At 64.8% G+C, this 48,542-nt stretch carries 39 protein-coding genes and 2 pseudogenes; 24 read left to right on the forward strand and 17 right to left on the reverse strand.

Annotation, left to right across the window (positions count from 1 at the left end; translation table 11 throughout):
• From PMI02_RS05135 to speD, 6 genes and pseudogenes are all read left to right on the forward strand, one after another.
• Positions 1–190: pseudogene (locus PMI02_RS05135) on the forward strand (DUF4178 domain-containing protein); the annotation flags it as partial.
• Complete coding sequence (locus tag PMI02_RS27575; protein WP_007679711.1) at positions 187–330, forward strand: hypothetical protein; 144 nt, start codon at positions 187–189, stop codon at positions 328–330. The pseudogene PMI02_RS05135 and the gene PMI02_RS27575, both read left to right, overlap by 4 nt.
• Before the next feature lie 28 nt (positions 331–358).
• On the forward strand, positions 359–568 hold the full coding sequence (locus PMI02_RS05140; protein WP_007679712.1) for a DUF350 domain-containing protein: 210 nt from the start codon (positions 359–361) through the stop codon (positions 566–568).
• Positions 561–2,117, forward strand: a complete 1,557-nt coding sequence (locus PMI02_RS05145) for a polyamine aminopropyltransferase (protein WP_007679714.1) — start codon at positions 561–563, stop codon at positions 2,115–2,117. Before PMI02_RS05140 ends, PMI02_RS05145 begins: the two co-directional genes overlap by 8 nt.
• Positions 2,107–3,726: an NAD(P)/FAD-dependent oxidoreductase gene (locus tag PMI02_RS05150; RefSeq protein WP_007679721.1), complete on the forward strand. Its 1,620-nt coding sequence runs from the start codon at positions 2,107–2,109 to the stop codon at positions 3,724–3,726. The genes PMI02_RS05145 and PMI02_RS05150 overlap by 11 nt, the downstream gene beginning before the upstream one ends.
• 2 nt (positions 3,727–3,728) lie before the next feature.
• Positions 3,729–4,079 carry an adenosylmethionine decarboxylase gene (speD, locus tag PMI02_RS05155; protein WP_007679726.1) on the forward strand — a complete coding sequence of 117 codons (351 nt, stop codon included), beginning with the start codon at positions 3,729–3,731 and terminating at the stop codon, positions 4,077–4,079.
• A 355-nt stretch (positions 4,080–4,434) separates the two neighbouring features.
• Here speD and PMI02_RS05160 read toward each other — a convergent pair whose 3' ends face one another.
• Both PMI02_RS05160 and PMI02_RS05165 read right to left on the reverse strand, forming a co-directional pair.
• Entirely contained in the window at positions 4,435–5,529 is a 1,095-nt protein-coding gene (locus PMI02_RS05160) for a glycerophosphodiester phosphodiesterase (protein ID WP_007679730.1), read from the reverse strand.
• A gap of 5 nt (positions 5,530–5,534) precedes the next feature.
• Complete coding sequence (locus PMI02_RS05165) at positions 5,535–8,120, reverse strand: TonB-dependent receptor (protein ID WP_007679731.1); 2,586 nt, start codon at positions 8,118–8,120, stop codon at positions 5,535–5,537.
• Between the two features lie 178 nt (positions 8,121–8,298).
• Here PMI02_RS05165 and PMI02_RS05170 point away from each other — a divergent pair, with 178 nt between their 5' ends.
• The 3 genes from PMI02_RS05170 to PMI02_RS27890 all read left to right on the forward strand — a co-directional run bounded on the left by PMI02_RS05170 (position 8,299) and on the right by PMI02_RS27890 (position 10,932).
• Positions 8,299–8,631, forward strand: a complete 333-nt coding sequence (locus PMI02_RS05170; RefSeq protein ID WP_157222388.1) for a hypothetical protein — start codon at positions 8,299–8,301, stop codon at positions 8,629–8,631.
• A 430-nt stretch (positions 8,632–9,061) separates the two neighbouring features.
• On the forward strand, positions 9,062–9,868 hold the full coding sequence (locus PMI02_RS05175; RefSeq protein WP_007679733.1) for an SDR family NAD(P)-dependent oxidoreductase: 807 nt from the start codon (positions 9,062–9,064) through the stop codon (positions 9,866–9,868).
• Between the two features lie 11 nt (positions 9,869–9,879).
• The gene (locus tag PMI02_RS27890; protein ID WP_007679736.1) at positions 9,880–10,932 is read left to right on the forward strand and encodes a hypothetical protein; all 1,053 of its coding nucleotides are present in this window, start codon (positions 9,880–9,882) and stop codon (positions 10,930–10,932) included.
• Positions 10,933–11,046: 114 nt separating this feature from the next.
• On the opposite strand, the pseudogene PMI02_RS28335 reads toward PMI02_RS27890, so the two are convergent.
• Both PMI02_RS28335 and PMI02_RS05185 read right to left on the reverse strand, forming a co-directional pair.
• A pseudogene (locus PMI02_RS28335) lies at positions 11,047–11,406 on the reverse strand (substrate-binding domain-containing protein); the annotation flags it as partial.
• Between the two features lie 316 nt (positions 11,407–11,722).
• On the reverse strand, positions 11,723–12,610 hold the full coding sequence (locus tag PMI02_RS05185; protein ID WP_007679739.1) for a LysR family transcriptional regulator: 888 nt from the start codon (positions 12,608–12,610) through the stop codon (positions 11,723–11,725).
• Positions 12,611–12,749: 139 nt separating this feature from the next.
• Here PMI02_RS05185 and PMI02_RS28155 point away from each other — a divergent pair, with 139 nt between their 5' ends.
• The 3 genes from PMI02_RS28155 to PMI02_RS05195 all read left to right on the forward strand — a co-directional run bounded on the left by PMI02_RS28155 (position 12,750) and on the right by PMI02_RS05195 (position 14,416).
• Positions 12,750–12,947: an SDR family NAD(P)-dependent oxidoreductase gene (locus PMI02_RS28155; protein WP_007679741.1), complete on the forward strand. Its 198-nt coding sequence runs from the start codon at positions 12,750–12,752 to the stop codon at positions 12,945–12,947.
• Positions 12,868–13,497, forward strand: a complete 630-nt coding sequence (locus tag PMI02_RS05190; protein ID WP_202948608.1) for an SDR family oxidoreductase — start codon at positions 12,868–12,870, stop codon at positions 13,495–13,497. The genes PMI02_RS28155 and PMI02_RS05190 overlap by 80 nt, the downstream gene beginning before the upstream one ends.
• 415 nt (positions 13,498–13,912) lie before the next feature.
• A complete protein-coding gene (locus tag PMI02_RS05195; RefSeq protein ID WP_007679748.1) occupies positions 13,913–14,416 on the forward strand; it encodes a ferritin-like domain-containing protein in 504 nt (167 codons plus the stop codon).
• A 705-nt stretch (positions 14,417–15,121) separates the two neighbouring features.
• Here the strand turns inward: PMI02_RS05195 and PMI02_RS05200 are convergent.
• From PMI02_RS05200 to PMI02_RS05210, 3 genes are read right to left on the reverse strand one after another with little or no spacing between them, the layout of a single operon-like run.
• Positions 15,122–16,420, reverse strand: coding sequence for a cytosine permease (locus PMI02_RS05200; RefSeq protein ID WP_007679751.1), 1,299 nt, complete (start codon positions 16,418–16,420; stop codon positions 15,122–15,124).
• The gene (locus PMI02_RS05205; protein WP_007679754.1) at positions 16,405–17,508 is read right to left on the reverse strand and encodes a DUF917 domain-containing protein; all 1,104 of its coding nucleotides are present in this window, start codon (positions 17,506–17,508) and stop codon (positions 16,405–16,407) included. Before PMI02_RS05205 ends, PMI02_RS05200 begins: the two co-directional genes overlap by 16 nt.
• On the reverse strand, positions 17,498–19,105 hold the full coding sequence (locus PMI02_RS05210; protein ID WP_007679757.1) for a hydantoinase/oxoprolinase N-terminal domain-containing protein: 1,608 nt from the start codon (positions 19,103–19,105) through the stop codon (positions 17,498–17,500). Before PMI02_RS05210 ends, PMI02_RS05205 begins: the two co-directional genes overlap by 11 nt.
• 248 nt (positions 19,106–19,353) lie before the next feature.
• Between PMI02_RS05210 and PMI02_RS05215 the strand changes: the two genes are divergently transcribed.
• From PMI02_RS05215 to PMI02_RS28160, 8 genes are all read left to right on the forward strand, one after another.
• On the forward strand, positions 19,354–22,068 hold the full coding sequence (locus PMI02_RS05215; protein ID WP_007679768.1) for a LuxR C-terminal-related transcriptional regulator: 2,715 nt from the start codon (positions 19,354–19,356) through the stop codon (positions 22,066–22,068).
• 205 nt (positions 22,069–22,273) lie between these two features.
• Entirely contained in the window at positions 22,274–24,337 is a 2,064-nt protein-coding gene (locus PMI02_RS05220; protein WP_036502391.1) for a TonB-dependent siderophore receptor, read from the forward strand.
• Between the two features lie 83 nt (positions 24,338–24,420).
• Positions 24,421–26,169 (forward strand): amidohydrolase, encoded by a 1,749-nt coding sequence (locus tag PMI02_RS05225; RefSeq protein ID WP_007679774.1) that lies wholly within the window; start codon positions 24,421–24,423, stop codon positions 26,167–26,169.
• Entirely contained in the window at positions 26,169–26,786 is a 618-nt protein-coding gene (locus PMI02_RS05230) for an FMN-binding negative transcriptional regulator (RefSeq protein ID WP_007679776.1), read from the forward strand. The genes PMI02_RS05225 and PMI02_RS05230 overlap by 1 nt, the downstream gene beginning before the upstream one ends.
• 427 nt (positions 26,787–27,213) lie before the next feature.
• A complete protein-coding gene (locus PMI02_RS05235; protein WP_157222389.1) occupies positions 27,214–29,916 on the forward strand; it encodes a TonB-dependent receptor in 2,703 nt (900 codons plus the stop codon).
• Between the two features lie 31 nt (positions 29,917–29,947).
• Entirely contained in the window at positions 29,948–31,393 is a 1,446-nt protein-coding gene (locus tag PMI02_RS05240; RefSeq protein ID WP_007679781.1) for a sulfatase, read from the forward strand.
• Positions 31,390–32,931 carry a sulfatase gene (locus tag PMI02_RS05245; RefSeq protein WP_007679784.1) on the forward strand — a complete coding sequence of 514 codons (1,542 nt, stop codon included), beginning with the start codon at positions 31,390–31,392 and terminating at the stop codon, positions 32,929–32,931. Before PMI02_RS05240 ends, PMI02_RS05245 begins: the two co-directional genes overlap by 4 nt.
• Positions 32,932–33,093: 162 nt before the next feature.
• On the forward strand, positions 33,094–33,216 hold the full coding sequence (locus PMI02_RS28160) for a hypothetical protein (RefSeq protein ID WP_255348706.1): 123 nt from the start codon (positions 33,094–33,096) through the stop codon (positions 33,214–33,216).
• A gap of 108 nt (positions 33,217–33,324) precedes the next feature.
• Here the strand turns inward: PMI02_RS28160 and PMI02_RS05250 are convergent, their stop codons facing one another.
• From PMI02_RS05250 to PMI02_RS05280, 7 genes are all read right to left on the reverse strand, one after another.
• Positions 33,325–34,605: an MFS transporter gene (locus tag PMI02_RS05250; RefSeq protein ID WP_007679790.1), complete on the reverse strand. Its 1,281-nt coding sequence runs from the start codon at positions 34,603–34,605 to the stop codon at positions 33,325–33,327.
• 1 nt (position 34,606) lies between these two features.
• Complete coding sequence (locus PMI02_RS05255) at positions 34,607–35,044, reverse strand: MarR family winged helix-turn-helix transcriptional regulator (RefSeq protein WP_157222390.1); 438 nt, start codon at positions 35,042–35,044, stop codon at positions 34,607–34,609.
• 213 nt (positions 35,045–35,257) lie between these two features.
• On the reverse strand, positions 35,258–36,430 hold the full coding sequence (locus tag PMI02_RS05260) for a metallophosphoesterase (protein ID WP_238538989.1): 1,173 nt from the start codon (positions 36,428–36,430) through the stop codon (positions 35,258–35,260).
• Positions 36,431–36,471: 41 nt separating this feature from the next.
• Positions 36,472–38,790 (reverse strand): xanthine dehydrogenase family protein molybdopterin-binding subunit, encoded by a 2,319-nt coding sequence (locus tag PMI02_RS05265; RefSeq protein WP_007679795.1) that lies wholly within the window; start codon positions 38,788–38,790, stop codon positions 36,472–36,474.
• A complete protein-coding gene (locus tag PMI02_RS05270) occupies positions 38,787–39,773 on the reverse strand; it encodes a xanthine dehydrogenase family protein subunit M (protein WP_007679797.1) in 987 nt (328 codons plus the stop codon). The genes PMI02_RS05265 and PMI02_RS05270 overlap by 4 nt, the downstream gene beginning before the upstream one ends.
• Positions 39,770–40,276, reverse strand: a complete 507-nt coding sequence (locus PMI02_RS05275) for a 2Fe-2S iron-sulfur cluster-binding protein (RefSeq protein WP_007679799.1) — start codon at positions 40,274–40,276, stop codon at positions 39,770–39,772. The genes PMI02_RS05270 and PMI02_RS05275 overlap by 4 nt, the downstream gene beginning before the upstream one ends.
• Positions 40,277–40,343: 67 nt before the next feature.
• Positions 40,344–40,775: a MarR family winged helix-turn-helix transcriptional regulator gene (locus tag PMI02_RS05280; protein WP_007679802.1), complete on the reverse strand. Its 432-nt coding sequence runs from the start codon at positions 40,773–40,775 to the stop codon at positions 40,344–40,346.
• 210 nt (positions 40,776–40,985) lie between these two features.
• Here PMI02_RS05280 and PMI02_RS05285 point away from each other — a divergent pair, with 210 nt between their 5' ends.
• From PMI02_RS05285 to PMI02_RS05295, 3 genes are all read left to right on the forward strand, one after another.
• Entirely contained in the window at positions 40,986–42,065 is a 1,080-nt protein-coding gene (locus tag PMI02_RS05285) for a sensor histidine kinase (protein WP_007679803.1), read from the forward strand.
• A gap of 120 nt (positions 42,066–42,185) precedes the next feature.
• Positions 42,186–43,691 (forward strand): ATPase domain-containing protein, encoded by a 1,506-nt coding sequence (locus PMI02_RS05290; RefSeq protein ID WP_007679804.1) that lies wholly within the window; start codon positions 42,186–42,188, stop codon positions 43,689–43,691.
• Complete coding sequence (locus tag PMI02_RS05295; protein ID WP_007679805.1) at positions 43,688–45,697, forward strand: ATP-binding protein; 2,010 nt, start codon at positions 43,688–43,690, stop codon at positions 45,695–45,697. The genes PMI02_RS05290 and PMI02_RS05295 overlap by 4 nt, the downstream gene beginning before the upstream one ends.
• 232 nt (positions 45,698–45,929) lie before the next feature.
• Here the strand turns inward: PMI02_RS05295 and PMI02_RS05300 are convergent, their stop codons facing one another.
• The 3 genes from PMI02_RS05300 to PMI02_RS05310 all read right to left on the reverse strand — a co-directional run bounded on the left by PMI02_RS05300 (position 45,930) and on the right by PMI02_RS05310 (position 47,553).
• Positions 45,930–46,310 (reverse strand): ester cyclase, encoded by a 381-nt coding sequence (locus tag PMI02_RS05300; protein WP_007679807.1) that lies wholly within the window; start codon positions 46,308–46,310, stop codon positions 45,930–45,932.
• A 21-nt stretch (positions 46,311–46,331) separates the two neighbouring features.
• Positions 46,332–46,724, reverse strand: a complete 393-nt coding sequence (locus PMI02_RS05305) for a RidA family protein (protein ID WP_007679808.1) — start codon at positions 46,722–46,724, stop codon at positions 46,332–46,334.
• Between the two features lie 277 nt (positions 46,725–47,001).
• On the reverse strand, positions 47,002–47,553 hold the full coding sequence (locus tag PMI02_RS05310) for a TetR/AcrR family transcriptional regulator (protein WP_007679812.1): 552 nt from the start codon (positions 47,551–47,553) through the stop codon (positions 47,002–47,004).
• A 174-nt stretch (positions 47,554–47,727) separates the two neighbouring features.
• Between PMI02_RS05310 and PMI02_RS05315 the strand changes: the two genes are divergently transcribed.
• The gene (locus PMI02_RS05315; protein WP_007679814.1) at positions 47,728–48,465 is read left to right on the forward strand and encodes an SDR family oxidoreductase; all 738 of its coding nucleotides are present in this window, start codon (positions 47,728–47,730) and stop codon (positions 48,463–48,465) included.
• The last annotated feature ends 77 nt before the right edge of the window (positions 48,466–48,542 follow it).

Here is a 48,542-nt window from a genome sequence, read left to right on the forward strand (position 1 = left end):
CGCTGCCCACGGCTGGCCTGCCGATCCACCGGCCGTGGCTGGTAGCTGGTCGAGCCCGGAGACCATCACCGTTTCGATCGAGGCCGAGACCGGCGCGCTGCCGTGGGGAAACTGGTGGACCGCCTCGCTGCTCCTGCTGCTGTTCCCCTGCATCGCCACATGGCGGCGCTTCCGCGAGATGATGCCATGACGCCGCGCCTGATCGTGTTCGCCGTCTGGTGCCTGCTCGTGCTCGGCGGTGCTTCTTATGCCTCTTTCCTGGCCTGGTCGCCGTATACGGACGAGCAGCGGTCCTCCCGCGCAGGCTTCTACGGTCCCACTCACAAGTAAATTCACCTGTCATCAAGGAGCCTGCCCCATGCTCACTCTCCCGATCTTCCTTGCCACCTTGCTCTACGCGGGCATGGGTATCATCATCTTCGTGCTCAGCTTCGTGCTGGTCGACAAGCTGACGCCCGGCGAGTTGTGGCGCGAGATCATCGAGCGTAAGAACCTGGCGGTCGCGGTTCTGGCCGGTTCGGTCGCGATCGGCATTTCCAACATCATCGCCGCCGCCGTGCATGGCTGAAATGGAAGTCTCGGCGGGGCCTGGAGACGGAGCCGACGGGCGCGCGGCCGGCTCGCTCGCTGTGATCCTGCTGGTTTCGGTCCTGGTCGTGGCGACTTGCGGCCTCATCTACGAACTGCTGGCGGGAACGCTGGCGAGCTATCTGCTGGGCGACAGCGTCACCCAGTTCTCGACCGTCATCGGCACCTACCTGTTCGCGATGGGCGTGGGCAGCTGGCTCTCACGCCATGTCCGGCGTGACGAGATGGGCGTTTTCGTGCGCGTGGAGATCCTCATCGCGATGCTGGGGGGCTGGTCAGCGGCGGGCCTGTTCCTGCTGTTTCCGCTGGTCGGCGATTTTCGCCTCGTGCTCTATGCCCTGGTGCTGGCGATCGGCGCGTTGGTGGGGCTGGAAATTCCGCTCCTCATCCGCATCCTGCGCCACCGCTTCGCGTTTCGGGAGCTGGTCTCCAATGTCCTGACTTACGATTACGTCGGCGCGCTGATCGCCTCGCTGCTGTTCCCGCTCGTGCTGGTGCCGTGGCTGGGCATGATCCGCACCGGCTTCGTTTTCGGCCTCGCAAACGTCGCCGTGGCGCTTGCGCTGCTGGTAGCGCTGCGCCGCCAGCGCCGTATCGCCGGAGACGTGCTCGCTGCGCTGATGGTAACCGCGAGCCTCGTCTGCGGGATGGTCTTTGCCGACCGCCTGCAGCGCTGGTCGGAAGTGGCATTCTATGCCGAGCCGGTGATCTACGCACGTTCCACGCCTTATCAGCGCATCGTCCTGACCCGCCGCGGTAACGACCTTCGGCTGTATCTCAACGGCAACCTGCAATTCTCCACCCGCGATGAGTACCGCTACCACGAGGCGCTGGTCTGGCCGGTCCTGGGCCGCGTGGCGTCCCCGCGCGCCGTGCTGATTCTTGGCGGAGGCGACGGCCTTGCCGCGCGCGAAGTGCTCAAGGACGCGCGGGTGGGCCATGTTACGCTAGTCGATCTCGACCCCGAGATGACGCGTCTTTTCCGCGACAGTCCGCAACTGTCGCAGCTCAATGCAGGGGCGCTTTCATCGCCCCGCATGACCGTCCACAACGCCGACGCCTTTCGCTGGGTGCGGGCCGCGAAAGGGAGCTACGACGCCGTCATCATCGACTTTCCCGATCCCACGGAGTTCTCGCTGGGCAAACTCTACACCGAGACCTTCTACCGCGAAGTCGCGCGTCTGCTTGCGCCCGATGGGGTGATGACCGTGCAGAGCACTTCGCCGCTGGTAGCGCCCGCATCGTACTGGACCGTCGCCACGACGCTGGAATCTGCCGGTCTGCGGGCTAGGGGCTACCATGCCTATGTGCCCAGCTTCGGCGAATGGGGCTTCACCCTGGCTGCGCATCGGGCGGTTGAGGATGCAGTGCATGTTCCTCCGGGCCTGCGGTTTCTGACGCCTGCCAGCGAGCGAGCGATGTTCGATTTTCCGCCAGACATGGCACGCCGCCCCACGCCGGTGAACCGCCTCGACAACCAGGCGCTGGTGCGCAGCTTCGCGCGCGAGTGGGGACAGTATGAAGGTTGATGCCAGTCGCCGCGAAGTGCTCGCGGGCGGCTCGGCCGCGCTCGGCGCTGCGCTGCTGGGCGGCTGCGCCCAGACCCCCGTGGCAGGTACGCTGGACGGTGCCGACTGGCGGCGTGGCCACCTCTTGCGCGACGGCGGCTTCCCGGAGCCTGAAGGCCCGGTCGAGGAAGTGGACGTCGTGATCGCCGGCGGCGGCATCGCCGGCCTTGCCACCGGCTGGCGGCTGGCCGAGGCGGGGTTCGCCAACTTCACCCTGTTCGAGCTGGAGGACCGCACTGGCGGCAATGCCCGCTCGGGCCGCAATTCCGTGAGCGCCTACCCGCTGGGGGCGCATTATCTCCCCGTCCCGAACCGAGAGGCGGGTGCCTTGCGCCAAATGCTGCGCGGGTTCGGGATTATAACCGGGGACGGAGCGGCAGGCCCGGTCTACGATCCCTACCAGCTCTGCGCCGACCTGGAGGAACGCCTGCTTTGGCGCGGGCAATGGCAGGAGGGCCTGTTCCCGCAGACCGGCCTCGCATCGCCGGAGCGGGCCGATTACAAGGCATTCGAGGACGCCATGGCCAGCTTCAGGGTAGCCATCGGTAACGACGGGCGGCCTGCCTTTGCCATTCCCATGGCGCTATCGAGCCGCGATCCGCGCTTCACCGCGCTGGACGGCCTGACCTTCGCGGCCTGGCTGGATGCGCGAGAACTCACTGCCCCCGCTTTGCGTGCCTACCTGCGCTACTGCTGCCGCGACGATTACGGCGCCGAGCCCGAGCACGTCTCGGCCTGGGCGGGCATCCACTACTTCGCCGCCCGCCGAGGGTGGGCCGCCAACGGCGACGGCGATCGCGAACTGACCTGGCCCGAGGGCAACGACCGCCTCGCTACTTTGATGGCCAGGCGCATCAGTTCGCAGCTCCGGCCCGCTCACAGCGTGTTCCGCGTCGTCCGTTCGCCCGACGGGAATACGGCGGAGGTCGACGTACACGATCACGCGAATGCGCGCAGCCGCCGGCTGCGGGCTAAAGTCGTGATCATGGCGATGCCGCATTTCGTCGCGTCGCGCATAGCGCCTGAACTTTGCGACGCCGGGGCGTTCAGCTATGCGCCCTGGGTCGTCGCCAACGTCACAGTCAGTAGGCACCCGGAGGGCAAAGGCGTTTCGCTTGCATGGGACAACGTCTCCACCGCGAGCAATTCACTCGGATACGTCGTCGCCACGCATCAGAGCGCCAGCGACCCGACCGGGCCCACGGTGCTGACCTGGTATTACCCCATGTCGAAGGAGGCCCCGCAGACCGCGCGCAAGATAATGCTGACGCGCTCGCTTGAGCAGTGGCAGGCGCTGGTGCTGCGCGACCTTATGGGAATGAACCCGGATCTGGAGGGCGCCATCGAGCGGATCGACGTGTGGCGCTGGGGTCATGCGATGATACGCCCGACGCCCGGTTTCCTGACCGACCCGGCTCGGCAGCGCGCCCGCGAGTCGCAGCCGCCGGTGCTCTTTGCGCATTCCGATCTCAGCGGTCTTTCGCTGTTCGAGGAAGCGCATTACCGCGGCGTCACCGCGGGAGAGCGAACTCTGTCCCACTTGGGCCTAGCCTACGAGAGGCTCGCCTGAAAATGGCGCACTCACCTGAAACCAGTCTTCACCTGATCGCCGACATCGAGCAATGCAGGGGGCTGGGTGATCTGGACCTGATCGAGGCGACCTTGCGCGAAGCTGCAATTGCCGCGCGTGTCACGGTGCTTGGTGTCCACCTCCATCACTTCGGTCCCGGAATGGGTATAACCGGCGTTGCACTGTTAGCGGAATCGCACATTTCGATCCACACTTGGCCAGAACACGGCATTGCCGCGATCGATCTGTTCGTCTGCGGCCTTCAGGCCGATGCGAAGGCAGGTCTGGAAGTGATCCGTCGCCGCCTAGAGGGACGCATTCGGCTGGAAAAGTCCATCTCGAGACTTGGCTAAGTCGAGGCAGGAGATGACCAGATACGCTCTACCCACGTCTCACCGGGAGCAACCAGGACCGGAACTGGGAGATGATATCACCGATCCCGAGATCGCTGTGGCTTCGGCGGGCTGACGGCAGAAATCGTTGGCCCCAGACGTGATCGCGGGTGCGATCCGCTATGCGCTCGAACAGCCCGATGGCGTGGCCTCAACGAAGCGATCGTCCGGCCAAAGGCGTCGGATATGTGAACTGTCGGAAGCCGAGCGCAGACGGGTGCTCGACTCCCTTGGCATTGCGGGAGGATCAGGGCGGTTCGATGGCCTGGAACACCGGCGCCGGCAATGAGGGCGCCGGCTAGCATCTAGACTACCGTTACTTGACCGCTTGCCGCCCCAGCTTCGGGTCGTCGGTGAAAAAGCCATCGAGGCCCTCGGCGAGATAACGTCGTATCTCGGCGATACTTCCGGTCGGATTGCGCGCGTCTTCGCCGGCGCCGTCACGAAAATCGGCTGCCAGGAAGCGGTTCTCCGGACGAAACGTCCAAGTGCCCGCCAGCAGGCCCGCCCGCTGCGCCGCAGCGGCGAGGCCTGTCGAGGCGCCAAGCCGGCCCGCGGCGTCGAGCGGGATATAGGCGCGGACCGGAGGGGAAAGCCAATCGGCATACGTGGCGATTTCGGCGAGGCCTTTGGGCGACATCATGTCAGCGTAAGTCCCTTTCCGGCCAGTGGCGACGAGATCGTAGGGCGTGTTCTGCGGCGCTTCGATCAACTGCATGAGCTGGACGTTGGCAAAGCCCGCCACTTTCGGACGCAGCGCCTTGAGATTGCCGACCTCGAACGACTGCACGACCAGCGGCGCGCGCCGCAGGTAGCTGCTCAGGCCGATCAACGCCAGCAGGCGCGGCTCGAGCGGAAGGCCGATGCTGGCGAAGTAGGTGCCATGCTTGATTTCGGGGATCAGCCCGATCGGCCGTCCCCGCGCTGCCGCTTCGGCGGCGGTGAAATCGACGATTTCCTCGAAGGTGACGAGTTGGAAGGCGCCGTCGTAGGACTGGCTTTCGGGGCGCATGGCCCTCAGTCGTTCGCGCGCGCGCAGCTGCTTGAGTTCGACGAGAGTAAAGTCCTCGGTGAACCAGCCGGTGACCTTTTCACCGTCGATCGTCTTGGTCGCGCGGCGGCTGGCGAATTGCGGGTGTGCCTCGACGTCGGTGGTTTCGGCGATGTTGTTCTCGTGCCGGGCGACGAGGACTCCGTCCTTCGTCGCCACCAGGTCGGGCTCGATGAAGTCCGCGCCGTCCTCGATCGCCTTGGCGTAGGACGCGAGCGTGTGCTCGGGCCGGAGCGCCGAAGCGCCGCGGTGGCCCATCACCAGCGGCGGCGCCTTGCGCTTCGCCGCCGCTTTCGCGGGAAGGGCGGCGGCGCAGGCCAAGGCAGCGCCGCCGATCAGTGTCGTGCGTCTTGAGAACATCGCGCTCAATAGGCCGCCGAGAGCGTCAGGAACCACTGGCGCGGCGCGATTGGATAGGCGGAATAGCTGTTCGTGGCCGATCCGATCGACAGCGTCGATACGCCCTTCTTGTCGGTCAGGTTGGTGACGTTGAGGGCGAGTTCTACCTTCTGCAGTGGCAGGACATCGTCCGGAACCCGTGCGGCGACGCGCAGCGAGGTCAGGAAGTACGAGGAGACGCTGGTGTCGTTGGTGAAGGTGGCGAAGCGGCGGCCGACGTAGTCGCCGATCGCCTGCACTTCAATCGGACCGACGTTGAGCGTCGCGACCGTCTTGTTCATCCACTTGGGCGTGCCGGGGAGCTGCTTGCCACAGGTCGGCACGATGCCGCCCGTAACGACGAAGCCGCCGATGCAGGTGTCGGTGGCGGCGCCGATGCCCAGCGCGGTCGAAGTGTAGTCGTTCTGGTACTTGGAGAGGTTGTACGAGACGGCATTGTAGAGCGAGAACGTGCGCCCGACGCGCACCGTGATCGCGGCATCGACGCCGTCCGTTTTCACGTCGCCGACGTTGACCAGCGTCGAGGTGCCGCCGGTGATGCCGCTGCCCGCGATCCCGCCCGGGTTGGTCGGAATGGCGAGCAGGCGGTCGCTGAAATCGACGTGATAGTAGTTGATCTGCGCCTGGATCGCGAAGCCATTGGAGAACGTGCGGCTGGTGCGCAGGCCTGCCTCGTAGGTCCAGCTGGTCTCGGGCTTGCCCTCGTCGGCGAAGGCGTCGAACGCGGCCTGGCTGCCGGTGAACCAGGGACCGCCGCCGCCCGCCAGATAGGCCTGGTACTGGCGCAGGTTCTTCTGGACGTTGAAGTAGACCTGCTCGTGGCCGTTGAAGTCATACGTCGCGCCGAAGGCCGGCAGGAACCAGTTCTTGGTGTTGATCTTTCCTTCGGGCAGCGCGGTGGTGCCGCCCAGCGAGCCGACCTTCGGCTGCACCGGGAAGCGGCCGCTCGCCCATTGCGCGCTGGTCTTGAAGCCGCCCTGGATGAGCAGCTGGTCGGTCGCCTGCCAGGTGTCCTGGATGTGGAGCTGCAGCTGCTTGATCCGCGCCTCGCCCTGATACTGCGTGAACAGCGGGTCCATCACGTCATTAGGGCGCACGTAAGGTGTGCTTAGCGACGCATCAGCGACGGGGACCGCGTACCAGCGGCGCCACTGTGTCGTGCTGTTGTGCTCGAACCAGCCGCCGAATTCGATCCTGTGAGCGCCCAAATCGAGGTTCACCGCGGTAATCAAGCCTTCGCGGTCGATGCGGTATTCGGTGGTGCGGGTGATCAGGCCCGAACCGCCGGTGGCAGCTACCAGCGCGGCCCCGGATGCCGCGGCCTGCGCGCTCGTCAGCGCCGTACAGGTGGACGGGCGGACGCCGTTGTTGTTGGCGGTGAAGCGGCAGTTGGCCGGCAGGATCGCATAATTGGGGTCGAGATAAGCCTGCGCCGTGGTGATCGACTGGCCGAGCGGGCCGGCGACGACGCCTGCACCGTCATTGTGGTGATAATAGCCGGTGTTCGACCAGGTGATCTTGTCGGACAGGTGCGCGTCGTAGCGCACGTAGCCGAGATAGTCGGTCCGCTGCGCATCCGAGTAGTAGTTGCGATAATTGCTGCCGTCGGCGGCGGGCGAGTTGCCGAGCGAGCTCAGGTAGCCGGTCTGGTAGCCATCGAAATCGGGATAGAAGAACGGCTTGGTGTAGGGCGTGAACAGCTGGGCCGGGGTGGCCGTGCCGCCTGCGGAGGGCTTGAAGAAGACGGTCGCATCCTCGTTCGGCTGCGTCATGTCGTTGTAGTCGAAGTAGAGCGTCAGCTTGCCAGCATCGGCATCGTGGACGAACTTTGCATTGGCCTGCCAGCCCTTCTGGATGCCATCGAAGTCCCAGGCCCGCGCACGCTGCCGCACGCCCGAGATGTAGCCCGAATTGCCGCCGCCGATGTCGCCGCTGTCGACGCGCAGGTACGTGCGCGAGGTGTCGTAGCTGCCCACCGTCTGGGCGCCGCGGATGCCGAATGCGTCCATCGGGTCGGACGAGAACGTCTCCACCGTGCCGCCGAGGTTGCTGTTCGAAGGCGTCGCGAGATCGCCCGCGCCGGTGGCCACGACGACCCGGCCGACGTTCTCCGAAATGACCGCGCGCTGCGGGGACAGGCCGTTGTAGTTGCCGTAGCTCTGGTCGCCCAACGGGATGCCGTCCATGGTGTAGCCGAGCTGGTTGCCGGCAAATCCGTGGATGAAGATCTGCGCGTTCTGCTCGTTGTTACCCCAGGGATCGGCGGTGATGTAGAGGACGCCGGGCAGCGTTTGGATCGCCTTCAGGGGCGAGACGCCGGGCAGGATCTTCTGGATCTCGACTTCCGAAATCGCCGTGGCCGACCGGGTCGACTTGGCGCCGGTGACGATGATGGCGCCGCCGTTGCCCGCGTCGTCGGCTTCGGCCGCCGCGGCCGCGTCCGCCGCGGCTTCGTCAGCAGCTACTGCGTGCGTCGCCGAACACAATGAGAGGGCGGTGCCAGCGAGCATTGCCCAGCGCACGGCGTTGGCCGTGGATCGAATTGCCTTCATGCGAATGTGTTCCCTCAAGCTCGCCGGTTCCCCCGGACACAGCGTCGGTTAGGCAAGGATGATGGCGGTTTGACTTAACTTTGATGACATTATGAATTCATATGCGAAGTCCTCGCGGACATTACGAAGTTGACAGCCACTGGCATCGATGGCGCCTTACGACCAGGTGCCCTTTCTGGTGATCGCGCAGGACGGCGATGACAGCGGCAACGCCATACCCGACATGATTTCCGCCCAGATGGCGGGCAAGACCAAGCCGGTAGGCATCGAACTCCCCTACCGCCTGCCGCTCGCTGCACTTCCCGCCATTTCGCAGCGCGCCAAAACGCTGGGCGTGCGCGTGTGGGTCAACATGATCGATGGCAACTTCGTCATCGGCGCTGGCAGCGAAAAGGATGCCTTGCGCGCGCCGGAAGCCGTGTGGGGCCGCCTGGTTCGGGAGGGCGCATCGATGCTGCTGACCGACGAACCGGAAGCCATGCTGACGTGGCGGGACAAGGCACGTCGCTGACAAACTCGCAGCCCCTTGTTTTCGTTGCCGGATTTTCAAAACCCGGCCCGTATTGTGAGTTTCACGACTTAAATAGCCAATTCTGCGATGCTTGATTTCGGTCCACATAGGCAGGTTATTTCGGAAGCCGCCGTTCCCCGTTCGATCAGGAACGGCGGTTAGGTCGCGCTTTAAGGCGATGAACGAAGAGCCGGAATTGGCATGTCATTTAGGCTCGTGAACGTCCGGAATCAGGGCGAAGAACTGCGCCAGGGCAGGGTGGTGGTGGCAACTCGCGCCCCAAAGCCGACCGCTCATGAGTCGACCAATGAATGGCTCATATCGCTGTCAACGCCGACAAGGAGAAACGCAGGCGAAGGATCCCCATCTGGGAATGGAACGGCAGCGTGCATCGTGGTGTCTATCCGACAAGCGATTGGTGGAGACACGAATGGACCTGAACCTGGCAGGACGGCGCGTGCTGGTCACCGGCAGCAGTAGCGGCATCGGCGAGGCCATCGCGCGCATGCTTGCCGAGGAAGGCGCTCGTGTTGTCGTCCACGGTCGTAACCGGGAGCGTGCGCAGGCGGTCGCCAGCGCGATCGGTGCGGCCGGCATCGCCATCGGTGAGCTCGCCGATGATGGCGGGGCGCAGGCCGTCCATGCCGAGGCGGTCGCAGCGCTCGGCGGCAACGTCGAAATCCTGATCAACAATGCTGGCGGCAATTCGGAAGGCAACTCGTCCAAGGCGCCGGTGGAGATCGATGCTGCCGACTTCCTGTCGAATTACCGGGCGAACACGATGGGCGCGGTGCAGCTGTGTCAGCTGTGCGTGCCCGACATGGTGGCGGCGGGTTTCGGGCGCATCATCAACGTGTCGAGCGCGGTGGCGATGCAGCCGAACTACATGGGCGCGGACTATTCCGCCGCGAAAGCCGCGCTCAACAACTTCACCGTGAGCATTGCGGGATCGCTGCGCGGCGTCGGCGTGACCGCCAATATCCTCACCCCCGGCATCATCATGGTCGACGGTCTTTTGCGCTTCGGGCGCGAGAAGTTCGGCGATCCCGACATGAGCTTCGAGGACGTGTGCCAGCGCTTCGGCGAAGCACAGGTGTTCGAGATTCCGCCCGTCGGCCGCGTCGGCAAGCCGTCCGAACTAGCGATGGTGGCATGCCTGCTCGCGAGTCCGCTTTCCGGCTTCATCACCGGTGCCAACTACCGCGTCGATGGCGGCCAGAGCCGCGGCCTTAACTGAGGAGTAATCGCGTGGCTGAAAAGACCTATCGCGTTATCCAGTGGGCCACCGGCACGGTCGGCAGTGCTGCACTCCGATACTTCATCGAGAACCCGGTCATCGACTTGGTCGGGGTCTACGTCACTAATCCGGAAAAGGTCGGCAAGGACGCCGGGGAGCTAGTCGCGCTGGCCGACACCGGCATTAGGGCGACCAGCGACATCGACGCGATCCTGGCGATGGACGCCGATTGCGTCCTGTTCTCGCCCAGCATGATGACGCCGCCGCTCGAGCAGGTGTGCCAGTTGCTCGCCTCGGGCAAGAACGTCGTCTCGCCGGCCGGCCCGTTTCTGCCCAACAAGTGGCTGCCCGAGGAGACCGCGCGGATCGAGGCGGCGTGCCGCGAAGGCCAGGTCTCGTTCCATGGCTGTGGCATCCACCCTGGTTTCGCCGGAGACATCCTGCCCCTGACGCTGGCCCGCCTCATGAGCCGGGTCGATTGCATCGAGGTGTCCGAGATCATCGACAAGGTGCGCAACCCGATGATCTACACCGAGATCATGGGCTTCGGCGCCGACCCGGAGGAGCTGCTGGCCAACCCCCGCCGCTCGCCCGAGACCTACAAGCACTTCTACTCCAGCATGGCGATGATCGCCGAAGGGTTGGGCAAGGAGATCGACAACGTCACCGTCAAGTTCGAGGTCGCCAGGGCGTTGAAGGACATCCGGCATCTCTACGGAGAGGTGAAGGCGGGCACCGTGGGCGGCCAGCATTACGAATGGACCGCCTGGTGCGACGGGGCGCCGCTGATCGTGTACCACTTCTACTGGCAGCTGGGCGAAGACCTCGACCCGGTATGGGAGCAGGGTGAGGCGAAGTACCGGGTGCGGATAAAGGGCGAGCCGCCGCTTGAATGCCACTTGATGGCGATGGAGGACGAAGACGGGCGCCATCCGTTCCTGGGCTTGCCTTGGACTGGGCTCGTGGCCTGCACTGCCGTTGCGGCCGTTTGCGATGCGGCACCGGGGATCGTGACACATCTCGATCTGGGCGTAGTGCAGCCGAAAGGGCTGGTCCGGCGCTGAGCGTTCTCCAACGACAGGCCTTGGGGGCATGCGCATTCTATCGCATGCTACATCCATACTCCGGCAAAATGCTCTGCGCGGCGGGAGAGAGCAGGAAAAGAGCCATCGAGCCGCGGCTGCCTCTCTTGGCGCATCCTTGCCGGTTGTGACGATGGCGAGGCCGTAGTCCGCCGTGACGGCAAGTTCGGGTGGCAACTCCACTTTGGTGACGCCCGGGTCAGGCGTCGTCTTGCGTGAACTCCAGTAGCCGATCGACACGTCGGTACGGCGCTCGAGCATCGCCTCTCGCCGGTTCGTGGCTTTCGCGGCTGCCGGTTCGACGGTCGCACCGATTACGGCCGTGGCCTTGGCCTTCAGCGCCGCTGTCGCGCCGGGGCGCACAGTGTCGGCCTTGTCGAACAGTTCCTGCGCATAGTCGCCGCCTGGGTCCGGCTTGGGCGGAACTTGCCGCGTTCGTCCATTCGCAGTGGCCAGACGTTCACCTGCTTGTCACCTCGGGCCATGTGGTTCTTTCAGATGACGAGATTCCCGGTGGTGGTCGCCTCGTGAGTAAGCCGTATGACTTGGCCCGTCTTGTTTCAGAGGTTCGCGCAATCGTCAGCCCGCGGCCGCAGCGCGATCCTCCGAAGTAAACGCGCAGGGGCCAGCCTATCGCAGCTGTTCCGGAGCCAATGACTAAGGCGACCTTCCCGAGATCTGCCCTACCGATACCGGTCTGATGAGCTGCTGGGCGACAGTGCCGCGCAGCAAGCCCGTAGCGCATGCATGGATTGACTGTTTGCGGCTGCGCCTAGGCGATGAGCGAGGCACTCCACTCGATGAAGGCGCGAACCTGCGAAGTGAGATGCTGCCTGCTTGGGTAAAGGACGGAAACAGGCCGATTGGCCGTGGATAAGTCTCCAAGCAGTTCGACCAACGATCCGTGTGCGAGGTGGTCGGCAACTGTTATGCGCGGCACCTGGATGAGGCCGAGCCCGGCGACCGCGCAAGCGACGAACGCTTCGGAATCATTCACGAGCAGCGAGGGGCGCATTCGCACCGAGCGCTCTGCGCCCCCCTCAATTAGGTGCCATTCCACCGGGCGCCTCCCGCGGCCGGAAAAGTAGACAACCGCGTCGTGGTCCGGGAGGTCGGCTATCGCACGCGGCGTCCCTCTCGCTTCCAGATAGCCTGGAGAGCCGCACACTATGAGTTCGATCCGCCCGATCAAACGACCAACCATGCTGCTGACAGGGAGGTCCCCGATGCGGATCACGCAATCGATGCCATCGGCGATCAGATCGGTCGGCTGATCGCTCACGCCCAGGACGAGCTCGATGTCAGGATAGGTGGATCGGAACTCGGCCAATTTCGGCACTATGACCGAGCGCGCTAGCGCAACTAGAACATCGACCCGAAGCCGGCCGCGCGGTGACGCTGCCGATCCCCCAAACAGGTTCATGGTCCGCTCGGCTTCGCTCAGGAGTTGCAACGCCTGATCATAAAGCGTTTCGCCCTCGCCCGTCAGGACGGTGCGGCGCGTGGTTCGATGAACCAGGCGTACGCCCATCTCTCCTTCGAGCGCAGCGATGGCGTTCGTCACGCGCGGCCGGGCTAGCGAGAGCGCCTCTGCAGCGCTTGCAAAACTACCCCGTTCCGCGACGGCCACGAAAATGCGGAGCCGTTGAAGCAGGTCCATCAAAGCTCCGTAGCATGTCCACTGTTACGGATAGCTGTAACAGTAAAACCCGGAAAGGCGAGCTACTGCGCAACGACTTGTCAGTCTATCTGCCGTCCATACGGCCGCGATTGCGGCATTGTTTGAAGGAAATGGATCGATGGACCTGCACATGAACGGCAAGACCGCGCTGGTAACCGGCGCGAGCCAAGGGTTGGGGCGCGCCATCGTCAAGGCGCTCGCGGCGGAAGGCGTCACGGTGTTCGCGACCGCACGCAATTCCGAGCTGCTCGCCAGCCTCGCGAACGAGGTGCCGAGGGCGGCACCCGGCCCATCCTGCTCGAGCAGGACTTCATGACGCCCGACGCGCCACAGAAATCGCCGGCGCTGCGCTGGCCGCGCTCGGCCACCTCGATATCCTGATCAACAACGCCGGTGGAAGCCGACCGATGGAAATCGATGCGCCCGAGGAGCAGTGGGTCGAAGGAATGACGCTCAACTTCGACCGGCATCGCCAACTCACCCAGAAGCTGCTGCCGAACTTCATCGCGCGCAACGCTGGCTCAATCATCAGCCTGTCGGGCAATCTCGAGCCGGAAGTCGTCAACGCGGCGATGGTCGCAAAGGCTGGCCTGGAGGTGTGGTCGAAGGGGCTGTCGGAGCAACTTGGCCAGCACGGCATCACTGTAAACTGCGTCCAGCCGGGCTTGATCGACACCGCTCAGATACGCCGCCTCTATCCCGGTGAAGAGCGCGTCAAGTTCGCCAGCCGAGAGATTGCGCTGCGCGATTTCGGCCGGCCGGAGGACGTGGCGAACGCAGTGACCTTCCTCGCTTCGCCTCGCGCCCGCTACGTGACTGGCATAGTCCTGCTCGTCGATAGTGGGATGCGCCGATATAGCTTCTAACTGAAACGTCCGCTCGCACATTCGCTTGCCGCAAAGCGGACGAACCGATCGCGGGCAGACTTGCGCTCAGGTTGTGAGACGAGAGATATACTCGCGACCGGCCCGATCTGGGGACAGCTGTCGTCAGCAGCGCTTGCCCGGATGACGACTTCGTCCCAACGATGGTCGATAGTGGCAGCCGAAATACCTATAAACGAAAGGCAATCCAGCATTTCGCAAGGGAGCGGCTGCGAGCAAGTTCACGGTAAGAGTTGGGCGAGCGTTGGGGTGTTCGGAGCGCAGTTCAACGCCGTCGAGGCTTAATGGAGGCTCGTTTGGGGCGCGCGATGCCTGTTAAATTAAATGGAACTGGCCGGCCTCCCGCGCGCTCTGTTTACAAACCTGCAGCATTTTGCTCCGGGCCCGGAGAGCTTCAATGTCGACCCCCGAAAATCTGAGCGATGTGTACGTTGATGAGTTGAAGGATCTGTGGTCGGCCAACGATCAGATGCTCAAGGTCGTCAAGAAGTTGACCACAAAGGCGAGCGACCCGTCGCTCAAGGAAATGCTGACGAAGTCGCATGCCGGGATCACCGAGCACACGGCCGTGCTCAAGGACCTGATCGCCGGCCAGGAAGAAAAGGTGTCGAAGGAGCATTGCAAGGGCATGGAAGGGCTCGTAGCCGAGGCCACCAAGCACGTTCTCGAGGAGGGACCGACTAAAGGGCCCGTGCTCGACGTGCTTATCATCGCTCAGTACCAGCGCATGAGCCATTACGGGATTGCCGGCTTCGGAACCGCTGCGGCTTATGCCAAGGCTCTTGGTCTCAAGGACGACAACAAGAAGCTGCGCGATGCAACCAAGGACATCTACGGCGGCGATGAATACATGACGAAGCTCGCAGAAAGCTCGGTCAATCTGGAGGCTGAAGCGGCCTGAATTCCCGCTATCTGCCCGGCGTTCGGGCAGATAGCGGCCCATCCGAACGGCTCAACTGCGCCTTCAGGAAATAGGGCAGGTGATGCATAGTCGCCCCGACGCTCTCCCCGAACCTGGTTTATCTGCCAACCGCAAGGAGCGGCGGAGCCTCGCGGCGCAGACGAAGGACCGTGTAGCGCGGCGACCGAATTGCTTCCGAGGGTCCGTCGATCCTCATGGCCGTGTTCGAGACCGCTCGCGGCGATGGTCTCGCCGTGTTTCCGCTTCAGGTCGGCATAGAGGTCGCGAACCATCAATTGAGCTGAACTTATAATCAGTATGTTGCTGGTTCGAACCCGGCAGCGCTCACACCACAAAGTTTCTTCGTCGAAAAGCCGGGAGTGTCCCGTTTGCGAAGACGCGTCCTCCCCACTCTTCGGCAGCGCTTTGGAAACCGAGGTTTGGGTTCGCTTGGCACGAGCAGCCTGCGGATGGCAGTGCGTCAGTCGAATGCAGTGTTATGTGAAATCGAAGTCATGCTCCAATCCGCGCGAAAGAATTTGGGGCAGGCGGTCGATATCAGCTCGCTTGCACCATTGGACGGCAAAGCGCGGAACCCATTTCTGCCCAGTCCGGTCCGTAGCGGAACCGCCGCCGCATCAAGTGAATGGCGCTGACGGTGCCGAGGAAACCACTGAGAGTGACCTCCTGGGGGATTTCTGATATTTATGCAGGAGAGGTTTCGCGGGAGCGTCTCGTGCCAAGCGTCAGCAGCAGGTAAAGGCCGGTAGAAAGCAAAACGGCGTCGAGCGCAGGCACCGTTGTCGCCGTAGCATCGTAGTGTAGCGCGATGGCGGCCACACCACTCGTCACTGCCCACGTGGTCACGGCGGGCCAATGTACGCCGCCCAGATTTTCGATCGAAGCGGCTGGATCGACGCCGCGGAACCGCGTCCAGCCGTCGATCACGAAGATTGCCGCGAAGGGCGGGATGGTGACGCCCAGCAGGACGAGAAATGGAATGAACCCCTCGATGATGCCCATCAGCGCGAGTCCGGTACCGATCACCGTGCCGACGAGAATGAATGCCCAGCGCGGCACGTGGGGAAACGTCGCTGCCAGTGACAGGCTCGCCGAATAGAGGTTGAGCGAGTTGAGGGTCCAGGTCGGCATGACGAGCAGAAGGAGCGCCCATGCGCCAAACCCGAACCCGGTTATCATCCGCATGATGTCGGTCTCGCCCGTCGCCAGAGCGGCCAGCGCTGCACCGGCCATCAGCAGAGGCGCGGTGAACGGATACGACAAGGCCATGCTCAGAACGGCGCCCTTGCGGGTACGGGTGTAGCGCGAGAGGTCGGGCAGCGTGGCGATCGCCAGCATGTCGCCGCCGATGATCGCCGAAATCGCGATGCCGAAGGTCACGTGGTATTGGCTCGTTGCGGGCGGACTCAGCACGATGCCATGCCGGCGGGCGGCGGCAACGCAGACCGCGACTATCATGGCGGCAAGCAGCGGCACGCCGATCATGGCCAGCCGATCCAACGCGCGGAAGCCAATCAGTGTGGTCACCGCCATCAGCAGTGAGCCTATCACGACCACGCTAACATGGTCGGGCGCGAAGCCGAAACCCACGCCCGCCGCCGCCACTGCGTCTCCCAGGAACGAGACGTTGACGCCGAACCAGCAGAAATGGACCACCGCGATAATAATGTTGACCAGTCCCGCGCCCTTCATGCCGAACGAACGCCGGATCAGCAGGTAGGTGTTCAGCCGCGAGCGCACCGCCACCAGCGAGGTCAGACAGCCGCCTGCGCACAGGCACAGCCCAGCGAGGAACGCCGCAAGCACTGCCGGCCAGAACCCCAGCGCCAACGAGGTCTGCGCGCCGTTGAGGAAGGTCGGCAGCGAGATCGAGAAGCTGGCGATGATGAGCGCGACCCGCCACCCCCCGACAGTCAGCGCCTCGGGCAGGGGTGCGTTGGCGTACTGGTCGCCGGATTCGTGATGGCTCACGGCTTCAGCCAAGCGGCGATCTCCTCGATGGGCACGTAGTCTTCCTCGAAGCCGAAGGCGCGCGGGCCGACGAACTTGAGCGCCTGGGCCTCGCGCAGGATCGCTGGTGCCGCCGCGCCGACAACCTTGGCACGCTGGCCGTATTTAAGTCGTTCGGTGGTGATGCTGTCTGCCGTTTCGCGGTCCATCACCGTCAGAATGTCGGGCACCGTGGCCACCACCACGCCGTCGCGCCGAGCTATCAGGTTCTCGTTTTGGAAGTCCATTTCCATTCGGCTCGCGCCGTCGAAGCTCTCGAATATGATGCGGCCCACAGAGAACCCATTGCGCGTCTCACGGTCGATGTCGATTATCTTGCCGTCGAAAAGTACCCCCGCTTCGCGGTAAAGCCCGGTGCGCCGCAGCGCTTCGAACATTGCCGCGAACGGGTCTGCACCATGCGCTCGGGCCTCTCGGATTGCGGCGCCCACGGCACGTGCGACCGTGATGGTGCCGTGGATTGCATGGTCCTTCGCCTGCCGTCCGGTGAGCGGGTATTCGACGAGATGCGCGATACCTCCCACCGCCACGGAAAGAGCGCGGGCCAGGCGTTCATGCGCGAAATTGTCATCGCTCTCGATGACGCTCAGTGACCCGCTGGCATCGGTCAGGATTGAGGGACAGGCCGACAGCCCGCGGATGTTGAAGATCGCCATCTGCGATTCCGGGAAGGCCCGGCCCATGCCGTCACAGTCCAGCACGGGTATTCCGAGCCGCGCGGCGGCGAACAAGGGGGCGAGACCGTTGCTGCCGCCGATCTCGATAGGGATCACCGCGTCGATGCTGCGGCCCATGATCTCCTCGAGGCGTCTGAGGCCGTCGACCGCCTCGCGTCCGTTGGGCAGCTTTTCGACCGAGACGGTGGGCGCTCCGATCCAGCCGCACGGAACCACGAGGGCATCGTCGGACAACGCGTCGACCCCGATCACCTCGAAGGGGCCGCGCCGCTCCAACTCGGCTTCGGCGAGCAATGTAGCATAGTAGGGATCGCCGCCGCCGCCCGAGCCGAGGAACGCGGCGCCGAGAGCAAGGTCGCCGATGGCCTGGCGGTCAAGCAGCATGGGAAGCTCCGATCGGGGAAGAAGGCGCCGCAAGGTCGGCGACCACGCGCACGCGTACCTGGACGGCGCGGCCCGGTAGGTAGCTGAGGGGTGTTTCCTCGACGTCGACGATGGCCACCGTCGCCGGATCGCCGCCGCCGGTCAGCACTTGTTCGCGAGCGAGCGCGGCGACCTGCTCGATCGCGGACTGGCGGTCGATGGCCTCGTAACTGAGGACGCGCTCGACTTGCGCGCCCGCCTGGGCGATGGCGGCGCCCACGGCATTGGCGACTTCGGCATGCGGCGGGCGGACCACCTGAGAGACGCCGCGCAGGTCGTTGGGGATGAGGAAGTTGCCGCCGCCGACCGCGAGCACCGGAACCTCTCCACGCGCGGTCTTCATGCGGTCCCCGCCGTCCTCCAGCATGGTCCGGATCCGGTTCAGGAGGGCATCGAGTACCGCCGTCGACAGGGCGGGCAGAGCGGCCGGGTCCCCGAAGGAGACGACCCCGGCAATCCGAGCGAGATCGCTGGTGGTGAGCGTCTGGCCGCCGAACAGCATCCCCTCCTGCGCCAGCCGGTAGCCCAGCGAATCCGGGCCGATGCGAAACGCGGCCTCGTCCAGTTCCTCTGCCCCGAACAGCGCGGGGTCGAGATGGACCCGGGTGCCGCCGCCGAGGCCGATGGCGAGCACGTCGGGCATGCGGAAGTTGGTCCTGACGCCGCCGATGTCCGCAGAAATCGCAGATTCGCGTGGGTAGCCTGAGGACAGCGCACCAATGTCCGTGGTGGTGCCGCCGACATCCATGACGATCGCATCGGTAAACCCGCTGAGGAATGCAGCGCCGCGCATCGAGTTGGTGGGGCCGGAGCCCATCGTCATCACCGGATAGGCTTCCGCCTGCGCGGCAGATGCCAGCGTGCCGTCGTTCTGCGATATGTAGAGCGGGGCGGTCACCCCGATTGCCGACACGGCGCGAGAGAACGAGCGCACCACGCGGCGCGCCAGCGTGGTCATCGCCGCATTGAGGACTGCGGAGTTTTCGCGCTCGATGAGCCCGAGGCGTCCTATCTCGCTCGAAAGCGTGAGCGTGGCGTCCGGATGGACCTCCCGGACGATGGCGGCGGCGCGGTGTTCCATGTCGCCGTTGATGGGCGAGAAAGCGCAGGTGATCGCGATCGCGGTCACGCCCTCGGCGCATAGCTCGAGGGCGGCGTCACGGATGCGGGCCTCGTCGAGCGGAGCGATCTCGCGGCCATCGACCTCGTAGCCCCCCGGTAGCAGGAAGTAGCGCCTCCCGATGCATTCCATCAGATCGCGCGGCCAGCCGGTCATGGGAGGCAGTGCCTCGCCAGAGGGGCTGGCGAGGCGCAGCACCCCTACGCGGTCGAGCTCGCGGCGCTCGACCAGCGCGTTGACGAAGTGCGTGGTTCCGATCGTTACCGATGCGACGTGCGCGGGATTCGCTCCCGACCCGGCAAGGACTTGCCCGATAGCCGAAGCTACTCCGGTCTCCACGTCGGCCGAGGTAGGCTGCTTGGTCCAGGCGAGCACCCGACCACCGTCCATCAGAACCGCGTCGGTGTTTGTCCCGCCGACGTCGACGCCAATCCGCACTCGCTTCTCCCTCACCTGCTGGAACCCGCCGCTCCATTTCACCGGGGCGACTGCTTGGGGAGTACGGGCGCGCGCGGCTTGGCCGCAACGTGCAATAAGAGTGCACAGTTGCGGCAAACGGGTAATCAGGGGGTCTGGCCGGGTAGGTTGCCCCGGGCTTGAGCGAGGGAGCCAGGTCGCATAGGTTCCATGGCGGGGAGCGCTGCTGAAAGAGAATACCTGGTTCTGGCTACGGGAATGTGACGCGCGTGCATGAGCTGATTCGTACCAAGGTCGCTCCCCCGATCTGGCTTGGAAGCCAGATTCGACGTGACCCGCTGCTAGAGCGGCTCGACGATACGCTCCAGCGGCGCATGACCATTCTCCACGCGCCTGCGGGTTACGGAAAGACCAGCCTGCTGTCGCAATGGCGCCGCCGCTGCGAAGAGCGCGACGTGTTGATCGGCTGGCTGACGCTCGAACGGGAGGATGCCGACCTCCAGCGTTTGTCGCGCTACATGATGCTTGCCCTGGAGGAATCTACCGAAGCCGAAGAAGGGCTTGCCACCGACCTCCCTCCACGCGCGGCGCTGTCGGCGATCATCAACCGGATCGCCCGCGAGGGGAGGCCGGTAGTGCTGATCTTCGACGATTTCCACCGCGTCGAAGGCGGTGAGGTCAATGCTTTCATGCGTTCGTTGATCCGGCTGGCCCCCAGCAACTGCCATTTCGTCATCGCCTCGCGCGATTATCCCTGGCTGGGACAATCGGTGCTCGCTGCGGAGGAGCAGGTTATCGAACTGACCAGTGAGGACCTCCGTTTCAACCGCTCCGAGGCGGAGGCGCTGCTGGATCGCGCACAGGCATCGGCGCTGCCCGAGTATGCGCTGAAAGCGCTGGTGGATCGTTCCGAAGGTTGGCCGCTCGCTCTCCAGCTCACCTCGCTGTCGCTCAAACGCGGGATCGACCATGCGTCCCTGATGGAGCGGTTCAGCGGATCAAGGCCGGATCTGGCCCGCTATCTGTCGGAGCAGGTGCTGACCTCGCTACCCACCGAAGTGCAGGACCTGCTTACGGCCACCGCACTCCTCGACCGCCTGACCGGCGAGGCGGTCAACGTGCTTTGCGAACGCAGCGACGGCTGGCTGGTGCTTGAGCGGCTCGAACAGCAGGGTCTTTTCCTGAGCCCCACCGACGAAGCGGGCGAGGCTTATCGCTACCACCAGCTGTTCGCCGAATATCTGCGCGACCGGTTGGCCCGGCAGGACCTCGCACGCTTCCACCTGCTGCACGCACGCGCGGCGCGTCATTTCGCCGGGGCCGGAGCGACTTCGGCTGCGATAGAACACGCCATGCTTGCCGAGGATAGAGCCCTCATCGCGACCATTCTCGAAGGCGCGGGCGGCTGGCGGTTGATACCCCAAGGGTATCTGGCACTGGTAGAGACTGCGCTCTCCCGATTGTCGGTCGAGCAAATCCACGCAAATGCCCGGCTGGCGCTCGCCTCCGTGTATATCCAGATCAAGCACGGCCAGATCGGACCTGCACGAACGGCTTACGACCGCCTAGTGGACGACGTCGGCGGTGCTGACGCGCCTGCCGAATTGCGCGGTGAATTGCGCGTCGTTGGCGACACATTGGCCGATTACGAGAACCTGCCCGTCACGCTCGACGACCTGCTGGAGCGCGAAGCCCTGCTGCGCGCCTTGCCGGCGGACGATCATCTCGTCCTGGCCAACTTCACCGAGACGCTGGCGGCCAAGTACCTCGAAGGCGGCTATCTGGAGCGGGCACTCGAACCGCTGCGGGATGCGCGGGGACACTACCAGGCGCTGGGGTCGCTATATAGCGAGGTGTTCACGCACTTTCTCGAAGCGCGCATCCGTCATGCCCAGGGGCGTATCAACGATGCCGTGGCGATCATCGAGGACATTCGCGCGGTCATCGACGTCAATTTCGGTTCGCGCTCCGACCTTGCCGCCAACTGTGCGGCTTTCGAAGCTGCGCTGCTCTACGAACAGAACCGGATCGACGAGGCGCAAGCGCTGCTGGACTGGGCGCTGCCTCACATGGACCAGTCGGACGCGTGGGTAGACGTCTATGCCGCTGCCTATCTTACGGCGGCCCGCTGCGCCGCTGCCCGCCAGTCGCTGCGGGAAGGCTTTCTTATTCTCGACCGAGCGGAGGCCGTCGCCGCGCCGCGTGGGTTCCGGCAGCTCAGCCTGCTCGCGAAGCTGTGCCGGCTCGAACTGCTGATCGCCCACGATGCACCGGTCGGAGACCTCGTCGCCTACGCCGCCGCCATCTCGCTCGATACCCTTGCCGACGAGATGGCGCTGGAGAGTCCGCTCTACCGGCCCGTCGCCACCGCCGCGGCCACCTGCCGGGCGGCGCTGCGCCTTGTAGAGGAAGACCAGGAGGGCGCCTTGGGAGACATTGCGGTAGTCCACCGCTGGGCCGTTCGACACGGCGCCGGGAGGGCGCTCGTCGATACCCTCGTCCTGCGGGCTCAGGCATTGCGGGAAACCGGCGCAAGCGCCGCGGCTTCGGCGGCTTTCGACGAGGCGGTAGGCATGTCGATGTTCCAGTCGCTTGTCCGCCCGTTCGTCGAGTGGGAGCGTTTCGTGCGCGGAGCTCTCGAAACGCTCCCGCGCGGGACTTCCGAGACCGACCGCTACCGGACGCAGTTCCTGGGCGTTCTCGGCCGGGCGCTTGCGGCGCATGCGCAGCCGGGGGACGAAGGCGTCCTAAACGATGCGGAAGCGGAGATTCTCGCCCATCTCAGCCGGGGCTACTCGAACAAGGAGATCGCCCGGCTCATCGGGATGTCGCCGGATACGGTCAAATACCGGTTGAAGTCGGTGTTCCGCAAGATCGGTGTCGACAAACGACGCGATGCCGTGCGTGTCGCCATCGAGCAGGGTCTGATAGCCTCCGCAAAGCCCGGGGAAGCGCTTCCTAAGAGTGACATGGGCGGCACCTAACCCTCGCTAGCCCCCACGCTTACCCATCGAACCTGCCGGATTACCCTGATTATGACGTGGTCGTGAGCGCCGCCTGTTGTTCAATGGGCAGGCAAAGCAGGAGGACCCGTCCGGAGGCTGAAAATGGCCCCGGCATCAGGTTCAAACACGGTATTTCAAGGGGAATAACATGGGCATCGGGAACACATCGCGTAAACGCGTCCGGATGACGCGCCTGACCGGGGCGTTGTTGGCCGCCTCCTGCACTTTCGCACTGTTGCCGACCACTGCGCTGGCCGACGAGGCGGATGCGGAGCCGGGCAGCGAGGAGATCGTGGTCACCGGCCGCGCCTCCACCGGCACCAAGGTCGAGACCGACATCATGGAACTGCCGCAATCGGTCAGCGTCATCACCGCGACCGAGATCAAGGACCGCGCGGTCGTCAACTTCCAGGACATCTTCCGCTACAGCGCAGGCGTCTCCACCGAGACGCAGGGCGTCGACACCCGGGGCGACTTCATCACCGCGCGCGGCTTCGATACCGTGCAGTACCTCGACGGCATCAACCGCATGCCCAGCTTCGTCTACGGCGGGCGTATGGAGATCTTCACGCTCGAACGCGCCGAAGTGGTGCGCGGGCCTTCTTCGGTGCTCTACGGGGCGGGCGGCGCCGGCGGCCTGTTCAACGGCGTGTCGAAGCGTCCGAAGGAAACCTTCGGTGCCGAGGTCAACCTGATCTACGGCACCGACGACACGCACCAGGTCAACCTCGACGTGACCGGTCCGATCACCGAGGGCATCTCCGCCCGCTTCGTCGGCGTGGCGCGCGACGGCGAACTGCAGCAGCCGGGACAGAAGAACGACCGCCTGGTCGCCATGCCGTCCATCACCTTCAAGCCGGGCCCCGACACCGAGATCACCGTGCTCGGCCTGTATCAGAAGGACAATCTCGGCAGCCAGACCTACCTGCCGATCAGCAAGACCATCGGCGCCGACAACGATGCCGAGCGTATCTCGTCCGACACGTTCCTCGGCGAGCCCGGCTTCAACCACACCGACACCGAATACAAGGCGGCCAGCCTGCTGATGACCCAGCGCTTCGGCGACAACGTCACCTTCAACAGCAACACGCGCTTCTTCAAGACCAACGTGGACTATGGGGAGGTCTTCGGACTCGCCAGCTACGCGGACGAGGCGCGCACCCAGATCAACCGCGCGTGGTACGTCATGCTGCAGAACAGCAAGGGCGTCGCCACCGACAACCGCGTCGCCATCAAGCTGACCACCGGCCCGGTCGAGCACCAGCTGCTGTTCGGCCTCGACTACACCTTCTTCAAGCAGAGCAGCGACCAGGGATGGGACTACTCGCTGGGCGGGTTCGACATCTACACCCTGCCTTACGGGCAGCCGTTCACCACCTCCACGTTCTATTCGCCGCGCGCGAAGAACACGCAGCTAGGCTTCTACTTCCAGGACCAGATGCGCCTGTGGGACCGCGTCTCGGTGGTGCTCGGCGGGCGTCATGACAACGCGACTTCGAAGACCGACGGCATCGACAATCCCGACAACAAGGCCTGGACCTTCCGCGCAGGCGTGATCGGCGACGTCACCGACACCTTCTCGGTCTATGCCAACTATGCGGAATCGTTCCTGCCGGTCTTCGGGCAGAGCGTTCGCGGGCAGGTCTACGTGCCCCGCACCGGCCGCCAGTACGAGGCGGGCGTGAAGTTCCAGCCGTTCCGCGGCGCGCTGCTCTCCGCCTCGGTGTTCGACATTCGCGAAAAGAACGGCCTTCAGCAGGATCCGAACGACATCCAGAACATCATCCAGTCGGGTGAGGTCAAGTCGCGCGGCGTCGAGCTGGAAGGCAACCTGCGCATGCCCGGCGACGTGCAGGTCACCGCTGCCTACACCTATCTCGACGCGCACAACCTGAACGATGACGGCAGCGACGGCCTGCGGCTCGCCAACCTGCCCAGGCATGCGGCCTCGATCTGGGCCAACAAGGGCTTCGCGCTGACCGACAAGATCGGCGCCCGCGTCGGCGGCGGCGTGCGCTATACCGGCGAGAAGGTGGACAGCTTCGAGAACTTCACGATGCCGTCCTACACGCTGGTCGATGCGATGTTCGAGGTGACCTACGACAAGTGGTCGCTGGGCATCAACGCCAGCAACATCTTCGACACCACCGTCTACACGAACTGCAGCTACGATCCCGCCGGGGTCGAAGGCTACTGCTACATCGGCAAGGATCGCACGATCCTGGCAACGCTGCGCCGCAGCTTCTGACAACCCACCAGCCTCGAGAGAGCCGGTTCGCACCGGCTTCCTCCATTTTTCTGGTCGCATTCGAATTGCCGAGGACCCCTGCCATGACCCTTCGCCCCGCCATCCGCCGCGCCCTGGCTCCCCTGTTGCTCACGGCATGCGGCGCCGCGTTCGCGGTCGCCCCCATCCCGGCCGTAGCGATGGCGGAGGGCATGGCCGACCTCATCATCACCAATGCCCGCGTCTACACCGTGGACGAAAGCCGCCCCTGGGCCGAGGCCGTGGCGATCCGCGACGGCCGGATCATCGCCGTGGGCACCGCGAAGGAGGTCGTGCTCCAGAAGGGCCCGCAGACCCAAGTGGTCGACCTCCAGGGCAAGCTGCTGCTGCCCTCGTTCGGGGATGCGCACAACCATCCGGTGTTCGGCGGCATGAGCCACGCGCGCTGCGCGCTCCATTCCGGCAAGTCGATCGACGACTATCGCCGCATCATCGCCAAATGCATCGCTGAGACGCCGGGCACTTCCGTCATTTATGGCGTGGGCTGGGAGGACGGGCTGTTCCCGCCGAACGGCGTGCCGACCAAGGACATCCTCGACGGCCTCTCGACCACGCGCCCGCTGATCTTCAATTCGACCGGCGGCCACAGCCTTTGGGTCAATTCGAAGGCATTGCAGCTTGCCGGCATCACCAGGGCGACCCGCGACCCGGTGAACGGGAAGATCGACCGCGATCCGAAGACCGCCGAGCCCATCGGCGGCCTGCAGGAATCGGCGCAGGACCTGGTCGCCAAGATCATGCCGGAGACGACCGCGAAGGATCTGCAGGACGCCATCGCCTACACCGTCAAGCACTTCAATTCATTGGGTATCACCAGCTGGCACGATGCCGGTATCGAATGGGAGGAGGATGGCTCCAGCGCGGTCGTCGACGCCTACAAGGCAGTGGCCGACAGCGGCGCGCTCACCGTGGACGTCGCGATCGATCTCAAGTGGAAGAACGAGAAGGGGCTGGAGCAGCTTCCCGGCCTGCTGAAAGCCTCGCAGCGCGCCCGCGGCCTCGGTCTCACCGCCCGCAGCGTCAAGTTCTACATCGACGGCGTGATCCCGCAGCAGACCGCCTTCATGCTGAAGCCCTACGAAGGGACGCAGGAAGTGGGCGCGCCGCAGATACCCGCCGGTGTACTGGCGGCGGCGACCACTGCGCTCGACGAGCAGGGCATGCAGTCACACTACCACACCATCGGCGACGCGGCCGTGCGCGAAGCGCTCGACGCAGTGGCGAGTGCCAGGCGCTCTGACGGGAAGGTCGATACCCGGCCGATGATCTCGCATCTCAACGTGATCGATCCGGCCGACCAGCCGCGCTTCGCGACGCTGGGCGTCACCGCGATCTTCCAGCCGCTGTGGAGTTGCAACGAGCCCTACATGGACCTCACCAAGGAACGCATAGGCCCCGTCCGTTCGCGTTACATCTACCCGGTCGGCAGCGTCGAGAAGTTCGGGGGGCGCGTTGCCTACGGAGCCGACTGGTCGGTCGCCTCGGCGGACCCGCTGCTCGGCATCGAGGTCGCGCTGACCCGCGTCGCACCGGGAGGGAAGCTCGAACCGCTGGGCGCCGGGGAAGCCGTGACGCTGGCGCAGGCGGTCAGGTCCTACACTCTCGACGTGGCCTACGTGAACCACCTCGACCAGGAGACCGGCTCCATCGCGCCGGGCAAGAGCGCCGACCTCGTCGTGCTGGACAAGGACATCTTCAAGCTCGACCCGCGCCGCATCCACGAAACCAAGGTCGTGATGACGATGTTCAAGGGCAAGCCGGTCTACGGCGCGCTCGACATGGCGGTGCGCTGATGGGCGTCTTCTCACCGCGAGACGCGGCCGACGTCGGACGTTTCGTTCGGGAGGAGGTGCTCGGGCTGGTCACGACGCATGACGAGCACGGATACATAGCGACGCCGCTTCCCTTGCTTGCCGAACTGGACGAGCACGGCGCCGTGCGCGGCTTCGTCGGCCATTTCGCGCTCGCCAACCGCCACGTCGCACGCGCTCAGGCCGCGCCGCGTGCGCAGGTGACGTTCCTGGGGCCGCACGGCTACATCTCGCCCGGCATGGTGTCCGCTCCGGGCTGGGGGCCGACCTGGAACTATCGCTTCGCCCAGTTCGAGGTGGAACTGGAATTCGAACCGGCGCGAGGGGGCGAGGCGATCGTCGAACTGGTCACCGCCATGGAAGGGGAGGGCACCGGCGCCTGGACCGTCGCGCGGATGGGCGAGCGTTTCGAGGTGCTGGCAAAGCACGTCATCGCCTTCCGGGCTTCGGTGACGGGGGCGACCGCCCAGTTCAAGCTCGGCCAGGACGAAACCCCCCAGACCTTCGCCGAGATCCTCGATGCGCTCGGCGAAGCGCCGCTGGCGCGGGCGATGCGCGACCAGCGCGATGTCGGGGCGAGCGCCATCCCGTCCCTGTAGGCTCGCCTATCTGCGTCGTATCGATTGATCCCGCTAAAGCCACTGCAGCACCTGCGCCCCGCCCGCACGGCGTAGGTCGAGCTTGAACGGGCGCGCGCGATCCTGATGAGCGCGTCGATCCAAAGAGCAGCTTGGGCGCGGCCAAGTACATCTATCTTGAGGTCGTAAGTCTATCTTTTAGGTTGAGATTGCGAGGCTTACCGGCCTCTGGCCGAGGCGACAGCGCCAGGTTCTTGCATCTGTTCCAACGGGCGACCGAACACGCATGTCCATCATCATGGCGGGCCGGCGAGGATCGGTCGTGCCCATTATAAAATTCAGGGATTTCATGAGATCGATCAGGTTGGCGGACCGTCGTTGTTCGTTTCTATTGCGTGCAGGCTATCTGACCATTTCCCTCATCGCGCTCGCGCCGGACGGCGTCGCTATGGCACAAGAGGTTGCGCCGCCCGAAGGCCAGGACGGCGACATCGTCGTCACGGGCATCCGCCAATCGCTCGAACGCGCCGCGGACGTGAAGCGGGAGGCGACGCAGGTCGTCGATTCCATCGTCGCCACCGACATCGGCAAGCTGCCTGACCCGACGGTGGCCGCCGCCCTCCAGCGCGTGCCCGGCATCCAGGTCCAGAACGACCGCAACAACGAGCTGTCGAGCGTGCGCATCCGCGGGCTGACCGATATCCTGACCACCGTGAACGGGCGCGAGGTCATCACCACGACGGGCCGCAACTTCGACCTCCAGGACGTCCCCGCCGAGGCCCTGTCGCGCATCGATGCGTACAAGTCGCAGACGGTGGACCAGATCGAGGGCGGCGTCGCGGGCGCGATCGACCTGCGCCTCAATCGTCCGTTCGACTTCCGCGATCCGGTGCTGGTGTTCACCGCAAGGCAGAACTACGCGGTCAACGCCTCGGCCGGAAACCCGGCGCTCGGCGCGCTCGCCGCGTTCCGGACGGATACGCCCGCGGGCGAGATCGGCCTGCTGGTCAACGGCACTTACTCCCGGTCCGACACGATCCGCGGCGCCAGCAACATGACGGAGCGCCGTTCATCAGGGACGGCTCCGCTGAACACGCCGGGCTACCTGATCCCGCAGGTGGTCCAGAACATGCCCGATGTCGGCCGGGTCGACCGCGCGCAGGTGAACGCCTCGTTCCAGTGGCAGGCGGCCCCCTCGCTCCAGGTCTATGTCGACGGGCTCTACACCTACTTCCGCAGCACCACCGGCTTCGCCGGTTTCAACGTGCAGCCGTTCACCAACGGCACCAGCATCTCCGAGATCACCCCGGACGACTACTGCTTCGACGCGCGGGTGAACGCGGCCGGCACCAACCCAACGCTCGTCAACAATGCCGACGGCACCCAGTCGCTCCAGCCGTTCACCGTCCAGCGCATGTGCAACATCAAGAGCGCGCGCTTCAACAACGTGGTCATCAACCAGAACTCGTCGTCGAACCGCCTGACGCAGCGCAACAAGATGATCGCGGGCGGCCTGAACTTCGAGCAGGACCGCATCAAGGCCGTCCTCGACGTCTCCTACCAGACCTCGCGCGCTTTCACCGAGAACTTCAACGCCGAAGTCGGGCAGCGTGTTTCCTCGGCCTTCGTCGAGACCGACATCGACAACGGGCCTACGGTGACGGTCGATCCGTCGATCCCGCTGAGCGCGACCAACCTGTCGCTGCGCAATTCGATCAACCAGAACTTCACGCTCGGCAAGGGGCAGCTGTTCCAGGCGAAGGTCGACGGCGAATACGAGGTCGGTGGCCTCCTTTCCAAGCTACGGGTCGGCCTGCGCTACGCCAGCCGCGAGGCGCGGCTGCAGAACGTCCAGCAGACCAATACGGTGCAGTCGATCGGCTTCGGCAACATCGGCACTGCGACGGAGTCCACCGCGCGGCTCGTGTCCTCGCTCCCGCTTTCGCCGGACTTCATAAGCATCATCGGAGAGGCGCCGCGCCTCAACGGCGGCGTACCGTTCCTGGGCGTCAACCCGGCATACCTGCGCTCCGAGCGCGGCCGCAACGAACTGCGCGCGCTGTTCAAACTGCCGCTGCGCCAGCCGGACTACGATCCGACCAAGGAGTTCAACGCCAAGGAAGCGACCTACGCCGGATACGTGGAGGGCGGCTACGAGATTCCGCTGGGCTCCCTCACGCTGGACGGCGTAGCGGGCGCGCGCGTGGTCAAGACCGACCGCACGATCTCGGGCTACGAACGCACCGGCACGACGTATGGCCTGGTCACGGCCAAGACCTCGGATGTCGACGTGCTGCCGGCCTTCACCGCGCGGTTGCAGTTCCCCGGCTCGTTCCAGACGCGCTTCAACTACTCGCGTTCGATCCGGCGCCCGGATTTCGCCTCGCTGAGCCCGACGGAGTCGCTGACGCTGGTGGGTAACGTGTTCCTGCTGAACAGCGGCCAGCGCGGCAATCCCGACCTCAAGCCGCAGAAGTCCGACAGCTTCGACGTGACGGCCGAATATTATTTCCACAGCGGCTACGTGGCGGTGACGGGCTACTACCGCTCGATCAAGAACCGCGTGGTGACGTCGAGCACGCAGGAGACGATCGACGGCCTGAACTACCTGATATCGAGCCCGCGCAACGTCGGCTCGGTCGACCTCAAGGGCGTGGAAGTCAGCGGTCAGTATTTCTTCGACTTCCTGCCCGGCGCGGTTTCCGGCTTCGGCGTGCAGGGCGCCTTCACGCTCGCCCAGTCCAAGATCAAGGGGGACGACCCGCTGGCCGGGAACCCGCTGGTCGGCGTCTCGAAGTACAACTACACGGCGGGCCTCCTCTACGACAAGTCGGGGCTGAGCGGACGCCTGATCTGGACCTCGCGTTCGAAGTACATCGACGCGGACAACACCGGAGGCATCCAGTTGCGCCCGTTCGATGCGCACCGTGTCAACGAAGCCTACGTGCCCGTGCTGCTGTCCTATGCCCGGCCGGCGGGGCGCCTCGACTTCAGCATCGGCTATGACTTCACCGAGGCATTCCGGCTCGATGTCGGAGGGACCAACATCCTGCACAACCGCACCTCGATCTACCGCGGCTCGGAGCGCATCAATTTTTCGTTGCTCGAAGACGAGACGGTCTACACCATCGGCGCGCGCGTGAAGTTCTGATGACAGGCACAATTTCTCGAGGATTTTCAAAATGACCAAACGCGAGAAGCCGGGCCTGGGCAGGGTCAGCCGCCGCGCCCTCGTGGCGGCGGCGCTGGCGCTGGTGGCGATGCCCGCGTGGGCGCAGGATCGCTCCGCCCCTGCGCAGAAGCCCGATATCGTCGTGTTCCTGGCCGACGACCTTGGCTATCTCGACGTGACGCCCGATGGCGACCGCGATGCGCGCACGCCCAATCTGGCGCGGCTGGCGGCGGAGGGCATCGCGTTCGACCGCGCCTTCGTGGCCTCGCCCGCCTGCGCGCCAAGCCGCGCGGCGCTGCTGACCGGCATGATGCCGGCACGCAACCGGGCGGAGGCCAACCATGAACGGCCCGATCCCGCGATCCGCAAGCTGCCGTCCTACCTCCAGTCGCAGGGATACGAGGTCGTCGCCTTCGGCAAGGTCGCGCATTACGAGCATACCGGGTTCTACGGCTTCGATTCCTACGCGCACGACACGTTCCACGACGACGCGGCGATTCCCGATGCCATCAAGTGGCTGAAGGCTCGCAAGGAAAAGGGGAAGGACAAGGAGCGAAAGCCGCTCGCGCTGTTCGTGGGCAGCAACTGGCCGCACGTTCCCTGGCCGGAATCGACCGATGGCTTCCAGCCCCAGGCTTTGGCGCTGCCGGCCAAGACGATCGACACGCCCGAAACGCGCCTCGCGCGGGCGCGCTACTACGCGGCAATTGCGCGGATGGACGAGGAACTGGGCGACGTGATGGCGGCGACCGACGCCGTGCTGGGGCCGGACAGCCTCATCCTGTTCTCTTCCGATCACGGCGCGCAGTGGCCCTTCGGCAAGTGGAACCTCTACGACACCGGCACGCGCACGCCGCTGATCGTGCGCTGGCGCGGCCAGACTGCTCCGGGGACGCGCACCGACGCGATGGTCAGCTGGGTGGACATCCTGCCGACCCTGACCGAAGTGGCGGGCGGAACCGCGCCGACCGGCATCGACGGGCGCTCCTTCGCCGCCGCCCTGCGTCCGGGCGGGCACTTCGCCGGGCGCTCCGAGATTTTCACCACGCACAACAACGACGGCGACTTCAATGTCTTTCCGGGCCGCGCAATCCGCACGGCGCGCTGGAAATTCATCGAGAACCTCCACCCGGAATACTTCTACACCACGCATATCGACCAGAACGCCGCGCTCGGCGGCGACGCCTATTTCTCCGCATGGCGCCGCGCGGCGGAGAAGGACCTAGCGGCGAAACAGATCGTCGATGCCTATTACCGGCGGCCTGCCGAGGAACTCTACGACCTTTCGGCAGACCCGAACGAGACGAACAATCTGGCGGCCGATCCCCGGCAGGCCGCAACGCTTCGCAAGCTGCGCTCGCGGCTCGAGACATGGCGCCGGGAGCAGGGCGACGACCGCCCGGTGAAGGGCAAGCCGCATCTCAATGCCGATCCCAAGGCGGCGACCGGCGGATGAGGGCGATAAAGATCCGCCGCCTCGCCGCATCGCTGCTGGCGCTGACCATGCTTGCCGGAGCGCCGCCGCTTTCCGCTCGGCAGTCGCAGCCGCTGGGCGAGGCTCCGACCCGGCCCAACGTCCTGCTCATCATGATCGATGACCTCAAGCCCGCGATCCACGGCTACGGGGATGCCACCGCGATCACGCCCAACATAGACCGGCTGATCGCGCGCGGGACGCGCTTCGACCTGGCCTATGCCAATCAGGCGGTCTGCGCGCCGAGCCGCATCAACCTGATGACCGGGGCGCGCTCGACGTCTTCGGGCATCTACGATTTCGGGATGAACCTGCGCGACTATATGCCCCGCGCGGTGACGCTGCCCCAGTACTTCATGGCCGCCGGCTACCGCGCCGAGAGCATGGGCAAGGTCTTCCACATCGGCCACGGCACCGTCGGCGATCCGCAGAGCTGGTCCGTACCGCCGCATAAGGACCATGTGATCGAGTACGTCTCGCCCGAGGCGAAGGCCGTCGGCCATACGCGCGAGGAGGCGCTGTTCAACGAATTCGAACTGCCGGACGAGGACGTCTGGGAGTTCTCGAAGACACTGCCCAAGGGCGTGGCGTGGGAGGACCCGGACGTTCCCGACGAAGCCTATGCCGATGGGCGCACGGCCGAATACGCGATCGGCCGCCTCGAGGCGTTGAAGGGCCGCGCCGCGCCGTTCTTCCTTGCCGTGGGCTTCGCGCGGCCGCACCTTCCGTTCTCGGTGCCGAAGAAGTACTGGAACCTCTACGATCCGGCGAAGCTGCCGATGCCCACGTTCGAACGCCTGCCGGACGGCGCGCCCGCTTTCGCGGGCAAGGTGGGCGGAGAGATCAACGCCTATACGCCGGTGCCGGAGAAGACTCCGGAGGCCCAGTATCCCGATGTCCTCAAGCGCAAGCTGATCCACGGATACTACGCAGGCGTCAGCTACGTGGATGCGCAAATCGGCAAAGTACTCGACGAACTCGAACGCAGCGGTCAGGCGAAGAATACGATCGTCGTGCTGTGGGGCGATCATGGCTATCACCTCGGCGACCATGCGATTTGGACCAAGCACACCAATTTCGAGCAGGCGACGCACCAGCCGCTGATCTTCGCTGGCCCGGGGATCGCGCAGGGCGCCGCAACCCGCCAACCCGCTGAGACGGTGGACATCTATCCCACCCTGGCGGCGCTGGCAGGCCTGGCGCCGCCCAAGGGTCCGCAGCCGATCGACGGCATCAGCCTAAAGCCGGTGCTGGAAAATTCCGGCACGCGCCTGCGCGGCTACGCCTATCACTTCTACAACCGCCCCCACCGTTGGGGGCAGGCTATCCGCACGGAGCAGTACCGCCTCGTCCGCTGGACCCACGATCAGACAGGGGCGCGGGTCTACGAACTCTACGACCTGCTTGGCGACCCGGGAGAGACCCGCAACATCGCCGATGAGCAGCCGGCCACCGTGAAAAAGCTGGACGCGATTTTAGACAGACAACCACATCCTAAGCCTTTGGCCAAACGCGGGTAGACGGGCGACTGTTCGGCACCACCATCGGGGGCGGGGTCAGTTGGCAGCGGCCGGTGGGCAAGCGCCATCCGGGAGCGCAACCGCTCCTCGATTGAAATCTACGATTACCGCCGCGTCGTCGCCGAGTTCGGCGTCACGTCGGCATTCTGAGGGGGGAGGTTTATGACTTCGATGCGCATCGCACCACTTGCGGCGACGATTTGGTTGAGCGCCGCCGTCTTCAGCATCGCGGATCCGGCGGTTGGTAAGATGACCGGCGTGACCATTGGCAAAGAAGCGCACTGAAGTTCTCGGGCGGGTCGACTGTGCGAGGACAAGGGATCGTTCGATCTGGCCGGTCAGAGGGATGCCGCTTCAGTGGTCCGAAGCGATCCGTCCGCGACCTCCAGCGTCTCAGATGGCACGGGCCAGTTGCGGAGCCTGCGTTCGTGCGCCCAGGATGGCCACGGCCGCGACCAGCCCGAAGGTCCCTGCGATCATGAAGGCCGGGGTGTAGGTCCCGGCCCACTCGCGGATCGCACCAGCACCGAACGCAGCCGTAGCCGCTCCGAGCTGATGGCCGACCATGATCCAGCCGAATACCACGGGCGCATCGCGCTCCCCGAAGTTGACGTTGGCGAGCTTGACCGTGGGCGGCACCGTCGCGATCCAGTCAAGGCCGTAGAAGATGGCGAAGCCCAGCAGGCTGGAGGCGCTGAAGTCGAGGAAAGGCAGCGCCATCAGCGATAGGCCCCGCAGTCCGTAGTATACGAAAAGCAGCCTGCGCGGGTCGTAGCGGTCGGTCAACCAGCCTGACGCGGTGGTGCCGATCAGGTCGAAGAATCCCATCAGCGACAACAGGCCGGCCGCTTGGACGGGCGCGATGCCATGGTCGCCGCAGAACGCGATCATGTGCGTGCCGATGAGGCCGTTGGTAGTCAGCCCGCAGACGAAGAACGTGCCGAACAGGAGCCAGAACACGGGCGCGCGGCTGGCGCGAAACAGCGCGGTGAAGGCCAGTCCTGCCGTGGCCGCCTGCTTGAGCGGGGGCGGGGGCGCGCTCTCGTGCGTCTCGCCGAAGCGGCGCACGCCCACGTCCTGCGGTCTCTCCGGCACGAACAGCAGCACCAGCGGGATCACACAGACGCTGGCGATCGAGACGGCCAATGCCACGGGGCGCCAGGCGCCGCCCTCGGCCAGCCAGGCGAGCACGGGCAGGAAGACGAGGGCGCCGGTCGCCGTGCTCGCGGTCAGCAGGCCCATGACGAGCCCCTGGCGCGTCGCGAACCAGCGATTGACGACTGCCGCTCCCAGCACCGAAGCCACCGCGCCGCTGCCGGTGCCGGACACCACGCCCCAGGTCAGCACGTAGTGCCAGGGCTCGGACATCCACAGGCTCGCGAAAGTTGCCGTCGACATCAGCACGAGACCGCCCAGCATCGTCCGCTTGATACCGATCGACAGCATCAGCGCGGCGGCGAAGGGCCCGACCAGACCGTAGAGCAGGATGCCGATGGCGGCCGCGGCCGAGATAGTCGCGCGGTCCCAGCCGAAGTGCACTTCGAGCGGCAGCATCATCACGCCCGGCGCCGACCGCAGCCCTGCCGAGACCAGCAGGGCGACGAAGGTGACGGCCACGACGATGCCGGCATAGCCGCGCTGTCCGAGCGGCATGCGGGAGAGTATCGCGGTCATCTCAATGAATCTCCTGGCGGGCGATCTCGGTCACGGCGCGCAGCGTGGACTGCAGCGTCGCCCATTGTTCCGCGCCAAGCGCTGCGATGATGCGCGCCTGGACCTCGTGCCAGTCGTCCTCTGCCTCGTTCATCGCGGCGCGGCCGGCGGGGGTAAGCGAGGCGAGGCGGGCCTTGCCGGGTCCTTGCTCCACCGCGACCCAGCCCTTGGCCTCCAGCGGCGCCAGGCCGCGATAAAGCGTCGTGCGGTCCATGGCGAGTTGGTCTGCGAGCGGACTCAGCGCGACGGGCTCGCCTCGGCCCACATGACGCAGAATGGCGAACTGGGCGGTGCTGATCCCCCGCCCGGAGAGCGCGTCGTCATAAACTCGCGACACTGCGCGGGCGGCCTTGCGAAGCGCGGTGCAGGCGCAGGGGCCTTCGATCGAATCGTGATGCATATGCATCGTGTATATACATCATGCGATGGCCGCAAGACCATCGGCGCCTTGTCCGCCGCCACCTAGCCCAGACAAATCGCCCGCCGTCGGCCGCGGCGATTGAACCGGTCATGTAGGCTTCCGCATCGGGCCGCCCGGCGATCTGAGACCTTGGAGGCAACCGGGAGCTTGTGCTTGCCGCGCGCAGTCTGGCCATCTTTGGTCTCATGCTACCTAGGGAAGAGCTTTTCGGCGCAGTGTAATGCGCGTCAACTCCGAGGCACGAGCCAGTCGCATGGCAAATCCAGGCCATATCCCGGTACCGTTGTTCACGTAGAGCGTCATCCGATCCATGAGGTACTGCCCGGACACAAATCCTCCGTTCCCCATGGCGACCAACTTATCCAGCCCAGGAATCATGCCGCCGTGGGTATGCCCGGAAAGCTGCAGGGCTACGCCCCGGGCCGCCGCCTTGCGTGCCGGTCCCGGCTGGTGGTCGAGAAGCACGATGGGCACTCCGGCCGGCGCGTCGCTCAGGGCGGCGGCTAGGTCCGGCGGGGGCATGCCGGTAGCCGGCGCCGAGGCATCCGTGACGCCCGCCAGGACGAGGCGGTCCTCCTGCCGCTCGAGAATGACATGTTCATTGGCAAGCACGTGCATGCCCATGCCCGCGAAATGCTGCATCCACTCTCGATATCCGAGGAAATATTCGTGATTGCCCGGGCTCATATAGACCCCGTCACGCGCCCGCAGATCGCGCAAGGGCTCGACATCGGATCGCCGCATGGCGAGCGTCCCGTCGATGACGTCCCCGGTCACCGCGATCAGGTCGACATCGAGGGCATTGGCACGCTCGACGACCGCGCGTGTCCATGCGGCAGGGAACAGGCGGCTGATGTGCAGGTCGGTCAGTTGCAGGATAGTGTAACCGTCGAAATTCGCGGGGAGTCCGTGGACGGCGATTTCAACATCCTTGAGGGCCGGCACCCGTACCGCGTTGCGCACCCCGATCGCAGCGGCGAGCGCCGCAGCAGCAGCCATGGCATAGCGCACGCCTGTCGGAATGGCCCAGACCTCGCCCGGCAGCAGGAGTGAGGCCAGCATCATCAGGTCCAGGAGCAATTGCAACAATGCAAGAAACAGGATCGTCCCGCTCGCCCAGTTGAAGAGAATGACGACGGGACGCGGAAATTCCGGTGAAAAGACCGAACCGGACGACATGCGGCTCCACAGATGGAACTGGGAAGCGACAAGCATCAGGACGGCGATCACCGTCTTCATCGCCAGAGGCAGCGGTAACCAGGGCAGGAACCGGGTGATGACCAGGATACTGGGCAGCGCGAAGATCAGGTGAAAAATGACGATGCTCCGAAGGTTGCTCGCGTGGCTGGGCGTCTGGTTGGTCAAAAGAGTCCCGTGTGCCGCAAATGCACGACACGGACGTTCGTTCATTCGGTCAAAAGCTTGTCGAGCGTGATCGGCAGGTCGCGGACGCGCTTGCCCGTCGCGTTGAAGACGGCGTTGGCTACTGCGGCGGCCACGCCGGTGACGCCTATCTCGCCGATCCCGCGCGCGCCCAGCGGCGATCGCGGATCGGGGATGCCGGTCCACATCACGTCGATCTGCGGCACGTCGAGGTGCGCGGGAATGTGATAGTCGGCGAGCGTCGCATTCATGATGCGGCCGCTGCGTTCGTCGAACAGTGTCTCTTCCATCAGTGCCAGGCCCAGGCCCATGATCATGCCGCCCCGGAACTGGCTGGCAGCCGTCTTCGGGTTGAGGATCGTGCCGCAGTCGAACGAGCCGAGCAGTCGGTCCACGCGAACCTCTCCCGTGACGTCGCTGACGCGAAGTTCGCAGAAGACGGCCGACGAACTGTGCATTGCGAACTTGAACATTTCGAGGGGAGCGCTCCCGGCGGCGGTGATAGTCACCGCATCCCGCGCTGCCCTTGCCAGGATAGAACGATAGCTCTCGTTCCGGGCCGGATCGGAAGTGCTGGCGATTCCCCCTGCGGTAAGGCGAACTTCACTGGGGCGAAGGCCGGCAACGGGACTTGCATTGCCGGCCAGGCGAAGCAGTTCGAGCGTCAGCTTTTCCGCGCCGGCTGCAATCGCGCCGGCAATCGACACGGTCTGCGAGGAGCCGCCCGCCATCGGCGCTGCAGGCAGGGCGGAATCGCCCAGTTCGAATGTGATCGCCTCGATCGGGAGGCCGAGACGATCGGCCGCGTGCTGGGCCTGCACGGTGGCAGTGCCCATCCCCATTTCCTGCGCGGAGCAGGCTATCGTCGCCGTCCCATCGCTGCGCAGCGTGATGCTCACGTTGGCGCCGGGCATCCGCACATAGGGAAAGCTCCCGGTCGCACAGCCCATGCCGATCCGCCATTCCCCTTCGCGCCGGGTAGCCGGCGTGGTGCGCCGCCTTTCCCATCCAAAGCGCCTCGCGCCATCGTCGAAAGCCTGTTTCAGCGCATGTTGGGAGAAAGGCGTGCCTGAAAGCGGGTGACGTTCGGCTATGTTGTGCAGTCGCAATTCGATCGGGTCCATGCCCATGCCGTGCGCCAGTTCATCGATCGCGCTCTCGAGCGCAAAAGTGCCGATCGCCTCACCGGGCGCACGCATGAACGTGTTCGGCACGATGTCGAGGTCGACGTGGCGCTGCACGATCTCGAAGCTTCCGGCATCGTAGAGTGCGCGCGAGCCCATCGTATATTGCTCCGGGCAAGCGCCATAGGGCGGCATCACCGAGTAGCCCGTGTGCACCAGCGCGCTGAACTTGCCTGCTGCATCCGCGCTTATGGCCACGCGCTGCTCGGATGGGCTGCGCCCGCCGATGATGCGATAGACGCCCTCGCGGCTGAGGGTCACGCGCAATGGCCGGCCGATCATCCTCGCCACCGCGACGGCGACGATCTGGTGGTCCCACAGTCCCTTGCCGCCAAACCCTCCGCCGACGAACGGGGAAAGGACGCGGACCTGCTCCTTCTTCAGGCCGAACAGCTTGGCCAGTGCGCTGGCGCTCGGCGCTACCATCTGGGTCGTGTCGTGGACCACTAGGGATTCGCCCTCCCACGCCGCCGTCACGGTGTGGAGTTCGATCGCGTTGTGGTTCTGGCCGGGCGTTCGATAGACATTGTCGACACTGTGCGGCGCGCTGATCAGTTCGCGCTCGGCATTGCCGACCGATACGTGGTTCTTCTCGATGAGTACCGACGCCGGTGTCCGTGCGTGGGCCTTGGCTTCCTCGAAGACGGTTCGGGCAGGCTCCCGCTCGTAGTCGACCTGGATCAGCGACGCGGCATGGTCCGCCTGATCCTGCGTCTCGGCGATGACCGCCGCGACCACCTGGCCGTTGTAGCGGACCTGTGCGTCCTGCAGGATCGGCAGGCTGCTGTTCCCGACGGCGGACAGGTCGGCCATCCCCATCAGGGGCAGCGGGCCGACACGTGGCATGTTCCGGTAGGTCACGACCATGATCACGCCGGGTGCGGCCTCCGCTGCCTGGGTGTCCATCCGCGCGAGCCGGCCCCGCGTCACCGTGCTATGGACAAGTGCTGCATGGCAAAGGCGCTCCATCACGACTTCAGCGGCGAAGCGCGCCTGTCCCGCGACCTTGAGCGGCCCGTCCAGCCGGGAGGCCTGGCTGCCGATGGCGGCCCGGCGTTCGATCAGGGGATCGGGCGCACCGCCGGGGAGCCAGCCGGCCGGGACCCATCCGATGACGGTCCTGACGGAGCCGATGACGGCGTTCTGGATCTTGCTCATGCATCGTCTCCCGCAAGTTCGTTGAGCATAGCGGTGAGGGTGCGCTTCGCCAGTTCACGCTTAAAGGCATTGCCGGGCAGGAGCGCGGCCTCCGCAAATTCCGCTTCGATGGCAGCCGCCGTCGTTTCAGGGACCAATGGAATGCCGCGCAGGGCCTCTTCGATCCGAATCGCGCGCCACGGTTTGGGCGCGATCCCGCCGAACGCCACGCGGACGTCCCTGACGCGGCCGTCCTGCATCGACAGCCCCGCGGCGACGGAAACCAGCGCAAATGCATAGCTCGCCCGGTCGCGGACTTTGCGGTAGCCGGAATGGAGGGCCTTCAAGGGCGCGGGAAGCTCGATCGCCACGATCATCTCGGCGTGATCGAGCACGGTTTCGATGTCGGGGCGATCGCCGGGAAGGCGATGAAAATCGACGAGCTGTACGGTCCGCACGCCGTTCGGCCCGGCAATCCGGACGCGCGCGTCGAGGGCCGCCAGGGCAACACACATGTCCGACGGATGCGTCGCCACGCAAGCGGCCGAGCCGCCGATGATTGCATGATAGCGGTTGGATCCCCCGATGGCGTCGCAGCCGCTGCCCGGCACCCGCTTGTTGCAGCGGGAGCCGGCCGCATCGTTGAAATAGAGGCACCGCGTTCGCTGCATGAGGTTGCCGCCGACGGTCGCCATGTTGCGGACCTGCGCCGAGGCGCCCGCCAGGATTGCCCGCGACAGCATCGGATACCGAGTGCGTATCAGGGGATGCGCCGCGACCACGCTGTTGCGCGTGGGGGCGCCGATCACCAGCCCGCCGTCGTCCGCTTGCTCCACCCTGTCGGCCAAGGCAGTGACATCGATCAGCCCCGAGGGCGCTTCGACGCCCTTGCGCATGAGGTCTACCAGGTTGGTGCCGCCGCCGAGCAGGCGGACGCCCGGTTCGCTGCCCATCCGCACGGCTTCCGTGGCGGACGGTGCGCGCACATAGGTCACCGGGCTCATGGCCGGCGCTCCCCGGCCACTTCGAGGATCGCATCGATGATCCCGTTATGCGCTCCGCACCGGCACAGATTGCCGCTCATCCGCTCCTGCACTTCTTCGCGTGAAAGGATGATCCGGTCCGTTGTGAGATCGGAAGTGAGATAGCTGGGCATCCCCGCCGCGGCTTCCTCCAGCATGGCTGCGGCGGCACATATCTGCCCGGGCGTACAATAGCCGCACTGGAAACCGTCATGCTCGATGAAGGCGGCCTGCAGCGGGTGCAGGTTCTCGGCCGTGCCTAGGCCTTCGATCGTCGTGACGCTCTTCCCGTCCGCCTGGACGGCCAGTGTCAGGCAGGACAGGACGCGCCGACCGTCGATCAGTACGGTGCAGGCACCGCAAGCGCCCTGGTTGCAACCGACCTTCGTGCCGCTCAGATTCATCTGCTCTCGAAGCAGGTCGAGCAGCGAGACCCTTATATCGTCGGGCGGAGGAACGTCCTCGCCATTGACCCGTATCGCCATCGCGTTCCTCCTGGTTCGATGCCGCCATCACGGCACACCGACTCAGATAGAACGAATATCGTATTATTCAATCATCGTGATATACGATTTTCGTGATCATAGCGATGAACTGGTCGCGCTCCGCCGGCAGCAAGCGTTCGAGCATCAGGCGGTACATGTCGCGGTACATGTTCAGCTGAACTTCCACGTAGGCCCGGCCCTCGTCCGAAAGCTGCAGTGCCACCGCCCGGCGATCGTCCTCCACCCTCTTGCGCCTGAGATACCCGCGCTTGACCAGGCGGTCGGTCGCGGACGAGATGGTCGTGTTCGCGGTGCCGAGGAAGCGCGCCACGTCGCTTGGACCACACCCAGCGTTCTGGCCGACATAGAACAGCGTCTGCTTGTCGATTTCGTTCAGCGGTTTCTCGGCGCTGATGGCTTCGGCAAGCTTGTAGCGCCGCGTGAACGTCTCGAACGCGGCGCCCAGGGTGGCGAGTTGATCATCACTGGGCTTGGTCATGTCGATCGCATAACGCGCCAGCCCCTGCCGTGACCAGCCATCTCCGAGTCATTGCGGTGAAATCGCGAGAACCGAGGTCGGCAGCAGGGTAGGTTGGGTCGTGGGCCGTGTGACCGGTCGGCGCCCCCGGCGATAGCTCGGGCGCGGGATCGATTTGGGTGCGTCGATGCGCGCCAGCTATGCTAGGGCCTCGCATGCCGGAGGTGGTGAATGAGCGAAAACGAAAAGAACGAACCGCTTGAGAAAATTCTCGAAGCACCGGACCTCGCCAATGCGCTTGAAAGCGATCGGTTCAAGCAATTTCTTGACCATGTGCCGATCGCCATCGCCGTTTCGGAAATCGAGCCTGCGGAGCTCATAACTTACGTCAACTTTGAATTCGAAAAGTTGACCGGGCGCACTGCCGGACAACTCGTGGGCCGAAAGTGGCGGGCATTGCCCGGCGAGGCTTTGCCGCGCGACGATGATCGCCGCCTGAGCGATGCGGTCGAATTCGAGGACGAATACGTAGGCACCTTCAGGATCGAGCACGATGGGGAAGTCGTCGAGGTCGATGCCTGGTCGAACACCATCGAGGACGAGGACGGCCGGCCGCTTTTCCGTCTTGTCGCGATGGCGCGCGTGGGCGCGAAGCCGCGTAATGAAAATGCGGCGTTGCGGCAGTCATTGCAGGACAAGGACGCGCTGCTGCTCGAACTGCAGCACCGCGTCAAAAACAATCTGCAGATGATCACTGCGCTCATCCGGATGGAGGCGCGAAACGTGCCCGACCAGGCGACGGGAGAGCGTTTCGACCGGCTCGCCGGCCGCATAAACTCGCTCGCGCTGCTCTACCGTTCGCTGGCGGCGGGGGAGCAGGGGGACACTGTGGACCTGGGCATCTATCTCAGCCAGATTGCGTCTGCGGTGATCCAGGCTCATGCACCCGAAGGCATCCGACTCGACCTGAAGGTGGATACCTGGACGGTCGGGATAGATGTTGCGATGCCGGCCGGACTGGTGGTCAACGAACTTTTGACCAATGCGCTCAAGCATGCGTTTCCCGGTGACATAGGCGGCACGATCATCCTTCACAGCCTGGTCGACGACACCGGCTGCCATGTGATCGTGGGTGACGACGGCATCGGCCTCCCGGACGGAATGAGCTGGCCCAAGCCCGGAAAGCTGGGGGCGGTCATAGCCCAGTCGCTTCGCCAGAATGCGAAAGCCAGTTTCACGGTGGCATCGTCACCCGGTGAGGGCCTGCGCGTGGACATATTCTTCGCCAGGAAGAATGCCTTGCCCGGGTAAACCCGGTCGGCCGTCGACGGGCTTGTGCGTGACCCGTGCAGCCAATCCTGCTCACAAACGTATCTGTCTGATGATGAAATTTTCGCAGCCGGCGAATGTCGGTGCGATCGGCAAGGCAACATGACTCGAATGACGGACGGCTCAAGGGAACCCGCGTTGACTGGGGTCGGCGGATTGGATGACATTCTTGCGGGTGGTTTTTCGCGCGGCCGGGTTTTCCTGCTCGAAGGAAGTCCCGGAACCGGCAAGACCACGATCGCCACCCAGTTTCTCATGGAGGGCGCGGCGAGGGGCGAGAGCTGCCTCTACATCACCCTTTCGGAGACCGAGGACGAGATGCGCGCAAGCGCGCGATCCCACGACTGGGACCTGACCGGCATCGACCTTTTCGAGCTGGTGCCGCCCGAGAGTCTCCTCGACGAGGACCAGCAGCAAAGCCTTCTGTATTCGTCGGACCTTGAGCTTGGCGAAACCACGCGGCGTATCTTCGAGGCATTCGACCGGGTGAAGCCGGATCGGGTGGTCCTGGACAGCCTTTCGGAAATCCGGCTCCTTGCGCAAAGCTCGCTGCGGTACAGGCGGCAGATTCTGGCGTTGAAGCACTTCTTCTCCCGGCAGAACACCACGGTCCTGATGCTGGACGATCTCACCGCAGACGTCGCGGACAAGACCGTGCACAGCGTTGCGCACGGCGTCGTGCGGCTGGAGGAACTGGCCCCCAATTACGGGCCCGAGCGGCGCCGGCTGCGGGTCATCAAATATCGGGGCCGGCGGTTTCGCGGCGGTTTCCACGATTTCCGCATCGAGACCGGGGGCGTGGTGGTATACCCGCGGCTCATATCGGCCGAGCACAAGAGCAGCTTTGCTCGCGACCTTCTTTCCAGCAGCTCCGAAGAACTCGATGCCCTGCTGGGCGGCGGCGTCGAGCGGGGCTCGAGTGTTCTTGTGCTGGGGCCGGCCGGAACCGGTAAATCGCTCCTCACGCTGATATTCGCGGCGGCCGCGGTTGGGCGCGGAGAGCGTGTCGCGGTCTTCGTGTTCGACGAGGAGATCGGCCTCCTCTTCAATCGCGCCATCGATCTGGGCATCGACGTGCAATCGATGATCGATTCTGGCCATCTCTTCATCGAGCAGGTGGATGCCGCCGAACTGTCGCCGGGGGAGTTTTCCCAGCGGGTAAGGGCCCGGGTCGAGATCGACGGCGTCAAGTCGGTCGTCGTCGACAGTCTGAACGGATATCAGGCTGCGATGCCGGAAGAGAATGCCCTTATCCTCCACATGCATGAACTGCTGCAATACCTCAACCGGCAGGGGGCGACGACCTTCCTGACCGTGGCCCAGCACGGCCTGGTTGGGGACATGAAGGCGCCCGTCGACGTGACCTATCTTGCCGATACGGTGATCCTGCTGCGCTATTTCGAGGCGTCCGGCCGGGTCCGCCGCGCGATTTCGATCATCAAGAAGCGCACAGGCGCCCACGAAGACACGATCCGCGAGTACAAGATCGGCAGCTACGGCATCAAACTGGGCGAGCCACTCGTGGGCTTCCAGGGCGTTTTGCGCGGGGTGCCGAATTTCGTGGGCGGGCAAGGTTCGCCGGCGCTTCTGGAAGACGAACGCGGGTGATCCCTCATCTCTCGGAACGCGGAGTAATTCTTGCGCCGCATGGCCGCGACGCGGTAATCGCGGCGGGGCTTTTCAAGGATGCGGGTCTTCACTCGGTGGTTGCGCCTTCCGTTCACCAGTTGGTGCTGGAGCTTGACCGCGGTGCCGGATTCGCTCTCGTTACCGAAGAAGCCCTACGGACTGCCGACCTCAATGGACTGGCCCGATGGCTGGGCGAGCAGCCCGAGTGGTCGGACTTCCCGTTTGTTCTCCTAACCGCGAGGGGCGGTGGGCTGGAGCGCAATCCGGCCGCAAGGCGCCTTCTGGATCTCCTGGGTAACGTGACATTCCTCGAGCGGCCCTTCCACCCCACCACTCTGGTCAGCTTGGCGCAGTCGGCCCTGCGTGGTCGGCGGCGCCAGTATGATGCCCGAACCCGGCTGGAAGAGCTGGACCGGGGCGCCGACAAATACCGCTCGCTGTTCGAATCCATCGACGCGGGTTTCTGCATCATCGAGATGATCTTCGATGGGCAGGGACGCCCCTCGGACTATCGCTTCATCGAGGCGAACCCGGCTTTCGAAAGGCAGACGGGCCTCGTGAATGCTGGAGGCAGGACCATACGCGAAATGGTTCCGGGTCACGAGCAGCACTGGTTCGAAGTCTATGGCGCGGTCGCGAAAAGCGGCGAACAGATCCGCTTCGAGCAGCATGCCGAGGCATTGGGGGACATCTGGTACGAGGTCTACGCATTTCGCGTCGGACCTCCCGAAGCCGCGCGCGTCGCGGTGCTGTTCAACGACATCTCCGCGCGCCGCGAGATGGAAGGCGCATTGCGCCGAAGCGAGGACACTCTCCGGCGTTTGAACGAGACTTTGGAGGAACATGTCGAGCAGCGGACGCGCGCACTCGAACAGACCCAGGAAGCGTTGCGGCAGTCGCAGAAGCTCGAGGCCATGGGTCAGCTTACCGGCGGCGTCGCGCATGATTTCAACAATCTGCTCACCCCGATAGTCGGGAGCCTCGACCTCCTGCATCGACGCGGGGTGGGGAGCGATCGCGAGCGCACGCTGATCGAAGGCGCGATCAAGTCGGCCGATCGCGCCCGCATGTTGGTGCAGCGCCTGCTGGCATTCGCGCGGCGTCAGCCGCTCCAGGCAAAAGCGATCGACATCGGTACGCTCGTTCGCGACATGCAGGGCCTGATCGCCAGCACCTGCGGACCGCGCGTGAAGGTCTTGGTCGAAATTTCGGAAGGACTTCCTCTCGCAAACGCGGATTCGAACCAGATCGAAATGGCGCTGCTGAACCTCGTGGTGAACGCGCGAGACGCCATGCCCAGCGGCGGAGCGCTGACGATCAGCGTTGCGCGTGAGAGGCTCGAGGCCGGGAACGTGGTCGCCTTGCCGGCCCGCGACCATGTCAGATTGAGCGTCGCCGATACCGGCACCGGCATGGACGCCGCCACGATGGCCAAGGCCATCGAGCCGTTCTTTACCACCAAGGGCGTGGGGCAGGGTACCGGGCTCGGCCTGTCGATGGTACATGGTCTGGCCGCCCAGCTCGGCGGGGGGCTGCAAATCGAGAGCGCCCCTGGCGAGGGCACGTCCATCCATCTGTGGCTGCCGATCACGGAGCAGGCGACGGTCGAGGATCATGTATTTGACGAACAGGTGGCGCCGTCACGCCTCGGCACTGTCCTGGTGGTGGACGACGAGGACCTGGTGAGGGCCAGCACCGTGCACATGCTGAGCGAACTGGGTTACAATGTGGTCGAAGCGGTTTCGGGAGAGGATGCTCTGCTGCTTCTGGAGAAACACGGCGACATCGACCTGCTGGTCACCGACCACCTGATGCCGGGTATCACCGGGACGGATCTGGCTCAGACGATAAGGCGCCTGCACCCCGAGATGCGGGTCCTGATAATATCGGGCTATGCCGAGAGCATCGGCGTTTCTCCGGGTCTTTCGCGCCTGACGAAACCTTTCAAGCAAAGCGAACTTGCATCGAGCCTGGCACGGTTGTAATCGCGCTTTCAGACCCATTGCCGGCTGCTGCGTTCGCGAGCAGCATGACAACGGGCCAGGCGGACATGACTAAACGCTGGGCAGCTTGCCGTGGCCGGAGTTGGCGTGGTCCGGGGCGGCCGCTTCGGCGTGTAAGGGGATATCGTGGAGGCGGGCCTCGTGCCGACTCTGGAGGACGGCCATGTTCGGTGGAAAGCAGCTCCGGCGGCATCAGTAGCGAGGAGCGGGCCTCTCAGAACATGCCGTTGGGGTTCGCCGAGCGATCGGGCAGCACCTGAAGAACGTCCCAATGTTCGACTATGCTGCCTTCCGGCGTCAGGCGGAAGATGTCGATTCCCGCGTAGTCCCGGTCCCCGGGCCAATGCTGGAGGCAGTGCAGCACCACATAGTCTCCTTCCGCGATCGCCCGCTTCACCTCCACCCGTTTATCCGGCCACTCCCGTGCCATGCGCTCGAAGTAGGCAATGAAGCCTTCCTTCCCTGTGGCGACATGCGGATTGTGCTGGATATAGTCGGCCCCGACGTACCGCTCGGCCGCCTCGCGGGGGCGGCAATCGTTGAACATCAGCTCGTAGAAGGCGATCACGTTCGCCTTGTTCTGCTCCAGTGACATTCAAGCGGCTCCTTCGCCCATTCAACCGGGAATGCGGGCGATGACCTTGATCTCGAAGTCGTACCCCGCGAGCCAGTTGACGCCGATCGCCGTCCAGTTCGGATAGGGCGGCTCTGGGAAGACCTCGCCCTTGATCGTCATGATCGTGCCGAACTGATTTTCCGGATCGGTGTGAAAGGTCGTCACGTCGACGATGTCGTCCAGCCCGCATCCACCCGCTTGCAGCGTCGCCTGCAGGTTGGCGAACGCCAGACGGACCTGGGCCTCGAAGTCCGGTTCGGGCGAGCCGTCGCTGCGACTGCCGACCTGTCCCGACACGAACAGGAGATCGCCCGACCTGATCGCCGCGGAGTAGGTTTGCGAGGTGTAAAGGTCATGCCGACCGGCCGGAAACACGGCGTCACGTTGGGCCATATGGGATTCTCCTTTTGGAACGCGCCTGCTGGAACGCGCCTGTTGCGGCAATGTCGGGTCAGTGTCCGTGTCAGGGCCACTCAGGTGGGGTGCACGGACGGTCAGATTTGCGCCTCGCGCTTGAAGAAGTAGTGCAGCACGAAGTGCGCCGGAGAGACTACCGCGACGAGTTCCCATCGTTCGGCGCCCAGCTTCGCCAGGTCATCGGGCTTCAAGGTGTTTTCAACGACCAGATATTCCCATTGCATGGGTCCGTTCTCCCATTGGATCGAGGCGTTCAGGCCAAAGGTTTCACTTTCACGAGGGCCTCCCAGCCAAGCATTGCCGTGTCGGCCACGGACTGAAGTTCGTCGTAGCTCGCCCCATCACGGGCAAGGACGGACATCCCGTTCTGGACGGATTGCACGAAGCGGGCGAGCCCGTGGATGTTCGCCGAGTGGCCGATCTCGCCATCCATCTGCCCCCGTTCGAGGCGTTCCTTGAGCCGTATCAGCGTGGCGTTACGCGCCGAGGCCACAAGCGTTCCCAGGTCCGCATGCCCCTCCGCGCCGACAGCGGACAATGTCACCATACACCCGTTGCAGGCCTGGCTCAGTCCCGCGGCGGTGTCGTGAAGGAACGCGGCAATCGCGCCGCGCGCGGTGTCTGCGGCGAAAAAGCCGCCCCAGGCGACCGCCTCCTTGGTGCGGGTATAGTGTTGAAACGCTTCCGCATAGAGTGCCTCCTTCGAGCCGAACGCGGCGTAGAGGCTGGGCGATCCGATCCCCATCGCCGCAGTCAGATCGCCGATCGACGTCGCGGAATAGCCTTTCTGCCAGAACAGACCCATAGCCACCGCCAGCGCGGCCTCGCGATCGAAGGCTCTCGGCCGGCCGCGGCGGCCTGCTCCACAGCCTTCGGCGCTTGGTTCAGAATTTTGCATCGATCGATATATAAATGGGTTGACGTCCGGACGCAACGGCCACATTTAATTTGTAACGATCAATACACAAAGGACTCGATAATGGAACTGGACGGCAAACGCGCACTCGTCACGGGAGCATCCCGCGGCATTGGCGCTGCCATCGCCATCGCGCTCGCGGACAAGGGAGCGGACATCGCGATCACCTACGAGCGGTCCGCCGACCGTGCCGCACAACTGGTCAAGACGCTGGAAGAGAAAGGGCGCAAGGCCGTGGCGATCCAGGCCGACAGCGCGGATCCGGAGGCGATACAACGCTCCGTCGACGAGGCGGCGCGCGTACTTGGTGGTCTGGATATCCTCGTCAACAACGCGGCCATCGCGCGGTACAACGACATAGCCAAATTCACGGTCGAGGATATCGACGCGCTGCTGGCGATAAACGTGCGCGGACCACTGCTGGCCGCGAAGGCAGCCATCCCGTATCTCAAGGAAGGTGCCCGCATCATCAACATCGGGTCGGCCGGCGCGGACCGCATCGTCGGCGCGACAGGTACGGTCTATTACATGACCAAGTCCGCCCTCCAGTCGTTCAATCGCGGCCTCGCGCAGGAATTGGGGCCTCGCGACATCACTGTAAATCTCGTCCAGCCGGGTTCGACGAATACCGAAATGAACCCGGAGGACGGCGAGTTCGCAGATTACCAGCGTAGTCTCATGCCGCTTGGCCGGTACGGTCAGCCCGAGGATGTCGCCGCTGCAGTGGCGTTTCTCGCCACGCCTGCTGCCCGGCAGATTACCGGCACGATCCTGAATGTGGATGGCGGCGCGCTTTCCTGAGGCCTCCGCAGCACGCGAACTGAACGATGTCGGGCCGACCGCCTATCGTTATCTGGCATCGGCGGTCGGCCAAGACA

The sequence above is a fragment of the Novosphingobium sp. AP12 genome, assembly GCF_000281975.1.
Taxonomy (GTDB): domain Bacteria; phylum Pseudomonadota; class Alphaproteobacteria; order Sphingomonadales; family Sphingomonadaceae; genus Novosphingobium.

What these genes read in the sequence shown, in the direction of transcription:
- PMI02_RS05175 (WP_007679733.1), top strand. Translation starts at nt 9,062, where the DNA reads ATGGACCTGAACCTGGCAGGACGGCGCGTGCTGGTCACCGGCAGCAGT.
- PMI02_RS05165 (WP_007679731.1), bottom strand. Translation starts at nt 8,120, where the DNA reads ATGAAGGCAATTCGATCCACGGCCAACGCCGTGCGCTGGGCAATGCTC.
- PMI02_RS27575 (WP_007679711.1), top strand. Translation starts at nt 187, where the DNA reads ATGACGCCGCGCCTGATCGTGTTCGCCGTCTGGTGCCTGCTCGTGCTC.
- PMI02_RS05145 (WP_007679714.1), top strand. Translation starts at nt 561, where the DNA reads ATGGCTGAAATGGAAGTCTCGGCGGGGCCTGGAGACGGAGCCGACGGG.
- PMI02_RS05240 (WP_007679781.1), top strand. Translation starts at nt 29,948, where the DNA reads ATGACCAAACGCGAGAAGCCGGGCCTGGGCAGGGTCAGCCGCCGCGCC.
- PMI02_RS05250 (WP_007679790.1), bottom strand. Translation starts at nt 34,605, where the DNA reads ATGACCGCGATACTCTCCCGCATGCCGCTCGGACAGCGCGGCTATGCC.
- PMI02_RS05185 (WP_007679739.1), bottom strand. Translation starts at nt 12,610, where the DNA reads ATGGACCTGCTTCAACGGCTCCGCATTTTCGTGGCCGTCGCGGAACGG.
- PMI02_RS05255 (WP_157222390.1), bottom strand. Translation starts at nt 35,044, where the DNA reads ATGCATCACGATTCGATCGAAGGCCCCTGCGCCTGCACCGCGCTTCGC.
- speD (WP_007679726.1), top strand. Translation starts at nt 3,729, where the DNA reads ATGGCGCACTCACCTGAAACCAGTCTTCACCTGATCGCCGACATCGAG.
- PMI02_RS05230 (WP_007679776.1), top strand. Translation starts at nt 26,169, where the DNA reads ATGGGCGTCTTCTCACCGCGAGACGCGGCCGACGTCGGACGTTTCGTT.
- PMI02_RS05160 (WP_007679730.1), bottom strand. Translation starts at nt 5,529, where the DNA reads ATGTTCTCAAGACGCACGACACTGATCGGCGGCGCTGCCTTGGCCTGC.
- PMI02_RS05150 (WP_007679721.1), top strand. Translation starts at nt 2,107, where the DNA reads ATGAAGGTTGATGCCAGTCGCCGCGAAGTGCTCGCGGGCGGCTCGGCC.
- PMI02_RS05310 (WP_007679812.1), bottom strand. Translation starts at nt 47,553, where the DNA reads ATGGGTCTGTTCTGGCAGAAAGGCTATTCCGCGACGTCGATCGGCGAT.
- PMI02_RS05280 (WP_007679802.1), bottom strand. Translation starts at nt 40,775, where the DNA reads ATGACCAAGCCCAGTGATGATCAACTCGCCACCCTGGGCGCCGCGTTC.
- PMI02_RS05225 (WP_007679774.1), top strand. Translation starts at nt 24,421, where the DNA reads ATGACCCTTCGCCCCGCCATCCGCCGCGCCCTGGCTCCCCTGTTGCTC.
- PMI02_RS05195 (WP_007679748.1), top strand. Translation starts at nt 13,913, where the DNA reads ATGTCGACCCCCGAAAATCTGAGCGATGTGTACGTTGATGAGTTGAAG.
- PMI02_RS05220 (WP_036502391.1), top strand. Translation starts at nt 22,274, where the DNA reads ATGACGCGCCTGACCGGGGCGTTGTTGGCCGCCTCCTGCACTTTCGCA.
- PMI02_RS28155 (WP_007679741.1), top strand. Translation starts at nt 12,750, where the DNA reads ATGGACCTGCACATGAACGGCAAGACCGCGCTGGTAACCGGCGCGAGC.
- PMI02_RS05315 (WP_007679814.1), top strand. Translation starts at nt 47,728, where the DNA reads ATGGAACTGGACGGCAAACGCGCACTCGTCACGGGAGCATCCCGCGGC.
- PMI02_RS05140 (WP_007679712.1), top strand. Translation starts at nt 359, where the DNA reads ATGCTCACTCTCCCGATCTTCCTTGCCACCTTGCTCTACGCGGGCATG.
- PMI02_RS05270 (WP_007679797.1), bottom strand. Translation starts at nt 39,773, where the DNA reads ATGAGCCCGGTGACCTATGTGCGCGCACCGTCCGCCACGGAAGCCGTG.
- PMI02_RS05235 (WP_157222389.1), top strand. Translation starts at nt 27,214, where the DNA reads ATGGCACAAGAGGTTGCGCCGCCCGAAGGCCAGGACGGCGACATCGTC.
- PMI02_RS05265 (WP_007679795.1), bottom strand. Translation starts at nt 38,790, where the DNA reads ATGAGCAAGATCCAGAACGCCGTCATCGGCTCCGTCAGGACCGTCATC.
- PMI02_RS05285 (WP_007679803.1), top strand. Translation starts at nt 40,986, where the DNA reads ATGAGCGAAAACGAAAAGAACGAACCGCTTGAGAAAATTCTCGAAGCA.
- PMI02_RS05205 (WP_007679754.1), bottom strand. Translation starts at nt 17,508, where the DNA reads ATGCTGCTTGACCGCCAGGCCATCGGCGACCTTGCTCTCGGCGCCGCG.
- PMI02_RS05305 (WP_007679808.1), bottom strand. Translation starts at nt 46,724, where the DNA reads ATGGCCCAACGTGACGCCGTGTTTCCGGCCGGTCGGCATGACCTTTAC.
- PMI02_RS05290 (WP_007679804.1), top strand. Translation starts at nt 42,186, where the DNA reads ATGACTCGAATGACGGACGGCTCAAGGGAACCCGCGTTGACTGGGGTC.
- PMI02_RS05275 (WP_007679799.1), bottom strand. Translation starts at nt 40,276, where the DNA reads ATGGCGATACGGGTCAATGGCGAGGACGTTCCTCCGCCCGACGATATA.
- PMI02_RS05300 (WP_007679807.1), bottom strand. Translation starts at nt 46,310, where the DNA reads ATGTCACTGGAGCAGAACAAGGCGAACGTGATCGCCTTCTACGAGCTG.
- PMI02_RS28160 (WP_255348706.1), top strand. Translation starts at nt 33,094, where the DNA reads ATGACTTCGATGCGCATCGCACCACTTGCGGCGACGATTTGGTTGAGC.
- PMI02_RS05245 (WP_007679784.1), top strand. Translation starts at nt 31,390, where the DNA reads ATGAGGGCGATAAAGATCCGCCGCCTCGCCGCATCGCTGCTGGCGCTG.